Annotated in this window: 54 protein-coding genes (2 of these 54 running past the window's edge); 26 read left to right on the top strand and 28 right to left on the bottom strand. The window is 56.7% G+C overall.

Going from position 1 to position 57,671, the window contains the following annotated elements; genetic code table 11:
- The 6 genes in view from FPY71_RS13225 to FPY71_RS13200 are tightly spaced (at most 46 nt apart) and all read right to left on the bottom strand, a layout consistent with a single transcriptional unit that may run on beyond the window.
- Positions 1–1,157, bottom strand: partial view of a TRAP transporter large permease gene (locus tag FPY71_RS13225; RefSeq protein WP_149300776.1) — the 5' portion only. The gene continues 106 nt to the left of window position 1, outside the view; 1,157 of the gene's 1,263 nt are visible here — the first part of the coding sequence; its start codon is at positions 1,155–1,157; its stop codon lies off the left edge, out of view.
- Position 1,158: 1 nt separating this feature from the next.
- Positions 1,159–1,707, bottom strand: a complete 549-nt coding sequence (locus FPY71_RS13220; protein ID WP_210246293.1) for a TRAP transporter small permease — start codon at positions 1,705–1,707, stop codon at positions 1,159–1,161.
- Positions 1,694–3,025, bottom strand: coding sequence for an amidase (locus tag FPY71_RS13215; RefSeq protein WP_188052341.1), 1,332 nt, complete (start codon positions 3,023–3,025; stop codon positions 1,694–1,696). Before FPY71_RS13215 ends, FPY71_RS13220 begins: the two co-directional genes overlap by 14 nt.
- Before the next feature lie 11 nt (positions 3,026–3,036).
- Positions 3,037–3,717 (bottom strand): EthD domain-containing protein, encoded by a 681-nt coding sequence (locus FPY71_RS13210; protein ID WP_149300773.1) that lies wholly within the window; start codon positions 3,715–3,717, stop codon positions 3,037–3,039.
- Positions 3,718–3,763: 46 nt separating this feature from the next.
- Positions 3,764–4,960, bottom strand: a complete 1,197-nt coding sequence (locus tag FPY71_RS13205) for an amidohydrolase family protein (RefSeq protein WP_149300772.1) — start codon at positions 4,958–4,960, stop codon at positions 3,764–3,766.
- Positions 4,961–4,983: 23 nt separating this feature from the next.
- Positions 4,984–5,571 carry an amino acid synthesis family protein gene (locus FPY71_RS13200; RefSeq protein WP_149300771.1) on the bottom strand — a complete coding sequence of 196 codons (588 nt, stop codon included), beginning with the start codon at positions 5,569–5,571 and terminating at the stop codon, positions 4,984–4,986.
- A gap of 181 nt (positions 5,572–5,752) precedes the next feature.
- On the opposite strand from FPY71_RS13200, the gene FPY71_RS13195 reads away from it, so the two are divergent.
- On the top strand, positions 5,753–6,487 hold the full coding sequence (locus tag FPY71_RS13195; protein ID WP_246160533.1) for a GntR family transcriptional regulator: 735 nt from the start codon (positions 5,753–5,755) through the stop codon (positions 6,485–6,487).
- 31 nt (positions 6,488–6,518) lie between these two features.
- On the opposite strand, the gene FPY71_RS13190 is transcribed toward FPY71_RS13195, so the two are convergent.
- Entirely contained in the window at positions 6,519–8,027 is a 1,509-nt protein-coding gene (locus tag FPY71_RS13190) for a 4-hydroxyphenylacetate 3-hydroxylase family protein (protein WP_149300770.1), read from the bottom strand.
- A 114-nt stretch (positions 8,028–8,141) separates the two neighbouring features.
- Positions 8,142–8,642: a flavin reductase family protein gene (locus FPY71_RS13185; RefSeq protein ID WP_246160530.1), complete on the bottom strand. Its 501-nt coding sequence runs from the start codon at positions 8,640–8,642 to the stop codon at positions 8,142–8,144.
- Positions 8,643–8,761: 119 nt separating this feature from the next.
- Here FPY71_RS13185 and FPY71_RS13180 point away from each other — a divergent pair, with 119 nt between their 5' ends.
- Together FPY71_RS13180 and FPY71_RS13175 are read left to right on the top strand one after the other, a co-directional pair.
- The gene (locus tag FPY71_RS13180; RefSeq protein ID WP_149300768.1) at positions 8,762–9,319 is read left to right on the top strand and encodes a MarR family winged helix-turn-helix transcriptional regulator; all 558 of its coding nucleotides are present in this window, start codon (positions 8,762–8,764) and stop codon (positions 9,317–9,319) included.
- 19 nt (positions 9,320–9,338) lie between these two features.
- Positions 9,339–10,124, top strand: a complete 786-nt coding sequence (locus tag FPY71_RS13175; protein WP_425457885.1) for a phosphodiester glycosidase family protein — start codon at positions 9,339–9,341, stop codon at positions 10,122–10,124.
- 25 nt (positions 10,125–10,149) lie between these two features.
- Here the strand turns inward: FPY71_RS13175 and FPY71_RS13170 are convergent, their stop codons facing one another.
- From FPY71_RS13170 to araD1, 18 genes are all read right to left on the bottom strand, one after another.
- On the bottom strand, positions 10,150–11,214 hold the full coding sequence (locus FPY71_RS13170; protein ID WP_188052340.1) for an HlyD family secretion protein: 1,065 nt from the start codon (positions 11,212–11,214) through the stop codon (positions 10,150–10,152).
- 7 nt (positions 11,215–11,221) lie between these two features.
- A complete protein-coding gene (locus FPY71_RS13165) occupies positions 11,222–12,502 on the bottom strand; it encodes a glycosyltransferase family 2 protein (RefSeq protein WP_149300766.1) in 1,281 nt (426 codons plus the stop codon).
- Positions 12,499–13,395 (bottom strand): TackOD1 domain-containing metal-binding protein, encoded by an 897-nt coding sequence (locus FPY71_RS13160; protein WP_149300765.1) that lies wholly within the window; start codon positions 13,393–13,395, stop codon positions 12,499–12,501. The genes FPY71_RS13165 and FPY71_RS13160 overlap by 4 nt, the downstream gene beginning before the upstream one ends.
- A 187-nt stretch (positions 13,396–13,582) precedes the next feature.
- Complete coding sequence (locus FPY71_RS13155) at positions 13,583–15,016, bottom strand: NAD-dependent succinate-semialdehyde dehydrogenase (RefSeq protein ID WP_149301099.1); 1,434 nt, start codon at positions 15,014–15,016, stop codon at positions 13,583–13,585.
- A gap of 59 nt (positions 15,017–15,075) precedes the next feature.
- Positions 15,076–16,803 carry an acetolactate synthase catalytic subunit gene (locus FPY71_RS13150; RefSeq protein ID WP_149300764.1) on the bottom strand — a complete coding sequence of 576 codons (1,728 nt, stop codon included), beginning with the start codon at positions 16,801–16,803 and terminating at the stop codon, positions 15,076–15,078.
- On the bottom strand, positions 16,800–18,143 hold the full coding sequence (locus FPY71_RS13145; protein ID WP_149300763.1) for an aspartate aminotransferase family protein: 1,344 nt from the start codon (positions 18,141–18,143) through the stop codon (positions 16,800–16,802). The genes FPY71_RS13150 and FPY71_RS13145 overlap by 4 nt, the downstream gene beginning before the upstream one ends.
- A gap of 99 nt (positions 18,144–18,242) precedes the next feature.
- A complete protein-coding gene (locus FPY71_RS13140) occupies positions 18,243–18,938 on the bottom strand; it encodes a GntR family transcriptional regulator (protein WP_149300762.1) in 696 nt (231 codons plus the stop codon).
- A gap of 114 nt (positions 18,939–19,052) precedes the next feature.
- Positions 19,053–20,102 carry an ABC transporter substrate-binding protein gene (locus tag FPY71_RS13135; protein ID WP_149300761.1) on the bottom strand — a complete coding sequence of 350 codons (1,050 nt, stop codon included), beginning with the start codon at positions 20,100–20,102 and terminating at the stop codon, positions 19,053–19,055.
- Between the two features lie 54 nt (positions 20,103–20,156).
- On the bottom strand, positions 20,157–20,996 hold the full coding sequence (locus tag FPY71_RS13130) for an ABC transporter permease (RefSeq protein WP_149300760.1): 840 nt from the start codon (positions 20,994–20,996) through the stop codon (positions 20,157–20,159).
- Positions 20,986–21,837 carry an ABC transporter permease gene (locus tag FPY71_RS13125; protein ID WP_149300759.1) on the bottom strand — a complete coding sequence of 284 codons (852 nt, stop codon included), beginning with the start codon at positions 21,835–21,837 and terminating at the stop codon, positions 20,986–20,988. The genes FPY71_RS13130 and FPY71_RS13125 overlap by 11 nt, the downstream gene beginning before the upstream one ends.
- A 2-nt stretch (positions 21,838–21,839) precedes the next feature.
- Positions 21,840–22,961, bottom strand: coding sequence for an ABC transporter ATP-binding protein (locus FPY71_RS13120; protein ID WP_149300758.1), 1,122 nt, complete (start codon positions 22,959–22,961; stop codon positions 21,840–21,842).
- A 119-nt stretch (positions 22,962–23,080) separates the two neighbouring features.
- On the bottom strand, positions 23,081–24,067 hold the full coding sequence (locus FPY71_RS13115; RefSeq protein WP_149300757.1) for an aldose epimerase family protein: 987 nt from the start codon (positions 24,065–24,067) through the stop codon (positions 23,081–23,083).
- Positions 24,064–24,915, bottom strand: a complete 852-nt coding sequence (locus FPY71_RS13110) for an SMP-30/gluconolactonase/LRE family protein (RefSeq protein WP_149300756.1) — start codon at positions 24,913–24,915, stop codon at positions 24,064–24,066. Before FPY71_RS13110 ends, FPY71_RS13115 begins: the two co-directional genes overlap by 4 nt.
- Positions 24,912–25,886, bottom strand: a complete 975-nt coding sequence (gene yjfF, locus FPY71_RS13105; protein ID WP_149300755.1) for a galactofuranose ABC transporter, permease protein YjfF — start codon at positions 25,884–25,886, stop codon at positions 24,912–24,914. Before yjfF ends, FPY71_RS13110 begins: the two co-directional genes overlap by 4 nt.
- Complete coding sequence (locus tag FPY71_RS13100; RefSeq protein ID WP_149300754.1) at positions 25,883–26,920, bottom strand: ABC transporter permease; 1,038 nt, start codon at positions 26,918–26,920, stop codon at positions 25,883–25,885. Before FPY71_RS13100 ends, yjfF begins: the two co-directional genes overlap by 4 nt.
- Positions 26,917–28,443 carry a sugar ABC transporter ATP-binding protein gene (locus FPY71_RS13095; protein ID WP_149300753.1) on the bottom strand — a complete coding sequence of 509 codons (1,527 nt, stop codon included), beginning with the start codon at positions 28,441–28,443 and terminating at the stop codon, positions 26,917–26,919. Before FPY71_RS13095 ends, FPY71_RS13100 begins: the two co-directional genes overlap by 4 nt.
- 72 nt (positions 28,444–28,515) lie before the next feature.
- Positions 28,516–29,469, bottom strand: coding sequence for a galactofuranose ABC transporter, galactofuranose-binding protein YtfQ (gene ytfQ / locus FPY71_RS13090; RefSeq protein ID WP_149300752.1), 954 nt, complete (start codon positions 29,467–29,469; stop codon positions 28,516–28,518).
- Between the two features lie 104 nt (positions 29,470–29,573).
- On the bottom strand, positions 29,574–30,557 hold the full coding sequence (gene araD1 / locus FPY71_RS13085; protein WP_149300751.1) for an AraD1 family protein: 984 nt from the start codon (positions 30,555–30,557) through the stop codon (positions 29,574–29,576).
- Between the two features lie 243 nt (positions 30,558–30,800).
- Here araD1 and FPY71_RS13080 point away from each other — a divergent pair, with 243 nt between their 5' ends.
- Positions 30,801–31,811, top strand: a complete 1,011-nt coding sequence (locus tag FPY71_RS13080; protein WP_149300750.1) for a LysR family transcriptional regulator — start codon at positions 30,801–30,803, stop codon at positions 31,809–31,811.
- A 105-nt stretch (positions 31,812–31,916) separates the two neighbouring features.
- Here the strand turns inward: FPY71_RS13080 and FPY71_RS13075 are convergent, their stop codons facing one another.
- Positions 31,917–33,356 (bottom strand): aldehyde dehydrogenase family protein, encoded by a 1,440-nt coding sequence (locus FPY71_RS13075; protein WP_188052339.1) that lies wholly within the window; start codon positions 33,354–33,356, stop codon positions 31,917–31,919.
- 256 nt (positions 33,357–33,612) lie between these two features.
- Here FPY71_RS13075 and FPY71_RS13070 point away from each other — a divergent pair, with 256 nt between their 5' ends.
- The 18 genes from FPY71_RS13070 (at position 33,613) to FPY71_RS12985 (ending at position 51,890) form a co-directional block, all read left to right on the top strand.
- Positions 33,613–34,629, top strand: coding sequence for a LacI family DNA-binding transcriptional regulator (locus FPY71_RS13070; RefSeq protein WP_149300749.1), 1,017 nt, complete (start codon positions 33,613–33,615; stop codon positions 34,627–34,629).
- 93 nt (positions 34,630–34,722) lie between these two features.
- Entirely contained in the window at positions 34,723–36,183 is a 1,461-nt protein-coding gene (locus FPY71_RS13065; protein WP_188052338.1) for an FAD-binding oxidoreductase, read from the top strand.
- The gene (locus tag FPY71_RS13060; RefSeq protein WP_149300747.1) at positions 36,173–37,672 is read left to right on the top strand and encodes a xylulokinase; all 1,500 of its coding nucleotides are present in this window, start codon (positions 36,173–36,175) and stop codon (positions 37,670–37,672) included. The genes FPY71_RS13065 and FPY71_RS13060 overlap by 11 nt, the downstream gene beginning before the upstream one ends.
- The gene (locus FPY71_RS13055) at positions 37,672–38,733 is read left to right on the top strand and encodes an ABC transporter ATP-binding protein (protein ID WP_149300746.1); all 1,062 of its coding nucleotides are present in this window, start codon (positions 37,672–37,674) and stop codon (positions 38,731–38,733) included. Before FPY71_RS13060 ends, FPY71_RS13055 begins: the two co-directional genes overlap by 1 nt.
- Positions 38,734–38,890: 157 nt before the next feature.
- Positions 38,891–40,219: an ABC transporter substrate-binding protein gene (locus tag FPY71_RS13050; RefSeq protein ID WP_149300745.1), complete on the top strand. Its 1,329-nt coding sequence runs from the start codon at positions 38,891–38,893 to the stop codon at positions 40,217–40,219.
- A 68-nt stretch (positions 40,220–40,287) separates the two neighbouring features.
- Entirely contained in the window at positions 40,288–41,148 is an 861-nt protein-coding gene (locus FPY71_RS13045; RefSeq protein WP_149300744.1) for a carbohydrate ABC transporter permease, read from the top strand.
- Positions 41,145–41,987 (top strand): carbohydrate ABC transporter permease, encoded by an 843-nt coding sequence (locus FPY71_RS13040; protein WP_149300743.1) that lies wholly within the window; start codon positions 41,145–41,147, stop codon positions 41,985–41,987. Before FPY71_RS13045 ends, FPY71_RS13040 begins: the two co-directional genes overlap by 4 nt.
- 5 nt (positions 41,988–41,992) lie before the next feature.
- Positions 41,993–43,042 carry a glycerol dehydrogenase gene (locus FPY71_RS13035; RefSeq protein ID WP_149300742.1) on the top strand — a complete coding sequence of 350 codons (1,050 nt, stop codon included), beginning with the start codon at positions 41,993–41,995 and terminating at the stop codon, positions 43,040–43,042.
- 5 nt (positions 43,043–43,047) lie between these two features.
- On the top strand, positions 43,048–43,746 hold the full coding sequence (locus FPY71_RS13030; RefSeq protein ID WP_149300741.1) for an SDR family NAD(P)-dependent oxidoreductase: 699 nt from the start codon (positions 43,048–43,050) through the stop codon (positions 43,744–43,746).
- Positions 43,747–43,905: 159 nt separating this feature from the next.
- Positions 43,906–44,394, top strand: a complete 489-nt coding sequence (locus FPY71_RS13025; protein WP_149300740.1) for an Lrp/AsnC family transcriptional regulator — start codon at positions 43,906–43,908, stop codon at positions 44,392–44,394.
- A 135-nt stretch (positions 44,395–44,529) separates the two neighbouring features.
- Entirely contained in the window at positions 44,530–45,738 is a 1,209-nt protein-coding gene (locus FPY71_RS13020) for a diaminopropionate ammonia-lyase (protein WP_149300739.1), read from the top strand.
- A 155-nt stretch (positions 45,739–45,893) separates the two neighbouring features.
- Positions 45,894–46,625 (top strand): FadR/GntR family transcriptional regulator, encoded by a 732-nt coding sequence (locus tag FPY71_RS13015; RefSeq protein WP_149300738.1) that lies wholly within the window; start codon positions 45,894–45,896, stop codon positions 46,623–46,625.
- 76 nt (positions 46,626–46,701) lie between these two features.
- Positions 46,702–47,625, top strand: coding sequence for a 5-dehydro-4-deoxyglucarate dehydratase (gene kdgD, locus FPY71_RS13010; RefSeq protein WP_149301097.1), 924 nt, complete (start codon positions 46,702–46,704; stop codon positions 47,623–47,625).
- Between the two features lie 107 nt (positions 47,626–47,732).
- Positions 47,733–48,416, top strand: a complete 684-nt coding sequence (locus tag FPY71_RS13005) for an amino acid ABC transporter permease (protein ID WP_149300737.1) — start codon at positions 47,733–47,735, stop codon at positions 48,414–48,416.
- A 10-nt stretch (positions 48,417–48,426) separates the two neighbouring features.
- Positions 48,427–49,074: an amino acid ABC transporter permease gene (locus FPY71_RS13000; protein ID WP_149300736.1), complete on the top strand. Its 648-nt coding sequence runs from the start codon at positions 48,427–48,429 to the stop codon at positions 49,072–49,074.
- A complete protein-coding gene (locus tag FPY71_RS12995; RefSeq protein WP_149300735.1) occupies positions 49,058–49,783 on the top strand; it encodes an amino acid ABC transporter ATP-binding protein in 726 nt (241 codons plus the stop codon). The genes FPY71_RS13000 and FPY71_RS12995 overlap by 17 nt, the downstream gene beginning before the upstream one ends.
- A 48-nt stretch (positions 49,784–49,831) precedes the next feature.
- Positions 49,832–50,632, top strand: coding sequence for a transporter substrate-binding domain-containing protein (locus tag FPY71_RS12990; RefSeq protein WP_149300734.1), 801 nt, complete (start codon positions 49,832–49,834; stop codon positions 50,630–50,632).
- 127 nt (positions 50,633–50,759) lie between these two features.
- The gene (locus FPY71_RS12985; protein WP_149301096.1) at positions 50,760–51,890 is read left to right on the top strand and encodes a mandelate racemase/muconate lactonizing enzyme family protein; all 1,131 of its coding nucleotides are present in this window, start codon (positions 50,760–50,762) and stop codon (positions 51,888–51,890) included.
- Positions 51,891–51,958: 68 nt separating this feature from the next.
- Here the strand turns inward: FPY71_RS12985 and FPY71_RS12980 are convergent, their stop codons facing one another.
- Complete coding sequence (locus tag FPY71_RS12980; RefSeq protein ID WP_149300733.1) at positions 51,959–52,822, bottom strand: MurR/RpiR family transcriptional regulator; 864 nt, start codon at positions 52,820–52,822, stop codon at positions 51,959–51,961.
- Positions 52,823–52,979: 157 nt separating this feature from the next.
- Between FPY71_RS12980 and FPY71_RS12975 the strand changes: the two genes are divergently transcribed.
- From FPY71_RS12975 to FPY71_RS12960, 4 genes are all read left to right on the top strand, one after another.
- Positions 52,980–54,068 (top strand): D-TA family PLP-dependent enzyme, encoded by a 1,089-nt coding sequence (locus FPY71_RS12975; protein ID WP_149300732.1) that lies wholly within the window; start codon positions 52,980–52,982, stop codon positions 54,066–54,068.
- A gap of 434 nt (positions 54,069–54,502) precedes the next feature.
- The gene (locus FPY71_RS12970; protein ID WP_149300731.1) at positions 54,503–55,981 is read left to right on the top strand and encodes a M81 family metallopeptidase; all 1,479 of its coding nucleotides are present in this window, start codon (positions 54,503–54,505) and stop codon (positions 55,979–55,981) included.
- Positions 55,982–56,028: 47 nt separating this feature from the next.
- Complete coding sequence (locus FPY71_RS12965) at positions 56,029–57,546, top strand: ABC transporter substrate-binding protein (RefSeq protein ID WP_149300730.1); 1,518 nt, start codon at positions 56,029–56,031, stop codon at positions 57,544–57,546.
- A gap of 9 nt (positions 57,547–57,555) precedes the next feature.
- Positions 57,556–57,671, top strand: partial view of an ABC transporter permease gene (locus tag FPY71_RS12960; protein ID WP_149300729.1) — the 5' portion only. It continues 835 nt past the right edge of the window; only the first 116 of its 951 coding nucleotides appear in the window; it begins with the start codon at positions 57,556–57,558; the stop codon falls past the right edge of the window.

Below are 57,671 nucleotides of genomic sequence, written 5' to 3'. Positions count from 1 at the left end.
ACGTTCAGCGTCGCTTGCGTCACGAAGAGGTTGAGGCCCAGAGGCGGCGTATACATGCCAATGGCCAGGTTTACGGTCATGATCACCCCGAAATGGATGGGATCAATGCCGAGCTGCATTGCGATGGGCAGCAGAAGCGGCGTCAGTGTCAGGATTGCCGATGCCGGGTCGATAAAGCAGCCCAGGATCAGCAGAAGCACGTTGATGGCCAGCATGATCATCCAGGGCTGAACATCGAGCGCAGCCACGTAGTTGGAAAGCGCACTCTGAAAACCGCTGATCGTCAAGATCCATGAAAAGACCCCGGCCGCAGCCACGATGATCATGATCTGTGCGGTCAACAGCGCAGAGCTGCCGGCGATCCGGACAACATCGCGAAATGTCAGGTCGCGGTGGATCAGCGTTGTTACAAGGATGGCGTACACACAGGCAACGCCGCCTGCTTCCGTTGGAGTTGCAACTCCTCCGTAGATTGAGCCGAGCACGATGACCGGGGCCAGGAGCGCCCATACTGCGCGCCGTGTTGTTTTGAGAAGGTGAGGAAGCGAGAATGCCTGTCCCTCACGAATGCCCTTTCGCATGGCATAAACGACCACCGCTATCGCCAGAATGCCGAGCATCAGCAATCCAGGCAGAATGCCTGCAGTGAAAAGCCGGACAATGGATTGTTCGGCGACCGCGCCATACAGCAGGAAATTGATGCTGGGCGGCAGCACAACAGAAATCGCACCACCCGAATTGATCAGGCCAATCGAAAACTGCTTTGAGTAGCCGCTGCGCACCATATCCGGGTAAATCTGCCGGCTGATGGAGGCAACGGTGGCCGGGCTTGAGCCGGAGATGGAGCCGTAGACCCCACAGGTTCCCACTGCCACCAGACCTACGGCGCCCGGCGTTCTGCCCACCAGCGCCAACACCCATTCAATGATGCGGCTGGAAATGCCGCCACGGCCCATCAACTCGCCGGCAAACAGAAAAAACGGCACCGCAAGCAGGGTGTAGCTGGAAATTGCACCAAACATGTTCTGGTGCACCATCGTTGCCGGCAGCGGCAGGACAAAGCCGATTGTTGCCAGAACACCCAGCAGCAGAACGACAAAGACCGGCAGCCCAAGCAACAGCGTAAAAAGAGGAAATGCGCCCAGCGTCCAGATCATCTCAGTTTACCGTCTCTTCTGCGGGGTTGGTTTGTTTGCTCAGGAACTGGCGCAGATCCACCCCGGCCCGATAAAGCGCCGCCATTGCGGCAAGCGAGAAGGAAACAAGCAGGAAGCTGTGCGGAATCCACATTGGAATGCGGGCAGCAACACTGGTTTGCCCCAGACGCATCATCAACTGCACGATGGTGAGGGATTGCACTGCGATGTAGGCCAGCACACCGCATATGATCAGGCTTATCATGATGCGTATGACGGCTTTGACCCAATCGGGCAAAATCGGAGAAATCGCGTCAATCCGCAGATGATCGTACCGTATGGTGATCACCACGATGCCGGCCATGACGATCAATATCAGACCGAAGATCATGATTTCCTCGGCCCAGACAAAGCTTGCGCCAAATCCGTAGCGCATGACAGCATTGGAGAAATTGAGAAGGACGCCTGCAATCAGCACGATGCCCAGAAGGTCGACAAAGACCCCAAGCAGCTTTTCAAGTTTCAGCATGTCTTTTGGTCCTTGTGCGCCTGTGCCATCAGCGTTGCTCACATATCCTGCGGGCCATCGCGAACAGCTCTGCGTCGCCATTGGCACGGCCAATCAGTTGCAGCCCCAGCGGCATGCCTTCATCTTCCAGAACAGGCAGCGAAACTGCTGGCACGCCCAGCAATGAGGCTGGCACGTTGAAGCCAGGATGACCCGTTGTTTCGAAACTGGCCGGTGCAGCGCCGGTTGCCGCCAAAGTCACCGCGCCGTCATAGTTTGTCATCAGGTCGGCAAAAGCCTGCCGTATTCTTACCCGGCGCTCCAATGCGTCGGCATAGTCACGTTGCGTCATCGCCTCTGCCTGTCGCAACCGCGCCAGCATTGCCGCGCTCACCTGCGATGCAGCGCGCTGCTCATACGTTGCCAGCGGCCATCTGAATTCCCACGCCATCATGATCCATGTCAGATCAAGAGCTCCGGCAATCAGGCCTTCAAATGCATCAATCTTCGGATCGGAATTTCTATCTGCCAGCTCTATACCCTGACCCGACATTCGCTCGCGCGCCGCCGCAAACGCTTCGCGTGCTCCAGAGGTGGATTTGCGCCACCCGTCGGTTTCCAGAACCACCAGTTTGCGCGGCGCTTGGGCCGCAGGCAGTTCATCGGGGCCAGACAACCCTGCATGACCTGGATCTCCGCCGACGCGCGAGGCAATGGCGCGTGCGCACAGCCACACATCTTCAAGCGTCGCACCCAGAATGCCGACGCAGCTCTGGCTCAGATGATCATAGGAGCCGCTGCGGTTGAGAGCACCAAAGGTTGGCTTGTAGCCAAAGCAGCCGCAATAGCTTGCAGGCCGCACCGTTGAACCGACGACCTGGCTGCCAAGGGCCAGCGGCAGAAAACCCGCGCCAACGGCAGCCGCTGAGCCACTGCTTGATCCACCCGGCGTTCTTTTTGAGTCATGCGGATTGGTGGTTTTTGCATAAAGTTCGGTAGAGGCAAATTCGGTGGTTGCCGTTTTACCGAGGATAACAGCGCCCGCCTCACGCAGAGCCTGCACGCTGGCCGCATCACGGTTTGTGGCAAACCCTTCCCACATGGGTGAGCCCTGCCCCGTTGGCATATCTCTGGTTTCAATGATGTCTTTAACGCCGACCAGAACACCGTCGAGCGGAGACAAAGGTTTGCCGGCAAGCCAACGGCTTGTTGATTCCGCTGCCGCACGTCTTGCGCCGTCAACATTCAGCGCAACAAACGCGCCAACCCTGTCATCCTCTTTCGCAATCAATGCCAGCGCATCTTCCAGAAGACGCGAGGGAGAGCTGCGCCCGGTCTGGAACGCGCTTGACTGGGCAGAATAGGAAGAAAAACCATTCATGGTGCGCGCCGTTACTTTGTGCTGGAAGCGATGCCGTCGAAGCGCTCGCCATGGCGCTCGAACGTTACATAGCGCCCCTTGAACCATGGCTCCTGCGAAAGCCGGTCGCGCCATTCGGTCTGCCGTGCGGCCGCGCGTTCCGGGCTTTCAAGCGCTGCCAGATCGGCAAGGTGGTGGATGGCCAGATGCGTAACCTTGTCGGGTGCGCCATCAACAATCCGGTAGCGACGGCAACCCAGCCAATGCTCGTTTTTCAGCAGCAAGGGCACATGGTCCGTGTCATACCAGTCATCGAATTCAGCCTGCCGGTCTTCCGGCACGTTGAACAGCACCCCATAGGCGTATCTGGAGTTCAGAAGGTCTTCCTCGGAAACTTCCTCCCGCGTCTGCCAGCCAATCAGATGGCCGATATATCGGGTGAAGTTCGAAACGGATTTCAGCATCCAGGCCGTTTCTTCGGACGGATTTCCTTTGATTTCCTGATATTGCGGGGTCGAAAGCGCATCAACACCGGTCATATCGTAAATTGCGAGATAGCCGTTGTCCGACGTGCTTCGGTAACGTTGAGCCCCGACGAACCCCTCTGACGTCATGCGCAAGGGAATGTGGTGCGTGTCGTACCAGGAATTGAAGCGCTCCTCCCAATCCGGAGCCGGCGTCATTTCTGAAAAAAGAACTGCGTCGATCGGCATTTTGCCATTCCTCTTCTATTTCTATCGACTGAACCGTGAGAAAGGCCTAATGCGCGCCACCCTCGAAAAGCTCGACAATCTTGCTGGAAGCCGTGCGAACCTTGCGAATGCCGGCCGGCGTATTGCGGCTGCGCCCAACAAAACGCGGCACGGCATCGGTTATCACTGCTGAAACTGCCGGAATATCGCCATTGCGCAGAGCGCTCAGCGCATCATCCTGAGAACCGCCGGCACAGGCGTCTATCAGAACAATATCACCGTCACGACCTGGAGCGATGAAGCCGGAATTCAGGTCGAACACCCGGGCATTGTTGCCGCAGGCGGTGGCAAATGCCAGTTCCGGATCAAGTCCGCCCAGGGAACAGAGGTGACTGAGTGTATAAAGAATTCCCAGCGGCATGATGCCGCTTCCGGTTGGCGTATCCGTTGCCACCAGCAGCCGGTCCAGCTTGTCCGACGAGCGCGCCATTTCTGCGACAAGCAGAGCCGTTCGCAGGTTGCCCGCCGTGCAGATCTGCAGCGCAACATCAGATTCATCCACGAGCCGCCTGAACCCGGCTTCCGGCATGGCAATCGGTCCGCCATTGACGTGGAATGATACATGCGGGTTCATTGCCAGAATATGTTCAGCCCAGACGCCGGACGAGCCGGGTATGGATGATCCACCGGTATGAGCCATGGTGATCAGCCCGGCATCACGCGCCGCCTTGACAATCGGCGCATAATCAAACGGCGTTTCAAACGCGCCAAAACCCGCTTTTGCATAGCGCAGGCCCAGAGCCTTCAGTTCAACCATATCCTGCGCGGTCAGACCCGGTTCCAGAATAACGGCACCGGCATGCACCTTCATGCCGCCGGGCCGGAATGTTTGAAACGACTTCATCGCGGCAACAGCCAACGCCTTGACGCCGGCCGGATCTTTAGGCCGCCCCGGAACATGCACTTCCGAAGCAGAAACCGAAGACGTTACGCCGCCATGCGTGTAGCTTTCCAGGTAGCCGACTGTCTTCTGCCTGGGCGTATAGTCGCCGAAGGTTATGTGGACATGGGAATCAATAAGCCCTGGAATAGCGATTGTTCCTGCCGCATCAATAACAACATCGGCCGATTCAACCTGGCTGGCGCTCAATGTTCCAACACTGGAAATCAGCCCCGCATCCAGAAGAATTGCATCGCCTGCAACGGTTGGCGCTGCGATGTCGCCCGTCAAAATGCGGCCAATGTTTACGATTGCGGTTTTCATGTCCCCTCCCGGCTTGCCGATGTTTATGCCGATGCGGCGGCGCTTTTGCGTGCAGACACTTCGTCATGTGTCATCCCGCCCACGCGCGCATTCAGACGCCCACGGCTTGCGGCACAGAAGATGATGGCAATCTCATCGTGAAGCGGACCGTTCGGCACGCTGACGGTCATGCCATCATAATGTGAGCGGACATAGACCTCATCCTTATGGTTCATCGGAATATCGATGACCGTATTTGGACCGGCTACCTTCTGGTAGGACGATATCCATGCATCTGCCCCGCCAATCAACTTGCGGATCGGGTTCGCAAACGCTGTGGTCAGCAGAGCGTTGGCATGTTCTGCTTCGCCACCCAGCCCAACAAGCCCACCTTTGCCATAGCTTTGAATGTCGAAATCGCCCATGACGGCCAGAAGCTTTTCGCCCACTTTTTCGCCAAGGCTTGGGCTGACAGCAATCATCTCTGAAAGATCCGCACCCTTGGTGCCGACCATCGGGTTCTCAATCACAAAAATGATGGCAGCCTTGCGCAACGGCGTTGCGACCCGGGTGACGCCTTCCTCATAAATGTCATCCACAAAAGAAAGAACGCGACGAATATTCAGATCCATAACCAAAACTCACATGAATGAAGTTGCGCAACGCTAAGTTAATGTCTGACAATCTGTCAATCATAAAATCGTGTTTTGTCTTACAAAAAGACAAAAGCGTGCTAGAGATTTTTTCGTTGGAGCGGTTGCGTTTCAACCGCACTTCAATGCGACAGAACATGGCGTCAGAAGCATTTCAAAGGTGCGCAAGATCACCGGAAACGCTGCGGCGCAGCGTGATGTCGAAAGCCGGGGCAACGCAGTGGAACTCAAAATCAGTCCAAACACCGTACTCAGTGAGACCGTGCGGGTCTTACGAAAGGCGATTGTCGAGGGTCGTTTCAAACCAGGCGACAGACTGGTCGAGGCCGAACTCTGTCAGATGCTGAATGTCAGCCGCCCCTCTGTTCGCGAGGCTTTGCGCCGTCTGGAAGCAGAGCGGCTTGTGGACATCATTCCCAACAAAGGGCCCGTAATTCCATTGATGCCCTGGGAGCATGCAGAGCAGATTTACAAAACGAGAATGCTGCTTGAGGGCGAGATTGCAGCCCTGGCCGCGCGCATGGCCAAGCCCGCCGACATATCTGACCTCCGGCTTGCCCTTGAGGCATTTGAAGATGCTGCGCGCCGTGGCGATGCCGCACGACAGATTTCCTCAACCAAAGCTTTTTACGACATTGTTTTGCGCATTGCGCATAACCCGATCATTGCCGAAATTCTGGAAGGGTTGCACGCAAGAATCAGCTTCCTTCGCGGCAAGTCGATGTCGAGAGCCGGGCGAGCCTTGGCTTCTGCTGAAGAACTATCCTGGATTGCCAATGCCATCGCCGACGGTGATGAGGAGGCTGCACGTGGCATGGCGGTCATGCATGTGACACGTGCAGCAGAAGCAGCTTTTGAAGTTTACGCAAACTCGGCCCCGCAAGAAGGCGACTGACACCTTCTGCGGGACCCGATGCGCTGCCTGACTATTCGACAGGCGGAAGATTCAGCGCCTTATCGACAAGCGCGCCTGAACGGTTGAAGTCGAATGAGCGGAAGACATTCATTTTTACCAGGAACGACGCGCCGCCATAGAACTTCTCATACTGCTGGTGGCGGTTACCAAATTCCGAGCCGATGAAATCCCATGCCAGACGCATCAGGGCAATTCTGTCCTGGGCATTGGTCACTCCGGACACATAATACCGCTCAATTTCGGCTGCAATTTCCGGATTATCGAAGTCTTTGGATGAAGATGGGATCGTCAGCATGCCTGCGCCTGTCATCTCCCTGACGATGTCCACCATCTTGGGGTTGATTTCCGATTGCAGAGCCATGACGGAATAAAGCGACGTTTTGGAAGGCCAGAGAACGCCCTCTTCATCGTAAGTCGCCATTGTTTCCTGCGATTTCAGCATCCCATCGACAATTGAAGCGTAAGCGGCCAGTTCGCCCATCATGACCTGAACCGGCGGCGTTGCATCATTGCCGGTGATTTCATTCATGCGTTTTGCAATTCCAAGCAAGAAACGCAGCTTGGTTGCGTAGCGCGCCTGGGCCTGAAGATTTCCATAAAGATGCGCAGGGGTTTTCCACCACTGATTGAACGTCACTTCGAGATTCTTGTAGGCGAACACATGCTCCCAAGGCACAAACACATTGTCGAAAACAACCATGCTGTCGGTTTCGTCAAATCGCGTTGTCAGCGGATATTCGCCAGCATCGGTTGCCTGAAGGTTGAAAGGCTTGCGGACATAGAGGCGGACACCCTTGGCCGTGGCCGGCACGGCAAGGCTGAGTGCATAGTTTTCATCGCCGGGGCGCAGCGGATGTATGGAGCTCAGGTGAATATAATCTGCAAAAACCGCACCCGTCGCCAGTTGTTGGGCGCCGGAAATGTAAATTCCTTCTGTCGTTTCCTTCACCACGCCTGCGTAAAGCGTCGGGTCGGCCTGTTGATGAGCAGGTTTGCTGCGGTCGATCTGAGGCGGCACAATTGCATAGGCGACATAGGCATGCGTTGCCCGCAAATGTTCGTAAAACCGCACAACATTGTCTGCATATTGCTGGCCGCCAGCAGCAAAAACCGAAGACTTGGCGGCAAAACCACAGAAGAAACCGGCTACGTGATCAGGAGAACGGCCCATGAGGCCGAATGTCAGCTCCGCCCATTTTTCGGCAGCAATTCGCTTGGCTCGAAGATCATCATGGGTTTCAGGAATCTGATATGCGCGCAAAGCTGGCAGACCATCCACCGGCGATGGATATGTCATTGTCTCCAGGTTCTCCGGAGCCGCGGCAAAATCATACAGACGGGCAATTGAGCGCGCCGCTTCGCGAAACGCCGGATCGCTGGACGGATCGGAAACGGTTCTTCCATCGACAATGATGGTGCGCGGGGTGTTGCGCAGATCGGCAAGAAAATCAGCCCCGGTGCGAAGCGGAGCCGTGGCGGGCCCGCTTCGGGAAACGGCAGCGAGTGCAGATGCGGTCATGTGGCATATTCTCCTGAGAGCAACTTTTCCCGGAACCGCGCTAAGGCAATTCGAAAAAATTGGGTTGAAACAGAGTGTTCGACTTATGACGGGAGGTTTGACACCTTCCGGATGTCAGGCGGACTGGCAGAGCGGTGCGGGAGTCTCGATGCCGCAATATCGACCTTTGAAGAAAACGAGCGGCTCTTTGGTCGCCCCCGGCGTGGCAAAGCTGATCACCCGGCAGATGAAAATCACGTGGTCCCCGGCTTCGACGCGCTGGTGAAGGCTGCACTCGATATGGGCCAAGGCTCCATCAAGGAGAGGCGCACCACTTTCACCATGCCGCATGGCAGTATCGGCCCATTTATCCTCGCCTTTTACGGCAAACCGGCGGGAAACTTCCTGCTGGTCAGCGGCAAGAAAATTGATGCCGTAACTCACTGCGCTTTCAAAAGCCGGCAGACTCAACAATGTGTTGGTCAAGCTGAACATCACCAGCTCAGGCTCCAGCGAAATGGAGTTGAAAGAGCTGATCGTCACTCCGACCTTGTTGCCATCGGGCAATTTTGCGGTCACCACCGCTACGCCGGTGGCAAAGTGACCAAATAGATTGCGAAGCTCACGTGCATCCATTGCCATCTCCTTTTACCTACAGTCAATATGTACATTATGTACATGTCAAGTGGTGGCATTTTGATTTTTTTTCGGGCTATACAGGTTTGGCCCTTGTCGGTTCAAATCTGGAGATTGCCTTGGCAGACGTCTTCCCCCCGCGCACCGTGTCGCTGCCCGACATGTTGAGCAACAACACGGATCACCACTTCCGCCAGTCCATCTACCGCTTCGTACAGGCGGCCGGGCGCCTTGCGGATTGCCGGGAAGGGTTCGCGCGGGAAATGGGACTGACCGGCACCCAGTTCATGGTGCTGATGAGCGTGGCCTATATGCAGGGGGAGGAAGGTGTGGGCATTGCTGCCATTGCCGGCAATATTGGTCTTGCTCCAACCCATGCCACAACAGAGGTTGGCAGGCTTGTTCGCAAGGGTCTGCTCAACAAACGGCCCAGCCCGGTGGACAGGCGCGGTGTGCTCATCAATCTCACTGCGGCAGGAAAAAGTGCAGTATCAGACGTTATCAAGATTGTGCGCACCATCAACGACATTCTGTTTCAGGATGTTGATGGCGAGGAGTTGAAAGTCCTTCTCTCGGTATCGGAAAAACTGGTGCGCAACTCTGAGCGTGCCTTGGCCGAGCTGCGCCTCATCAGCTCCCGACATGAATTCTCCAATGTTGAGACCGATTACAGGTGACCGCAATTGGAGGCGCAGCATGACCGCACGGAGAATTCTGAACATCAACTTGCCTCTTGCCGCCCTGGCTATCCTCTTCCTGCTTGCTTGCATGCCGGGCGCTCAGGCCCGCCAATGCACAGAGCAAGGTTTTGAGGGCAGCAGCTATGTTGTCTGCACGGTTGACCCAGCTGTTTCGGACCTGCGTTTGTTCTGGAAAAATGATGCCGGCGATCCATATCGCAGATTCTCCCGCATTGCTGATGCAGTGCGCACTCAAGGTCAGGAGCTGGTGTTCGCCATCAATGGCGGCATGTATCAGCCGGACTACACACCGCTTGGTCTTTACGTTGAAAATGGCAAGGAGCTACGCCCTGCGGATGTGAGCAGCGTTGAAGGTCGACCAGCTCAAATTCCCAATTTTTACAAAAAGCCAAATGGCGTGTTCTTTATTGGAGAGGCAGGCGCAGGCATTCTGCCCACTGATGAATTCCTCGCCGCCCGCTCAGCGGTACGCTTCGCCACGCAATCGGGGCCAATGCTGGTCATTGACAATGCCTTGCACCCTGCGTTGATTCCCGGCTCAACGGACAGGACACGCCGCAGCGGCGTCGGCGTATGCGGAACTGGTCTTGTGCGCTTTGCCATCAGTTCAGGCCGCGTCAATTTTCATGAATTTGCGCGGCTGTTTCGCGATGAACTCGGCTGCCCCAATGCGCTGTTTCTTGATGGCGGCCGCGGCACGGGTCTCTATTCGCCGGACCTGCGCCGCAACGATTTTTCATGGTATGGCGGCTACGGGCCGATGTTGGGAGTTGTCGAGTGAAGCGCGTGCCGCGAAATGCGCTGTGCTAAAAACGGCCGTCGAACAGTCCGAACAGCCGCGCAGACAAATGCGTGAGCGACCATGGCGAGGCAACGGTGACTCGCGACAAGTATGGAAACGACAATGGTTCGTTCGGCTTCACCCGCATGATTTGCTGGCGCTCCTGAATACCGAATGTCGTGCGGAACTCGGGCGGCAAACTGTCCGCAACGACGTCCACCCTGTCCACCACGCCATCAACAGTGCGCACGCCATCTGTGATGATAACGTGATTTCCAGGCACAACATCGTAAACCCGCCCGCGTGACAGATAGGCTAGGACAAAGGTTTCGCCATTCAGCAATTCCAGCACAGGCTCACCTACCGTCAAAACCTGCCCAGGCGATGCAACATGCGCGCTGACTGTTCCATCATGTGGAGCCCGGACAACACCGTCGGCATAGGCAGATTTGGTATTGGACATTGCCGTTGTCACTTCGGCGAGGTGGTCATTTATGACGGCCAGTTGCTCAAGCACCGAGCCTGCTTCGGTGCGAAGCGTCATCAGATCACGCTCAGCAGCAAATGCTTCAGACAGTACGGAACTGATATAAGTCTGGGAAATCGCGTTGCCGGAAGTGCTGCGGTCGAGCCGCGTCACGCCGTTCTGCGCAGCTTCAAAGCGGCGCTCGGCTATCGGGATCAGCGACTCCACCACCTTCTGCCGGTTAATGGCAGCCTGCCGCCGCTCTTCAATCAACGCAGTATTCTGGGCCAGTTGCGCCAGTGATGTCAGGACTTCGGTTGATTCCAGTCTGGCTATGACATCTCCCTCACGAACCGGACTGCCGGGGGCCACGTCAGTCTCCAGCACGCGCGCGGTATAGGCAGCGCCAACGACGAAGCGATCGCTTGTTACAATGCCGGAGGCTTTGAGGATGAAGAGATGGCCTGTCAGTGTCACCACAAGATAGGCGAGGAAGCCTATAACCAGCAGCAGATAGACGATCCGCCCCAATTTCCGCTTGCGTTGCAGGGGTCTTTCATGACGTCCAGCCTGCTCCACCGCCAGTGAACTTCCGTTTGTCGTGCGTATTCTGTTGCGTATCACCGGCGTATTACCTCTGATTTCGGGCCTGATGACATTTGCGGACCTTGAGCGGTACGAAATTGTCATTCTGCGAGGTGGCAAACAGCAATTCTTCCAGATACGCCAGCAAACGCGCATTGCGCATGACCACAAACTGGAAAGGTGCAAACAACGGAATGAATGGAAGCAATCCGAGATACTCGTAGCGTTTCAGAGTATGGGCTGCCAGCAACAGCGTTACCGCATCAAGCAGGATGATCAGCAGGGTGGTGATGATCAGCACGATGGGCAGCAGCAGCGGGGCATTCATCGAAAGCCAGATTGCGTACGCAATGAAAACCACCGCTGCCAAGATGCAATAGAGCAGGAACTCGACCTGATGCAGCGCTTCAATCAGCCTGAACCGTCTGTCGAACGGGTTGAAAGTGAAACCAAATTTTTGAAATCGCAGACGAGCCGCATCGCGCTCCCATCGGCGGCGCTGCAGCAGAAAGCCCTTCAGTGACGCGGGCACGGTTGTCCAGCATAGGGCATCGCTGGCGAACCGGATTTTGAAACCGCGCTGACGCAATTTCAATGTCAGGTCCAGATCTTCACCCGGTCCGACATCCATTCCCCCCGCCGCAGCCCACGCATTGCGCCGAAACGCACCCAGTGCGCCTGAAACACAGGTTACAAGCCCGAAATAATCAACCAGCGCCCGGCCCAGATGGATGGAAAAAATATACTCTATCGCCTGTAGCGAAGACATGATGCTTTGGCTTGTATTGCGCACAAGCACTGCCCCGGACACTGCCCCGACATCCGGATCAACGAAAGCTCGCGTCAATTGCGCAACCGCATCGCGGTCGAGTGTGCAGTCACAATCCACGACCACAAAGACCTCGCCACTGGCTACACTGGACGCAAGATTGAGCGCCGCCGACTTGCCGCCGCGATCGTTAACGCGAATGGCTTTGTCCAGAACGCCTTCTGTCTCCAGGCGATGCAGTATGGAATACATGCCATCCAGTGAACCATCATCAACACAGATGATCTCGAGATTGGGGTAGGACTGCCCTCGAAGCGAACGAATGCACCGTTCAACGCTTTCCGCTTCGTTGTAACCCGCGATCAGAACACTGACCTTTCCAGTCCAGGCACGATCATCGCGGTTCTTTTGCTCTGTGCTGCTGGTGATGAAAACGCATATAAATCCGAGGAAATACCGAGGGATGTCGAACACCAGCAAAAACCAGAAGAGCCCGATCATCTCCACAATGGTTCGCTGACTCGCATAGGCCCAGCTGAACATCGCAAGATCCATCATTCCGGCGAACTCACAGCACCAACGGCCTCATCTTCAGAACCGAAAACAAGTGCCATGCCCGCGGCTGTTACAAGGAATGATTCCACGTCTTTTTCCAAAAGCGCCTGACCGACACCTGCCAGACCACAATCTGTGCAGCGGAAGCCGACATCGGGATGCTGGGACAGTTCACCACAGGCCTCACACTCACAAAGTTCGGTGGACACTTCATAATCCACGGACACATTGTTGAGAAACCGGCGACATTTCGGACAGCGCAACTGTCCATCCTCGTTCTGAAACTGTTGTTCCGGAGCTTGCGTTGCGCACTGATAGTGGTGAATGACTGCCCGGTCACGAATGCGACTGCTGGCACAATGGTGGCATTGATCCCGCACAAGAATGCGCGCTGACAGGCAATTCGGACAATGGTTCAGGCGCTCGCTGAATTTTGCAAGAAGATGCCCGCGGGAAACAAGTTCAGTGCACACTTCATCAAGATTGGGAAAACGTGCCCGCTCCCTGAAATTCGCTATCTGCGGATGGCGAAAACTGAACTCCGGCTGCATGACGCCATGTCTGACGGCGATGTAGAGCAGCAGACCCAGCGCCGGGTCTTCCGAATATCGTATCTGTTCCGGAACCTTCAAAAGGCGGTGCGCTATCGGCCGCAGTGTTTCGATTGCCGAGGCGACCTCCCCTGCGCCAACTGCCACATCAGCCGCATCCGACTGATCAAGCGATATGACAGGAATTGAGTGATGCAAAGCGGATGCAGAATCCACCAGTCCATTGAGATCAGACCAGTGTTCGACAATGGCAAGTGTGACTTTGGATGCATCTGTGCCGTAGGCGGCATCCAGCTGCAAAGAGTTACGCAATGGGAGCGGCACTGCAATGTCAATCGAACTCAACTACACAACCCTCGTTTGGCAGAAGAAGGTAGGGCGAGCGTGCAGAGCGTCTATATTCACCGCGCGATGCGGCTGTCAGAGAACAGTCTTCAAAATGCCACAATTACGTCCAAGCAACTGATTCCGGAGTATTAATTGATCTGTATTCCAACCCCGCATCCAAAGAGGATTTTTTGCTCTGCTCCCATTACAAACCAGCCATGAGCAGATATTTTGTGTCGAGATATTCATCGAGTCCATGCCGTGAACCCTCGCGCCCCAGACCTGATTCCTTGACCCCGCCAAATGGCGCAAGCTCGGTTGAAAGGCGGCCGCTGTTGATAGCCACCATGCCGTATTCGAGCGCCTCTGCCACGCGCCAGACACGACCCAGATCGCGCGCGTAGAAGTAAGCTGCCAGTCCGGAATGCGTTGCGTTGGCCAGCGCAGTCACTTCGTTCTCATCCTCGAATCTGAAGATTGGAGCCAGCGGACCAAACGTCTCTTCCTGTGCAACAAGCATTTGTACTGTGGCATTGGCCACGACCGTGGGGCAAAAAAAGTTACCCCCGATTGCGTGCCGCCTGCCACCTGTTATGACAGTTCCGCCTTTTCTGATCGCATCTGCAATATGCGCCTCTACTTTGGAAGCCGCCGCGTCATTGATAAGCGGGCCAATTGCGACCGCGGTCGAAAACCCGTCGCCAACCATAAGACCGGATGCTTTTTCGGCAAACTTTCTGACGAACTCATCATAAATGCTAGTTTGGACAAAAATGCGGTTTGCACACACGCAGGTCTGGCCGGCATTGCGGAATTTGGACAGGATCGCCCCATCAACAGCCGCGTCCAGATCAGCATCGTCAAACACAATGAAAGGTGCATTGCCACCAAGCTCGAGGCCAAGCCGCTTAACGGTTGGAGCGCACTGCGCCATGAGCAGCTTGCCGATGGCGGTCGAGCCGGTGAACGTGAGGGTGCGAACATCATGACTGGCGCACAGGACTTGCCCAATCGCAACCGCATCCCCCGTCACTAGGTTCAGCACGCCGGCGGGCACGCCGGCCAGCTCCGCCAGTTCGGCCAAGGCAAAGGCCGTCAGGGGAGTTTCCGGAGCAGGTTTGAGAACCACCGTGCAACCGACGGCCAAGGCCGGGGCGATTTTGCGGGTGACCATGGCAGCCGGGAAATTCCATGGAGTTATGGCAGCGACAACGCCAACCGGTTGTCGCAGGACAATTATTCTGCCGTCGCTGATGTGCGTTGGCAGTGTTTCGCCATGAACGCGCTTGCACTCCTCTGCGTAGAACTCGATGTAGGATGCAGCATACAGAATTTCGGCCTTTGCCTCCGCAAGCGGCTTACCCTGCTCGGTCGTCAGCAAGACGCCAAGTTGGTCAACATGCTGGATTACAAGATCATGCCAGCGCCTGAGAATTGCCGCCCTTTCTTTTGCCAGCAGCCTCGACCACCCGGGAAACGCATTTCTGGCTGCAGCTACGGCCTGTTCTGTTTCCTTCTGGCCGAAATTGGGAACGCGCGCAATTTCCGCTCCGGTGGAAGGGTTGAAAACCGGACTGTCTGCATTGCCAACCCATTCCCCTCCTATCAGGCACTGGGCAGGCCAGACACGGCCTGCCATCTCGAGGCGGGAAGCTGCATCCCCCGTGGATTTCAGCCCGGCGATATCCAATCCATCAGTCATTGGCCTGGAAGCTCCACCATCGGGTCCAGCTTCCCTGCAAAAAGCGAGATCGGTGGATGGGCTCCGGGATCTGTCATCACCTCAACAAGCGTTGGACGTGATGATGCAAGGGCCTCACGCAGACGGAACGGCAGATCTTCCGCGCTTTCGACCCGCACGCCCTCACAACCGCAGGCGCGGGCAATCGCCGCATGGTCAACGGGCTTGAAGTGGCATGCGCTGGTATAGGCATCAAATTTCACGGTCTCGGCATCCTTCTGAAAGCCAAGAATTCCGTTGTTCAGCAGAATGATTGTAAGCGGTACGTCCATGCGCACCATGGTTTCCAGTTCCGCCCAGGAATGCGCAAAGCCACCATCGCCCACCAATGCCACAACCGGTGCGTCGGGGCGGGCAATTTTTGCGCCCATTGCAAGCGGCAACCCCCAGCCAAGACCAGCCAGCCCACGCGGTGTTATAAACCGCATACCTGCATGCGCACCTCGCAACTGGCCCGCCACCCACATTGAAGAGTAGCTGGCATCGGCAGCGACGATGGTTTGCGCCGTCAGCAGTTTTTGCAGTTCAGCCATCACCCGTTCGGGGCGAAGCGGGCTTGTATCCGCCGTTGCAAGCGGCGCCCGAACTGTTTCAAAGTCATTCCACGCCTTGGCAATGCGTGCCTCGATGGATGGGCGGGATTCGGCTCTGGCGTCAAGATCGCAGGACGCAAGCGCCTGCGTCAGCGCTTCAAGAGTTGCAGCAGCGTCGCCCACAAGGCGCACAGCTTCATAGTTACGGCCAATCTCCTGCGGGTCCACATCAATCTGGATGATACTTGTTCCCGGCTTAACCAGCCGCCAACTATCGGTTCCGTTCTGATTGTTGCGGGTGCCAACCTGCAAGATCAGATCGGCATCGCCGAGAATATCTTTTGTAAAGCGTCCAAGCGCCGTCGGACCGACAAGGGCGCCCAGAACACCGCAGGACAGGGGGTGCATTTCATCGACTGCGCCCTTTCCCATATTGGTTGTGAACACTGGCAGCGACGCCAGATCCTGAAGTCGCGCAAGAACTGCGGAGGCATCGGCGGAGAGCACACCCCCACCCGCCATGACGACAGGGAATTTCGCCGCCGCGATCATGGAGGCTGCATCCTGGACGAGAGCGTCGGCTGGCCGGCTCCTGTCCAGTGGCCATACACCCAGATTGGCGCGGCGCACATGATCTGACGCAACAACCTCCTCCCGCAGCAAATCTGCGGGCAGGAGTAGAACCGCTGGGCCGGGCCTGCCGCTTGTGGCGGCTATGAAAGCGGCATCGACGTAATCTTCCACCCTGTCAGCCGTGCCAATTCGCCGGGTCCATTTGGCGCAGGATGCAAACAGCGCAATGTGATCCAGTTCCTGAAACGCATTTTTATCAACCTGATGGCGCTCGACTTCCTGCACAAGAGCCACGATTGGCACACTTGCCTTGAGAGCTTCCGCCAATGGCGGCACGAGCAGGGTTGCCGCTGGGCCGTTTTGCGCAGCAACAACGCCGACCTTTCCCGAAATGCGCGCAAAGCCATCCGCCATGGTGCCGCCCATATTCTCCTGCCGATAGGCGATCTGACGTATGCCGATCGCTTCCGCAGCAAGAATGACAGCCGATGGCAGGCTCTGGCCGAAAATGACCTCGACGCCGTGGCGGGCAAGTGCCTGCGCTATAGCTTGGGCAACGGTCGGTTTGGTGGTGCTCATACTGCAAGGCTTTCGTATATTTGCTGGTGAGATGACAGAAAATCCGCAAACACATCGCCTACATGGTCAATGTCAGCGTCGGTCATCGGAGTGGAGAGGCAGGCGGCCGCACCATTGGGTATGATGATGCCTTCTGAGGCATAGATGCGGGTCAGCTGATTGATCACCGTCGCCTCCACAGCCGTCATCGCAGCCTCGCGGAAATCACGCGGGGCCAGGCGTTTGGGATGAATTCTGAACAGAGAGCCAACACCTGTGACGGTGAATGGCGCATCATGCCGGGCGATGTCTGACGCGAACCGGTGCCGCAGTCGCGTGCCAAGATTTTCAAGATGTTCGAATGCGGCGTGGTCCAGCGCTTTCATTGCCGCAAGCCCTGCCACCATTGACAGTGGATTGGCGGAAAAGGTGCCTCCCTGCGGCAGCGGCGGGCGCTTTTCACCGCGGCCAAACACGCTCATGACCTCGCGGGAGCCGCCGATTGCCCCGATTGGCAACCCACCGCCGATGATTTTACCAAGTGTAATGAGGTCTGGCGTGAAACCGTGCCGCGCGGAAGCGCCCTCATATCCCTGACGAAAGTTGAGCACCTCATCGGCGATGATCAGAATGCCGAATTCCCTGGCTGTTGTGTTGATAGCCTCAACAAATTCAGGGTCTGGAACCACAAGTCCGGCCCTGCTGGGTGTGGGATCAATGATGATTGCCGCCAGGCGGTGAGCGTTTTTCGCCAGCAGCCGCCTGCAGCCCTCCACATCATTGAAGCGCAACGTAACGACCTCATCCAGAACTGAAGCGGGAGTGCCGCGATAATAGGGAACCGACGCCGGCTCTGTCGGATCGCCCCAATTATCCGCTGTGCTGGACTGGCTCACCTCCACCCAATCGCAGGCACCATGATAGGCACCCTCGATTTTGGCTATTGCAGGACGCCCGGTATAAGCTCTTGCTGCCTTGACGGCAAAAAGCACAGCCTCGGTGCCAGTGTTGACAAAGCGAAGCCAATCAATGGCAGGAACGCGCCCGCAGATCAGTTCCGCAAGTGCAAGTTCATGCTCTGTTGGATTGGCGAAGCATGATCCCGAGTTAATCTGATGTGCTACCGCATCAGCGACCGGCTTGAAGCCATGCCCATGAATCAGGGTCGTGAAATTGCCATTCAGGTCAAGAAACCGACGCCCGTCCACGTCTGTGACATAGGCACCTTCGCCATTGGCAATATAGCGTGGGATCGGATCTTTCTCGATGGTGACGCGCGTCGTTCCGTCGCCAAACACCTTGCCTGCTCTGGCAAAGAACTCAGCCGACTTCGGGCCTGTTGCGTTGTGCCCTGGTTGCATGTCTCTCCTGCCCCCTCATGAAATGGACTCGTCAAAGTAAGGGCAGATTATTATTTTTTGATATTTGACGCAACAAAAATTATTGCAAAAAAGCGGAGCTTATTGCTCCGCGTCGTATTCCTCCAGAAAGCGTTCGAGGCGCGCATACCCGTCCCGCAAATCCTGTTCAACGGCGCGCCGAACTTTCTGCGCATCACGTTCTCGCAACCCGTCCAGAATATCCATGTGATTGGAAACACCGCGCCGGTTTACCGCAAATTCCGGGTAAAGCACATTGAGTGATGGGCCAACCTGCAACCAGAGTGATTCAATCAATGAGACAAGCCGCGCCCAGTTGGAGCGCCGGTAAAGCAGAAAGTGAAACTCGCGGTTCGCGGCGAGAACTTCGGGATAATCATTCTTATCAAGACTTCGGTTGATCACTTCCTGCAGACGCGCCAGCGAAGCAATATCCTTGTCGGAAATATTTGCCACGGCACGTTCTGCTGCCAGCCCTTCCAGAGCCAGACGCGTGGCTGTGACTTCCTCCAGAACCTCTTTGGTCAAAACAGGAATGACAACTGTTTTTGGACCGGCATTGACAAGCGCGCCTTCACTCAGCAACCGGTTGATAGCATCCCGGGCCGGAGTTGTGCTGACTCCAAGGGCATCAGCAACAGAACGAACTGTCAGCTTTTTGTTGGGCGGGAACGCTCCGCGGATAATAATATCCTTCAGCCGGTCGTAGGTGACCTCGCCAAGGCTGATGGTTTTGGCAATCGGTTCGACAATGTTGGAAAGAGGATTTTGCGACATTCGATTCCGCTGTGATGTGATGTGATACATCATTTTATCCAGCAAAAACGAAAAGCGCCAGTCTGACGGCTATGGTGTCGAAGGTCCGAACGAACCCTCGACACACTCATCATGTTACTGTGTGATCCAGTCGTTCCATGCGTCCGCCAGCTTTTCCTGATTGGCGCTGATCCATTCGGAATCATGCTGAACAGTCTTTTTGAATTCATCCGGCGAAGGAATTTTGGACCGTGCCTCATCATCCAGCAGAGCCACGGCATCCGAACTGGGCGGCGTAATGCCGAATTGTTTGGCAAAATTCGCCTGAACCGCCGGATTGTTGAGGTAATACTGCACCAGCTTAAGTGCATTTTCCTGGTGCGGTGCATTTTGAAGAATCTGCAAAGTGTCTGCCAACATGAATGCGCCGTCGAATGACATTGCGATTGGCTGGTCTTCATCCTTCAGAGCATTGGCACGCGTACCCCAGATCATGCCGGTCACATATTCGCCTGAACGGAAACCCTGTTGGCTCTGATCGCCGGTGCGCCACCAGAGTTCCACCTCCGGTCGGATTTCGTCCAGTTTTGCCAATGCACGATCAATGTCCAATGGAAACAACTGGTCAGCTGGCACACCATCAGCCAAAAGCGCTCCGGCAAAAACCCGCCACGGATCGCTCAGATTTGGCAGTGCACGCGGTCCTGGAAAGTTGGCAACATCCCAGAATTCCTGCCAGGTGGTCGGCCCGCCATCTGGAAAGTCCTGCGTGTTGTAGACCAGCAAGGTTCCGTTCAGCGAAAGGCGGACCCCGGCCGGGTTGCATGCCTTGTCAACCAGATCTGCCCGATCCTCGAACTGCTGACAAAACTCGGCCAGATCAATGGTAAAGGCGCGGTTTTGCGCAGACTCTGCCAGAATGTCGACATTGTTGATAATGTCCCAGGTAACATCGCCTGCCTGTACCATCGCCTGGGCGCGAGCTCGCATTTCCGCGTCTGTTGCTGTGACAGATACAACTTCAATGCCGGTTTCCGCGGTGAAAGGTGTAAACCAGGCCTCACGAAGCGCCTGTTCAAACACGCCACCAGTGGAAGCGAAAACCACCCGTTCCTGAGCCTGCGCCATTGCGGGCATCATTGCCGTGACAGCGACACCGGCGGCCATATATGCCAGATATTTCATTACTTTACCTCCATTTGTAAGGCTTGAATTTCTGGGTTGCGGATGGAAATCGCCTTAAGTCTTGCGGCGGGACTGCAAGAGCTGAATGCCTCCCATCAAGATAAGCGAGACAACAACCATCACTGTCGAAACTGCGGCAATAACCGGGGTGAGGTTGAAGTCGATGTCTTCAAACATTTTGCGAGTGATGGTTTTGCCATCTACGCCCGAGATGAAGAATGACACTGTTGCCTCGTCAAACGAGGCCAGGAACGCAAACACTGCGCCAGCTGCAACGCCCGGAGCAATATTTGGCAAGACCACAGTGAAAAATGCGCGTGGTCGACTGGCCCCACAGTTCAACGCCGCAAGCTCCAGCAACGGATCAAACCGCTGCAGAACGGCCGTTACGGTTATGACGACATAGGGAACAGCAAGCATGGTGTGCGCGATGAGAAAACCGAAGAAATTTCCGGTCAGCCGCATGGGCGAAAACACCAGATACAGAGCAACTGCAATAACGATGTGCGGCAGCACTATCGGGCTGAGCGTGAAGGCCTGGATCAGGCTTTTGCCTGGCAATTTGCCGCGCACCAGTGCAATGGCTGCCAAAGTGCCGATGATGGTTGCGGCAAGGGTGGTTGCAATGGCAATGCGGAGGCTGAAAAACGTTGCCGCCATCCAGTCAGGGTCTTGAAAATATGCAATATACCAGCGGAAGGTGAAACCGCGGGGCGGAAACTCGATGTAGCTCGCCGTGCCAAATGACATTGGAATGACCAGAAGTGTTGGCAGCACTATGAAGAAAAGGACCAACCCGACAACCACACCGAAACAGAGAATACCGGCAGAGAGCTTTATCGGTGAGCTGAAAGCCGCTGACCGCTGGGTTTCAATTGCTGTTTCAGTTGCCATGGTCAAACCCCTTGTTCAAGGTCAGAACCTTGCGAAACACAAAAGCGACGAGAAGTGTTGAACCGAGGAGAACAGCAGCAAGTGCACCGGCAAAGGGCCAGTTGAGCATTTCCGTTGCCTGCTGACCGATCAGCGTCGCCATCATCAGCGTCCGCGGTCCGCCAACGAGAGCAGGGGTTACGTAGAATCCAAGCGCCAGAATGAAGGTCATGAGACTGCCTGCAAAAACTCCCGGCAGGCTGAGCGGCAATATGATGCGGATGAAAACCGTGGTGGTGCCGGCCCCCAGATTTCGGGCAGCGCGCATATACTCTTCGGGAATTCCGCGGAGTGCGCTGTAAATCGGCAGTATCATGAATGGCAGCAGAATGTGCGACATCGCCATGATCACCGCGCCTTCGGTGTAAAGCAGCCGCAATGGAGATTCGACGATGCCAACCTCAAGCATGAACGTGTTGAGAATGCCATTTCGTTGCAAAAGGACGATCCACGCGTATGAGCGCACCAGCACCGACGTCCAGAGCGACAAGAGCACACAAGCCAGAACGATAGAGGCCAGACGACCCTTCAGCCGTGCCATGGCATAAGCCACCGGATAGCCCAGCAGAAATGTGAGGATGCTGACGGCAAGCGCGACCTGGAACGTTCTGAGAAGTATTTTCAGAAACAGGGGTTCGGAGACAATGCGCTCGTAATTTGCAAACGGGCCTGCTCCACCAAGAAAACTGCCCCAGATCAGGCTGCCGACAGGATAAACAAAGCCAAAGGTCAAAAGGACCAGCAGGGGCGCAACGAGCAACAGCGAAAGCGGTGCGGAGTATGTGCGTGCAGAGGATGGCATGATCAGACCTCTGCCGCGAAAACTTTGACCGCCCCGCGATCCACGACGACGTCTACGCTGTCTCCCGCACCGTAGCCGACACCAAGCCCGGATGCAGGCAATTGAACATGCACCGGGTCGGCGGCTCCCTCGACCCTTACAAAAACCGTATGAAACGAGCCTGCGAAAATTGCGGTCTCAACTGTTCCGGGAATTGCAGAGTCGCCACCAAGGCCGCGACGGTGCAGTGTCAGACGCTCTGGCCGCATTGCAATATCAACCGGCTTGCCAGTGGCAAACTGAGCAGCGGTGCCATGAAGGCCCTGTGCCTCAATCTTCACATCACCCGGCAGACCGATCACTGCACACTGTTCGTCGCCTCCGATGAATTCGCCGCGCAGAAAATTCATCTTGCCAATGAAGTCTGCGACAAAGGGCGTTTCAGGCTGCTCATAAAGATCCAGTGGAGATCCGATCTGCACAAGCCGGCCATTGCTCATGACAGCAACACGATCCGACATTGTCAGCGCTTCTTCCTGATCATGTGTAACGTAGATAACCGTGACGCCAAGGCGCTGTTGCAGGCTTTTAATCTCGATCTGCATTTCTTCGCGCAGCTTCTTGTCAAGCGCTCCAAGCGGCTCATCCATCAGAAGCACAGGCGGTTCAAACACCAGCGCCCGCGCAACGGCGATCCGCTGTTGCTGGCCGCCTGAAAGCTGGCTTGGCATCCGATGACCATAGGCCTCCAGCCGCACAAGCGCCAAAGCAGCTTCAACACGGCGATCAATCTCAGCGCGGGTCGCTCCCCGCATTTTCAACGGAAAGGCAATATTCTGGGCCACGGTCATGTGTGGAAACAGAGCATAGCGCTGAAACACCATGCCGATGCCGCGCTTGTTTGGCGCGACATTGGTTATGTCGCGCTCGCCAACGCGGATTGAGCCGGACCCAGGCATTTCAAAGCCGGCAATCATCATGAGAAGTGTGCTCTTGCCCGAGCCGGATGGCCCAAGCAGCGAAACAAACTCACCCTTGCCCACGACAAACGAAACATTGTCAACGGCAAGGACCGTTCCGTAGGCCTTGGATATGTTTTCAATGGACACCTGACTGCCAATCGCGTCCCTTGCCGTTCGCTCCATCCACATTTCCTTCAATCAGCCAAATCAATATTTTGATGTTTGATACATCATTATATGCGGCGCGATTTGTCAAGTGTGGATGTGGTTTCTACTGGCTGATGGGCAAAATTGGCTCTGACTCAGGCGGAAAAGCAGTAGCGGACGCGGTGGCGGTAGGTCTGGCCGGGACGCAGGATCGCAGATGGGAAACCCGGCTGATTCGGCGCATCCGGCCAGCCCTGGGTTTCCAGCGCAATGCCCGCATGGGCGTGGTAGATTCGACCATCCAAACCGGGGAGCCCGCTGATGTGGCTGCCATCATAGACCTGCAGGCCACAGGCATTGGTTTCAATGTCCATTCTGACGCCGCTTTGACCCCGCAGTGTCGCTACACAGCGTAAAGGCTGCTCTTCGGTCGACAGACATAGATTGTGGTCAATGCCACCAGCTCCTATCAGGCGAGCCTCACGAAAATCAAAGCGGCTGTTGTCAACAGGGGCAATTTCACCGGTCGGGATAAGTTCTGCATCGACGGGTAAATATTGGGACGCAGCGACTTGAAGGCTGTGGTCGCAGATGTCCGCCGTTCCATCAAGGTTGAAGTAGCCGTGATGCGCAAGGTTGCATGGTGTCGGCGCCTCGGTGGTTGCACGCATGTCAAATTCCAGCGTGCCCTTGTCCCTGAGTGCACAGGTCACCGCAATGCTGAGCTTTCCGGGAAACCCCATATGGCCGTCATCCAGCGCCAGACGCAGCTCGGCTCGGTCTTGTGCCTGGTCGTGCAGTGTCCACAATTGCCGCCAGGTTCCATCATCGCCGCCATGTAGAATGTGCCGGTTCTGCTGGTTGGCATTGGTTCGGTAGTCTCGCCCGTCAAGTGTGAAGCGAGCACCGCCGATGCGGTTGGCAAAACGGCCGACGATTGCGCCAAAAAACTGCATGCTGCTGAAATAGGGTTCCAGCATCGGCGTACCCAGAACGAGCGGATGAGCAACCCCTTCCAGCCGCAGATCCTGCACTATTGCGCCCATGGTCAGAAGTTTTGCCGTCAGCCCGCCGCCTTGAAGGGTAAGGCTCTCCACAGGACGGCCATCTGGAAAATGTCCGAAAACCTGCCGGCCAGTCATGCAATTACCTTGTGTTCGGCCTGTCCGGTAATGCCGGTTTCGATTGTGTAGGTCAGACCCTGCGCTGCATCGGGATTTTTGATCCCCTCACAAGCCGTGGTGACAAACAGCCGCGTCAAATCTGCGCCACCAAACGCGGGGCAAGAGGTATGCAGCCCGCCTACCTGTATCACCCGGTCAAGTCTGCCATCCGGCAGGTAACGCGCCACGCGGCCTGCACCCCATTGCGCATTCCATAACCCGCCCTGAGCATCAACAACCGCGCCGTCGGGGTTCAACCCTTCCGGTTTGAGATCAAGAAAAACATAGGGTGCACCGTTGGGCCAGCCACTGGAATCAAGCGTCTGGCCCATGATGCGACCAGTTCGCGTATCGGCAAAGTAGGCAAGTGCTGCATCCGGTGAAAAGCAGATCGCATTGGGAATGGTGATGTCGGAGTAAAGCCGCTCGATAGCTCCGCCATAATAACGCCAGATCGCTCCGCGACCCTCTTCAGCGGAAAGGCTCATGGTGCCAATCCAGAAACCGCCATATGGGTCGGCGCGCCCATCATTCGATCGGGTTTCGCGGTTTTCTGCTTCCAATGGGGCAAGCAGTTCGTGCTCGCCACTGGCGATGTCAAAACGGCGAAGTCCAGTCTCTGTTGCAATGAGCAGCGTATCGCGGTCGATCCAGCCCAATGCTGAAGGGCGCTCGGCAAACTGCCATTCAAGCTGGCCGCCAGCATCCCGGCTCAAAAGCCGTTTGCCCAGAATATCGCACCAGAACAACTGGCCACGCTCAGGATGCCAGAAGGCGCCCTCGCCCAATTCGCAGGTGCGATTGTCGTAAATGTCTGCAACGCTCATGCTGGCAACGCCTCCTGCCCCTTGCGTGCCAGCCGCACCAACCCTTTTTGCATGAGGATGAAAGACAGCAGCAGAATGCCGATGACAATCCGTGTCCACCAGCTGGACAGCGTACCATCGAAAACAATGTAGGTCTGGATGAGACCCATGGTCAAAACACCGATCAATGTGCCGAAAACATAGCCTGCGCCACCCGTAAGCAGGGTTCCGCCAATGACAACCGCGGCAATAGCGGTCAGTTCAGTGCCAACGGTGGCAAGCGAATAGCCCGAGCCGGTGTATATTGAAAAGACGATGCCGGACAGCCCTGCCATGAACCCTGAAAATGCATATATGCCGACAGTGATGCGGCCCGGCTGTGCACCCATGAGCCTGGCTGTAGCCTCGCCACCACCCAAAGCATACACCGCCGTGCCGAAACGGGTTTTGTGCACAATCAGCATGCCAATGGCAAAGACAATCAGCATCAGCCCCCCAATCAGTGTCAGCCGCCCGCGCCCTGGCAACAGATAATAGGCTTGCAGCACCTGGTAGAACTCATGCTGGATTGGCACCGAGTCAATCGACAACATGTAAGCGGCACCGCGTGCCAGAAACATGCCGGCGAGTGTGACGATAAAGGCAGGCATGACAAGTGCGTGGATGAGCCCACCCATTGCCGCGCCAAAAATCGTTGTGATGCAAAGCAGAATGGCGAAAACAAAAAGTGGGTGCAGGCTGGTGTCCCGCAGGAGCACGGCAATCAAAACGCCGGAAAAGGCAATGACCGAGCCGACTGAAAGATCAATGCCGCCTGAAAGGATCACCACGGTCATCCCAACTGCTACGATGCCCAGATAGGCATTGTCGGTCAGAAGATTGCCCATGACCCGGGTCGAGATCATGTTGGGAAACTGAATATAGCAAATCACCAACGCCAGAATAAAAATTGCGATGGTTGCCAGCAGCGGAAGAAGACGTGGATTGGTCATGACTTTGGCTCCCGCGGCGCAGTTGCCGGTTGCGTCTTTCCACCAGCAGGCGAAATGGCGCTGCGCCAATAGGTGAACTCTCCCGCGAGGCGCGGCGATTGCAGAACCAGAATGATCACAACCAGCGCAGCCTTGATTACAAGGTTGTATTCGGGCGGAAAACCGCCCAGCAGAATTCCGGCATTGATGGTCTGGATGATCAACGCTCCGATGACGGAGGCCGCGATGGAGAACCGCCCGCCCAGCAGTGAGTTGCCGCCAATCACCACGGCAAGGATCGCGTCAAGCTCCAGCCAGAGGCCCGCATTGTTGGCATCGGCGCCGCGTATATCTGCGGTAACGATAATTCCGGCCAGCGCGGCGCAAAGGCCGGAAACCACATAGACCGCAATGAGAAGCACCGTGACATTGACGCCGGAGAGTGCACTGGCCCGGCGGTTGACGCCCACTGCCTCTATCAGCATGCCGAGCGCAGTGCGGCGCAGCAATTGCACCGCAAGCACCGTGGTGGCCAATATCAGCCAGACCGGCACGGGCAGGCCGAGTAATGTTCCCGAGCCGATCCAGCCAAATTCCGGGCTGGTAAACGTCAGAATACGCCCCTCCGTGATGAGCTGGGCGATGCCACGTCCCGAGGTCATGAGAATAAGCGTGGCGACAAAAGGCTGGATGCCGACCAGCGAGACGAGCACGCCGTTCCAGAGCCCGCAGAGCGCGCCAACCAGAAACGCCAGAAGAAGTGCCGGGAAAATGCCATAGCCGGAACTGATGGCCCACGCAGCCGTAGCACCGCAAATTGCCATGATTGTGCCAACGGAAAGATCAATTCCCTTGGTGGCAATTACCAGTGTCATGCCAACGGCCAGAATGGCCACAGGCGCGCTGCGTTTTGCCATATCCACCAGAGGGCCAACCAGTCGGCCATCCACCGTGGCGACATTCAGAAAGGAAGGAAAAACAAGCGTTATCAGAAAGATCAGCGCAACCAACGTGATCAGCTGAGGGGCAAGACGACGAAGGGTCTGAATGATCATCGGCTCGCCTCTGACTGAGGAGACGACGCCTCGGGCGCAGCAATGGAACGCACGATTGTGTCAGTTGTCATTTCCGCGCCGGTCAGTTCTGCAACATGGCGCCGATCTCGCACAACGATGATGCGGTCGGACGCAGCAACAAGCTCTTCCAGCTCGGACGAGATGACCAGGATAGACATTCCCTGTTCGTTCAAATGGCGGATCAGGCGAAGGATTTCGGCATGGGCGCCAACGTCAATGCCGCGTGTCGGCTCATCAAGAATGAGGAATTTCGGGTTCATGGCCAGCCAGCGCGCGAGGATCACCTTTTGCTGGTTGCCGCCTGACAGTTCGCCAACCTTTTTTTCCGGCCCGGTGGTGCGAATGTCCAGCCGCCGGATGTAATCATCAGCCAGCCGGCTCTGTTCAGCGCGGGGAACCGGCCGCATCCACCCCTGCCGGGCCTGAAGCGCCAGAATGATGTTCTCCCGAATGGTCAGGTCCGCAACAATTCCATCGGTCTTGCGGTCTTCCGGCGCAAATCCCAGACCGGCCGCAATGGCCGCACGCGGGTTGCGAATATCGAGCGCGCCTTTTGCATTGCGCGCGGTGCCGGTCTGTGCCGGACGAATTCCATAAAGGACCTCGGCGCTTTCGGTGCGCCCGGAGCCCAGCAGACCTGCAAGGCCCACCACCTCACCTTCATGAATATCAAGGTCAAAGGGTTCGATGGTCCCTGCCCGGCCAATGCCTTGAAAGCTGTAGGCAATGGCATGTTGCTGCCGCGCCTTGTCGTGCGTTGCCATCCGGGCCCCGACCTCATGCTCCAGCGCATGGCCCAGCATATGCTCAATCAGCCTGACGCGGTCTAGATCACCCGTTTTTTCGGTCGTGATTTTCCGGCCATTGCGCAGAACCGTAACCCTGTCGGTCAAAGCAAAGACCTGATCGAGAAAATGCGACACAAAGACGATGCCGAGACCGCGTGTGCGCAAATCCCGCACAACTTTGAACAGCATCTCGACTTCACGCGCATCCAGGCTTGCGGTGGGCTCATCGAGCACAAGCACTTTGCCGGAAAGCGTTACAGCCCGGGCAATTGCAACGATTTGCTGGATTGCCACGGAATAGCTGCCCAGATCACGGTTGACATCAATGTCGAGCCCGTAGCCTTCCAGCATTGCGCGCGCCTCCCGGGTGCGGGCGCGGGTATCGACCAGTCCAAAGCGTGTCGGCTCCCGACCGAATGTCAGGTTTTGTGCCACTGTCAGGTTGGGCAGCAGGTTGACCTCCTGATACACAGTGCCGATGCCCAGGCTTTGCGCCTCCGAGGTCGAGCGCGGATCAATCGCCCGCCCGTCCATGACGATCTCGCCAGCGTCCCGGCGATAGGCACCGGTCAGGCATTTGATGAGTGTGGATTTTCCCGCTCCGTTTTCACCCAGCAGGGCGTGCACCTCTCCGGCTGCCAGATCGAAATCAACTGCATCCAGCGCCTTGGCGCCAACGAAGGATTTCGTAAGGTTTCTAACGGTCAACAGCACGCATCTATCCCTGGCTGAAGAAAAAATGGCAGCACGGGCGGTGCAACCCGCCCGTGTCGCGTAGTTTGAGGCTTAGTAGCCGAGGCCCTTGCGCCCTTCGTACTCAGCCTGCGGATTGTCTTTCTGAGTGTAGAGACGCGACTCGGTCTGGATAAATTTCGGCGGCACTGTGCCATTGTCCCAGAACGCTTTAAGGGCATCAAAGGCTGGCCCTGCCATGTTCGGTGTCAACTCAACTGTCGCGTTGGCTTCACCGGCCGCAAGCGCCAGGAAAATGTCCGGCACACCGTCGATTGAAACGACCAGAATATCTGTACCCGGTTTCAAGCCCGCTTCGCGAATGGCCTGAATTGCCCCGAGTGCCATGTCGTCATTATGGGCGTAGACGGCGCAGATATTGGCGCCACCGCCTTCAGCCTGCAGGAAGCTTTCCATGACGGTCTTGCCACCCGAACGGGTGAAATCGCCCGTCTGACTGCGCACTATGCTGACATTGCTGTGCGAGGCGATTGCCTGTTCAAACCCTGTCTTGCGGTCAATAGCCGGGCTGGATCCTGTGGTGCCCTGAAGCTCGACAACACGGCATTCCTTGCCATCAACCGCGGTTACCAGCCACTCGCCGGCAACAGCGCCTTCGTGGACAAGATCGGAACCCACGGCTGTCAGGTAAAGGTCGTCCGAGCTGTCGACCTGCCGGTCAAGCAGCACGACCGGAATTTCAGCCTCTTGCGCCTCACGCAGAACTGCATCCCAACCGGTGGCCACAACAGGGGCGATCAGGATCGCATCAACATCCTGTGCGATGAATGAGCGAAGCGCGGCAATCTGGTTTTCCTGGCGCTGCTGCGCGTCGGAGAAGCGCAGATCATATCCGCGTTCTTCTGCCTGCTGCCGGGTCACTGTGGTTTCCGCCGCCCGCCACCCGGACTCGGATCCGATTTGTGAAAAACCGACTGTCTGGGCAAAAGCACCGCCAGCGGTGAGAGTGACAATGGCCACGCTGGCGAGAAGTGTCCTTAAGGTCATAATATCCTCCCTGGGGTTGACCGCGAACAATGTTTTTATGGTTCAGACCGGACCTTTGGTCCGGGTAGTCTGCAAGCACAGTCGATCCGCCCTTCTGCGGATGATCACAGTGCCCTCACAGTGGCAACGCCCTGGTCCACAGCGCGTGAAAGAGGGTTGCGAAGCGGCAGGCCAAAGCCTGGCGCCTCAATTTCAAATACGTCTCCCTCCTTCGTGCGGACACCATCGGCAAAGCTGAGTGTGGCGGTGCCGAACATGTGGACATGAACATCGCCCGGCTGGCGAAACAGCGCGTATTTGAAGTGGTGGTGCTCCAGATTGGCAAGACTGTGAGACATGTTCGCCTCGCCAGACAGGAATGGCTTTTCCCAGACCACGTCTTCACCGCGGCGGATGCGGCTCGTGCCCTCTATGCTGACCGGCAATTCTCCAACCAGGATTTCTGGGCCGAAGGATGCCATTCGAAGCTTGGAGTGGGCGAGCCATAAATAGTTGCCGCGCTCCACAACGTGGTCGGAAAACTCGTTCGCCAGTGCGAAGCCTACTCGGAAGGGCGTGCCATCCCGCCCAATGACATAGATGCCGGCGATTTCCGGCTCCTCACCTCCATCTTCGGCAAAGGCCGGCATTTCCAGCGGTTTTCCGGGCGCGGCCACGGCACTGCCATTTCCCTTGTAGAACCATTCCGGCTGCGCGCCGGGCAGATGGGCCGGCTTGCCGTTTTCCCGGCCCATATTGAACATTCGCATGGAATCCGTAGTGGCCTCATCCGTGGCAGCGCTGTGCATGGCATCACGCGTTGCGGCTGAGCCCAAATGCGTCAACCCGGTACCGGTCAGATGAAGATGGGCCGGATCTTCATGGCTGATGGGTGATAGTACGCGCCCCTCTGCTGCGGCCGTGGCGAGGTCTACGGCATCGCCGAGACCGATAACGCCAACGGCCTGGCGCAAAGAAATGCCCTTGTCGATGCAATCAAGTACAAAGGCGTGAAGCGACATACGTTGCTTTAAAGCATAGGCCTCGGGACCGTCACGTACGACAACCTGCACCGTGCCATCATCAAACAGGCATTGGGAAAGCAGCATTGACACGATCCTTGAGAGGGCTCTTACACCCCGCTTCGGGCAGATCCGACAACCGCTGCGACAAGATAGAGGCTAAGCCTGCAACATCCGCATTCACGGTCGCCACGCCTCCCTGCGCGGCAACATCTTTGGTTGAGGTCTTTTTTCGCTTCTGTTCAGGCCGGACCACAACCTTTGCGAGAATTGCTTGAACTACCATATGTTTCAAATAAGTTCTGTGCCGGGCAATATATCGAAAGCGATATGATGGAAGAGGGCAAAGCGTCCGGTTTTCCAAACGAGTTTATCCGCCGCGGTTTGCGGCTGGCACACCTGCGATTGCTGGTGGCGCTGCAGGATACAGGGCAGATTTCGGGTGCGGCGTCGCGAGTGGCGGTTACCCAGCCCGCGGCTTCCCGGCTGATGGCAGAGCTGGAGCAGATTGCAGGAACCGGGCTTTACAGCCGCCATTCCAAAGGGGTGTTGTTGACGGTGGCCGGGCAATTGCTAGCGGAAAAGGCCTCCATTGTTTTGCGCCAGCTTGACGATGCGCACAGCGAAATCACCGGCATTTCGCGGGGCATGCGGGGTCATGTGCATATTGGCGCGGTGACAGGCCCCGCGCTGGAGCTTGTGCTTCCGGCTCTGCGCGAATTGCGCGTGACTTTTCCGCAGATTGAAATTTCGATTGATGTTGAAACCAGCGACAAGCTGATTGAGTCCCTCCTCGCGCGAAAGATGGATTTCTACATCGGGCGGCTGCCGCCGGGGGTTGATGCCCGGGCCGTCCGCATGCGGCTTATCGGCCCCGAGCCGGTAAGTTTCATTGCCCGGACCGGGCATCCCCTGAACAAGCGCGGCAGGATCGACGTGGCGCAATGCCTGCCATTTGACTGGGTTATGCAGCCACCCGGCGGTTTGATGCGCCGGGCGGTTGAAACCTATCTTCTGGAAAACGGCTATGAACTGCCCGTGCGCATTCTCGGAACGGCGTCGATGCTGCTGACACTGGCAATTATCAGCGACACAAATGCGGTTGCGCCAGTCTCAACATCGGTGGGCGAGTTTTACTCCCGCCGCAACGCGCTTGGCAGCAATATCAGAATGCTGACAATCACGAACCCGATTGCGGTTTCACCCTATTCGGTTGTGGTTCCGGCGCAGAGAATGCTTTCACCCGCTGCCGAGACTGTGCTTGCAATACTGGAACAGAAAATTCAGCAGGCAGAAGCAGCGCGGCTTTATTCCCATCCGACCGCCGGAACGGGCGACTGAATGTCGCGCGGCGCGCCATCCAACGAACCTGATGCGATTTACTGAATTGCATCAAAGCAAAGAGGCAGGGCGCGGCCTGACGGTCGCGCCCTGCAAATCAGAACTTCAGAGCGGCAGCGTGTATGAGGTCTTGCTGCTGGTGAAGAATTCGCGCGCAGCCCGCCCCTGTTCGCGGGTGCCATAGCTGGACTTTTTGCGCCCACCAAACGGAACGTGGTAGTCCACGCCTGCTGTTGGCAGGTTGACCATGACCATGCCGGAATCTGAACGGGCCTTGAAATCTTCGGCATATTTAAGCGAGCGCGTGCAGATGCCGGAGGACAGTGCCAGATCGCTGTCATTGGCTATGGCCAGCGCTTCCTCATAATCCCCGGCTTTCAGCACGGAGACAACAGGTCCGAAAATTTCCTCGCGAACATGCCGCATAGTGTTGTTGGCATTGCCGATAACGGCTGGCGACATGAAGAAACCATCCGTCTCGCGTGAGACCCGCTCGCCGCCGCAAAGCACGTCGGCACCTTCATTGCGGGCAATTTCAAGGTAGGACTCGTTGACTTCAAACTGACGTTCGTCGACCACCGGGCCCAGGTGGCTCTGAGCATCCAGGGCATGGCCCACGCGCAACCCACGACAACGGTCCACCATCGCCTCAAGCAACCGGTCATAAATGCCCGGAGTTGCGATAATGCGCGTGTTGGACGTGCAGCGCTGCCCAGTGGAAATCACCGAGCCGCCAATTGCGCAACCAACCGCATTTTCCAGATCGGCATCATCCAGAACGACAAGCGGGCTTTTGCCGCCCATCTCTTCCTGAACCCTGCCGCCGCGGCCCGCCACCATTTCACGCACAGTCTGACCGGTTGCAACCGAGCCGGTGAACGACACGGCATCAACACCTTCAGACTGCGCCAGCGCGTTGCCGACCTCACGCCCCGGGCCCATTACCAGATTGAAAACACCCGCCGGAATACCGGAACGAGAGATGATTTCCGTCATCACCCAGGCCAAAGCAGGCGTTAGTTCCGCTGGCTTGAGAACCACGGTGTTGCCGTAAGCGAGCGCCGGTGCCGCCTTCCACGCCGGAATGGCGATTGGAAAGTTCCACGGGGTGATCAACCCAACAACACCGACAGGCTCGTAACGAACATCAACAGTAACACCAGTCCGCAGCGAAGGCAGAATATCGCCCGCGACGCGCAGCGCTTCCTGTGCATAAAATTTGAAAAGTTGACCGGCACGAACCACCTCGCCGGTGCCTTCTGCAAGGATCTTGCCCTCTTCCCGGGACAAAAGGCGACCCAGTTCATCGCGGCGTGCCAGCAGCTCTGTGCCAACAAAATCAAGCGCATCTGCACGTTGCTGCGGCGTGGCAACGCGCCAGCCTGGCAAAGCCGCGCGCGCGGCAGCAATGGCATCGTGCGTCTGCGCGGCATCCGCTCGCGTATACTCGCCGATAACATCGGACACGTCCGATGGGTTGATGTTCTTTGATACTCCCGAACCTTCAACCCAGGCGCCATCGATGAAATTGCGGTGAATGGTCATGAATTCCCCCCGATCAGAGTTCTGCCGCAAGCCGGCCCGGCCCGCGAACCACGATGTCGACCAACTTTGTCGACGTCGGCACGTGTTATAATCAGTGGTGGGCAAAAAGCCACCACACAGCCTGTGTTGCGTCGCTGCCGAGCGCTTGAATGATTGAGGTTGAGACAGAATGCAAAACCTATCCAGGGCGCTGATTACTTGACTTGCAGCAGCAACATGTCCTGAGGTCACATTCCGGATTCTGGCGGAGAAAACCATGACGGAGCGAAAACACCCGGCCACCCTGCGCGATGTTGCCGCCGCGGCAGGGGTTGATGTCTCTACCGTTTCGCGCACGCTGCAAAGCAAGGGCCGTGTCGGCGAAGACACCAGAGCACGCATTCTTGAAGCTGCGGAACGGCTGAACTATCAAAGCAACCCGATTGCCCGTGCTCTCAAAACCGCACGTTCGTCAACGATACTGATGATGGTGCCGCAGATCGAAAACCCGATTTTCGCCTCGGCAATCATCGGAGCCGAGGCGGAAGCACGCGCCGCAGGCTATTCGCTCCTAGTTTGCTATGAGCAGAGCGACGGGCCTGAACTGATGACCGAAATTTCCCGTTCCAGCCTGATCGAGGGTGTTGTTGTTGCCAGTTTTGACGAGGATGGAAGGCTGCGCAACACCATGTCATCCACCGACCGGCCACATGTGATTCTGAACCGGCATCTGCCGGGCGAGCAGAACTGCGTTGCAATCGACACCCGGCTGGCAGCGCGCATTGGTGTTGCACATCTGATTGAAAACGGGCACCGGCGAATTGGCCATCTGGCGGGGCGACTGGGTCGTTTCAACGGTGAAATGCGCAGGTCTGGCTGGCGGGAAACCATGGCCGAAGCCGGACTGGATCACGGGGATGATCTTGTGGCCGAGGCAGGCTACAGCCCCGAACTGGTTCCCGACGCCGTGGACAGGCTTGTCGCCCGGGGCGTCACCGCTATCCACGCAGCAACCCTTCTGACTGCGGTTACGGCAATCGCACGCCTGCATGAAATCGGCACGTCCGTTCCGGGCGAAATCTCTGTCGTCACCATGCATGACGACCTTCTTGCCCGTGTTGTCTATCCTCAGGTCACAACCGTGGCACTGCCATCGGACGAAATGGGCCGGGTTGCTGTGCGCCGGTTGCTGGGACTGATTCGGCAGGACGGTTCGGGCGGCAGAAGCCCGGTTCTCCTGCCTCCCGGCCAACTGATTATCCGCGGATCCGTGGCTCCACCTACTCAGGATTGACATTTGCAGCAAATCTGCTCAAATGCAGTTGAACAAACGTTTGCTCAAATTGGAAACAGGGTTGACCGGTTTGAGCTGTGGGGAGGAAGCACAGTGACAAAACTTGATCCCGGCGCCGAGTTCTCGGCGCTGATCGGAGAGGAAAATGTCCTAACCGATGAAGCTGCCCGGTCGGGCTATGCACATGACCGCCTGCCATACGCGAATTTCCGCGCTCGTGAGGGCGCTTTGGTCGGCACGCTTCCGGGACTGGTTCTGCGGCCAAAAACTACGGAAGAGGTGGCAGCCGTCGTGCGCAAGGCGGGCGAACTGGATTTGCCCCTGATCCCCTACGGGCGTGGCTCCGGCGTTCTGGGCGGCATCATTCCGCTTGGCAATGAACTGATGCTCGACGTGCGAAGAATGAACCGGATTCTTGAGCTTGACCGGGAAAACCACCTCGTAACGGTTGAAGCCGGTATGCACGGTGAAGATTTTGAAGATGCGTTAAACGCTCAAGGGTTCACTTGCGGCCACCTGCCACAATCACTGACGATTTCAACCGTAGGCGGCTGGGCCGCGTGCCGGGGTGGCGGGCAGGAATCCAGCCGATACGGAAAAATTGAAAACATTGTCGTTGGTCTCAAGGCGATACTGCCAGACGGCGAAGTGCTGGACATCCGGCCTCTGCCAAAGCGCGCCTCAGGCCCTTCGATCCTGGACCTTATTGTTGGCAATGAAGGCACGCTGGCTGTTATCACCCAGTTGACCATGCGGATATGGACGCTGCCAGAGGCAGAGGAAAAGATAGTTCTGGCCCTGCCCGACCGGGAAGCGGCGCTCAATCTTGGTCGGAAAATCATGCAGGCAGGGCTGCATCCGCGCATCGTCAGACTTTATGACGAAAAGGAAACCGCAGGCCGAACCGAAGGAATTGCCGCCTTTGGCGACCGCCCTGTAATGGCCAATATTGTGCTGTGCGGAGAAGCTGCCATCGTGGCCGCGGAAGCTGTCATCGTGCGCGAATTTGCCGCCAGTGTTGATGCCGTTGAAACTGAAACCCGGCCCTTCGATGAATGGCGCAAGAGCCGCTATGTCTCGATCACCAAACAGTGGCTCGAAAAGGGCTATTACAACGATACGATAGAGGTGACGGTTAACTGGACCAAAGCCACCTCGCTTTACGACACCATAGCTGCGCGCATTGCGCAGGTTGCACCCGATGCGCATTTCAGCGCCCACTGGTCGCATGTCTACCCGGAAGGGGTTTGCCAATACATGACGATCCGCCTGCCGCCAATGGACCAGGCAAAGGCTCTGCCGCTTCACGCCGAGCTGTGGGAAATTGCCACCGGCGAAACGCTGGCTCACGGCGGCTCAATTGCCCATCACCATGGCAGTGGCCTTTTCCGCGGCCCATGGATGGATGGCGAGCACGGCGCCGGCATGGAGGTTTTGCGAAGGATCAAGGCCGCTATCGACCCTCAGAATCTCTTCAACCCCGGCAAGCTGGGCTTCCCGCCTCGTCCCAATGCAATCGACCCGTATCGTGACAGGTCAACCCATGAGCAGTGACACCCTGCTGCTCGGCATTGATCTCGGCGCAGGCTCGCTGAAGTCGACGGTGATCAACGGCTCCGGCACCGTTGTGGCCACGGCTTCACTGCCGGTGGAGACTCTGTCGCCAAAGCCCGGTTTCAGCGAGCAGGATCCGGAAGGCTGGTGGAGCGCGCTGACCGGATCTCTGCGCAAAATCTGGGCAATGGGCGTCGATCCAGCTCAGATAGCCGCTGTTTCAGTTACAGCCGGCGCACACACTCATGTTCTGACAGACAGCAATGGGCGCATTCTGCGCCCGGCGATCATGTGGAATGATCAACGCTCGGGCGTGCAGGTTGACAAGGCGCGCGCAGCGCAAGGCCGCGAAATCCTTGCTCTCTCCGGCAATCGGATCAGCGCAACCTGGAGCTTGCCTCAACTGATGTGGGTGCGGGAGCAGGAGCCCGAAACGCACGCGGCCATTCGCTGCGTGCTGCCCGCCAAGGATTGGCTGCGCTTCCGGCTGGACGGCACTATTGCCACAGAGGTGACCGATGCCTGGGGCCTGATGCTGGCGGACGCGCAGGCAGGTGGCTGGTCAGATGCGCTATGCGCAATGGCCGGATTGTCTGTCGATGCACTGCCTCCCATTCTGGCCTCAACAGCCGTAACCGGCAAGGTTACAGCCCAGGCTGCGGCTCAGACCGGCCTTCGGCAGGGCACGGTGGTGATTTGTGGAACCTCCGACACCAACGCGGAAACTTATGCCGCTGGCATGACGCGACCCGGAATTGGCGCCCTGAAACTGGCCACTGCTGGCACGGTTTCCACCCTGACGGCGTCACCGGCATTTTCCGAAGATGTGATCCACTATCCGCATCTCGTGCCGCAGCATTACTATGCCATTCTCGGAACCAACTCGTGTGCGTCGGCCCATCGCTGGCTGCGCGATGCATTGTTCGCAGATATTGGCTTTGATGGCATGGACAAGCAGGCACAAACCGCACCGGCGGGATGCGAGGGCCTGTTGTTTCACCCCTATCTGAACGGCGAGCGCAGCCCCTATTGGGACCCGGACCTGCGCGCATCTTTTGTCGGACTGGGCTTTGGCCACAGTGCCCCGCATATTTGCCGGGCCCTGTATGAGGGCATTGCATATACGCTGCGCGACTGTCTGGCTGTATTGCAGGACAGGCACATGGGCTTTGACACCGCCCGCCTTGTCGGCGGGGGTACGCGCAGCGCGTTGTGGCGGCAGATCATTGCCGACGTGACGGGCCTGACAATCGAAATACCGGCGGAAGGTGATGCCTCCTACGGTGCCGCATTGATTGCTGGCATTGGCGTTGGCGTGTTTGCCGATACCGATGATGCCGCACGGGTGATCAGGGTCAGCGAAACATTGCAGCCTGATCCGGCCAATGCAGATGTTTATGCAAGGGGGTTCGCAAGGTTCCGCGCGGCCAAAGAGGCCCTCACCTCACTGAACCATAGCACTGTGCGTGAACTGAGGGAGGGTAAATAATGGCCGAGGTCAGCCTGCGCAAATTGCGCAAGACGTACGGCACCGTTGTCGCTGTTGAAGGTGTGGATCTGGAAATCGCCCAAGGTGAGTTGGTTGTCCTCCTGGGACCTTCAGGCTGCGGGAAATCGACCACCCTGCGCATGGTGGCAGGGCTGGAAAGCATCAGTTCCGGGCAATTGCTGATCGGAGGCAGAGACGTTACCGCGCTGGAGCCGAAGGACCGCGACATCGCGATGGTCTTCCAGAACTACGCCCTGTACCCGCACAAGACCATTCGCGCCAATATGTCATTTGGCCTGAAAATGCGCGGAACGGAGGCAAACGAGTTCACCCGGCGGGTCGATGATGCAGCGCGAATGCTGGATATCACCCATCTTCTGGATCGCAAGCCTGGCCAGTTGTCTGGTGGGCAGATGCAGCGTGTTGCCCTGGGCCGGGCACTGGTGCGTCATCCCGCAGTGTTTCTGCTGGATGAGCCATTGTCCAATCTCGACGCCAAGTTGCGGGCTCGAATGCGTGAAGAGATTGCGCTTCTGCAGCGACGCATCGGCAAGGCGATGATTTACGTGACGCATGATCAGGTTGAGGCGATGACGCTCGCCGACCGTATCGTGATTATGCGCGACGGCCATGTTCAACAGATCGGCTCACCGCTGGAGGTTTACGACCGGCCGGCCAATGCCTTTGTGGCCGGCTTCATCGGATCGCCCGAAATGAACCTGCTTGAGGGCGAGCTTTCGGGAGGAAAGCTTGCTCTGGGAGGCGGCGTTTCGATAGGCGCCCCTGCATGGCTGGGCGCGCAACAACGACCGGTCACTATCGGTATCCGGCCAGAAGGTCTGGCAATCAGCGAGAGCGGGCAGCCGCTTTCTGTCAGGGCCATTGAACAACTGGGCTCGCAGACTCTGCTGATTGGTGAACTGGCAGGCCAGCGCATGCGCCTGATGACAGGGCGCCGCGACGACATTGCTCTGGGCAGCACAGTGCCAGTCGCACTGCCCGAAGCCGCGCTTCACCTTTTTGACCGCACAAGCGGCGAGAGACTGGGAGCCGGAGCCTAGCGTGTTTCAGGTGACCATTCGGTCCCCTGCGGCACGCTAACTCTTTGTATTGGCACATTGTCCTGCCGTTGAAACGTAAGTGTTTCAACGGGAAATGCTTAAAAGACTTGCATTAAGGGAGGGCCGCGCCTTTCGCGGATCATAGGTGGAGGAAACTATGAAAGACCACAGGAACAGCCGCGGATTGTTAACGCGCAGACAAACATTGCTGGGTGCCGGAAGTCTCGGGCTTGGCGTTGCACTTTCCGGCCTTGCCGCCCCCGCCGTGCGGGCGCAGGGATCCCGCCCGATCCGGTTTCTGAACTGTGAAACCGGCAAAGACACACTGGCGTTTTTTGCCAGCATGGCAGACGAATATCAGACGAAAACCGGCATCGAGGTGATTGTCGATTCCGTTCCGCTGGATGAGACATTCACCAAAATCACCAACGGAATTCGGTCCGGCGCGCCATATGATGTCGCCAATGTCGGCTATATCGGCCAGGTTCTGATGCTGGCTGACCAAGACCTGATTGTGCCGCTGAACGAGTTGACCGACGACTACAAGTGGGGGAACAACATTCTGTTCCCGATAGACGACAAGGTGTTCTGGTATCCTTTCGACTACAACCTTGCGCTGATCTACTATCGCAAGGACCTTTACGAAGGCAAAGGCCTCAAAATACCCAACACCTGGGATGAGTTTGTCGGCAATTCCGAGGCTCTGGTTGAAGGTCGCCAGCGGGGCAGCCTGTTCCCGATCGGCTCGAACGGCGCTTCGAACTGGATGTCCTTTGCGTTTCTCTGGGCAGACGGCGTCAAACTGTTTGACGACCAGTGGAATGTCATTCTTGACGATGATGTGATGCGCCCGAAAGTGGCAGCCTATCTGGACTTCATGGCCCGGCTTTACCCGACCATGCCTCCCGGCGCATTGCAGGCTGGCTATTCCGACGTGCTGTCAAACCTGGTCGCAGGCACGGTTGGCCACGCAGCCTATGCCGGTCGCGTTTATGAGGCGGCAGCGCGCGACAACCCCGCAATGGCCGAAAATCTGGACATCATGCCCTACATGGACAGCAGCGGAGCCAACAAGGCGGTCAGCCATGGTTATGATGGCTGGGTGGTGATGAAAACTGACAATACCGGCCCGGCCATGGATTTCATGCGGTGGTTGACGACAGACAAGATCGTCGACTTCCTGCATACGGCACCGGTTCACTTCCAACCGGCGCGGCTGGACATTTATGATGATCCTCGCTGGCGCGATAATGCGCTGATCAAGCAGTTTGACGGGCAGATCGAGGAAATGCATCGGTTGATCACGGATCCTTCCGTCATTCTGACATCGATCGACACTCAGGGCCCTGCGCCCGATGTTCGTCCCGGCAAGGTGCTGGAATCCTTTGTCATGCCCGAAATGCTTCAGAACAAGCTGCTGCGTGGCATGTCATCAGACGATGCAGTGACAGCCGCCGCGGCCAAGATGCGCGAAGTCATAGCGTAATCTGGAATGCGGGGGAGGACATCCCTCCCCCGCACTGACGTTTCAAGCCGACCCATGAGGAGATTTCAATGACCCGCTGGCTGCTGCCGGGCTTTCTGGGCGTCGGCATAATCGCGACGCTGCTGCTGATTGTCGGCCCCGCACTTTATGCGGTTTCCCTCAGCTTCTATGACATGCCGTCGCTTACGGCTGAGCCCGTCTGGGTGGGATTCAGCAAATATGCCGAGGTTTTGTCGAGCGGTGCCTTCTGGAACGCCTTGTGGAACGGCATTGTCTATGCCGGTCTGGCCATTGTGCTTCAGGTTGTGCTGGGCATTGGCTTTGCCCTGCTTCTGAACCAGAATTTCATAGGGCGCACCCTGCTGCGCGGTCTGGCTTTCCTGCCATACCTCCTGCCCACTGTCGTGGCAGTGCTGGTCTTCAAATGGATGGTGGATGGCTCACTCGGCATTGTCACCATCAAGATGGATGACTGGGGTCTTCCGCCAATCTGGTGGTTTGAAACCGAGCGCGCTGCGATGTTTTCCGTCATCCTGATTTCGGTCTGGCTGTGGACGCCGTTTGTCACAACCACTTTTCTTGCCGGTCTGCAAACTGTTCCGCCCCAGCTTTACGAGGCCGCGCGGGTTGATGGCGCGGGCCCTATCCGGCGGTTCCTGCATGTAACCCTCCCCTCGCTCAGGCCTATTCTAACGGTTATCATCCTGCTGCGCGGCGTGTGGATGTTCAACAAATTCGACGTGATCTGGCTGACCACAGGAGGTGGGCCGCTGGGCTCGACCGAGCACCTGCCGGTTCTGGCTTACCGCGAGGCATTTGCCCTTTATGACATTGGCACGGGTGCAACAATCGCCACCCTGTCATTCCTTGTCCTAATGCTTGCAGTGACTCTTTACTTCCGGTTTTTCCCAATGGAGACGGGCAAATGACGCACCCCATTACAGCGCAACGCGTCGCTGGTCGCGTCGGCATCTACTTCGCGGCCATTGTATTGGCGATCTACAGCGCTTTTCCCATCTACTGGATGATTGTGTCGTCGCTTCGCCCGACGCAGGAATTGCTTATGGAGCCGACTCTCTGGCCGGAGCGGTGGACATTTGAGTATTACAGAAGCCTCTTGGCCCAGACGGACTATCCGCGCCAGTTCCTGAACAGCCTGATCGTGGCGGTTACAACCGTTGTGCTGACCATGATCCTTTCGGTCATGATTGCCTATGGCGTGACCCGGCAGCGCATTCGCGGCAAGCAGATGATCATTGCCGGTATGCTGTATGCCTACATGTTTCCGCCGCTGTTGCTGGCCATCCCGCTCTACTCGATGATGACCTTTATCGGGTTGAACAACACACTGTTGTCTCTGGTCATTTCACATCTGACCATCACCATGCCGCTTGGCGTCTGGTTTCTGTGGGGTTTTTTCAAGACAATGCCGTTCGAGCTGGAAGAAGCGGCCATGGTCGATGGCTGCACGAGGCTCGGCGCGTTTCTTCGGGTGGTTCTGCCGCTAACGGCGCCTGGGCTCGTTACGGTTGCAATCTTTGCATTCCTGTTGTCCTGGACAGACTACACCTTTGCGCTGGTCATGATCAGTTCGGATGCCAACAAAACGGTGCCTTTGGGCCTGGCCTCAATGATTGGGGCGTTTGACCTGCGGTGGGGTGATGTGATGGCGGGTTCAACGTTGATCGCAATGCCGCTTTTCGCCGCCTTTATCGCCTTGTCGCGCTACTTCGTGCAGGGGCTGACTGCTGGCGCGGTGAAAGGATAGCCCACATGACAATCCGCATTCTGGGTGCCCCTCAACGCTATGTGCAGGGGCCGGGTGCCATTGATCGGCTGGCCGAAGAGGTGGCGATCTTCGGATCAGGGCCAGTGGCTGTGATCATCGATCCTGTAGCGCGTCAGCTTCTGGGCGAGCGCATCCTGCAATTGCTGCCGCAGGCGCGGCTTCTGGAATTTGGCGGGGAATGCACCGCCGGGGAGATCGACGCCCGCGCTGCGGAAACGCAAGGTGCCGCGATCATCCTGGGTGTTGGCGGGGGCAAAGCCATCGACACCGCCAAGGGGGCCGCCATCATCAGCGGCCTGCCGGTTGGAATTGTGCCGACAATAGCCTCAAATGACAGCCCGACCAGCCACATCGCGGTGGTGTACACCCCTGACCACGCAGTGGAAGGTGTGCGCCGCATGCGAACCAATCCTGCGCTTGTGCTGGTCGACACGGCAATTATCGCCGGTGCTCCAAGGCGCTTTCTGGCCGCCGGAATTGGCGATGCCATGTCAAAACCATATGAACTCGCCGGGGCAGTGGCTGGCAAAGGACTGAACTTCTTTGGCGGACAGCCCACCGAACTGACGCTTGCAATTGTCGAGCGGGCGCGGGCCATTCTTCTGGCCGACGGTCTGGCAGCCATGGCGGCAACCAAGCCGAACGAAGCGTTTGAGCGTGTGGTTGAAGCAGCGGTTCTTTTGAGCGGTCTGGCATTTGAAAGCGGCGGCCTGTCCATCGCACATTCCATGGTGCGCGGATTTTCAACCGTGCCGCAACTGAGCGGCTTGCTGCATGGCGAGATGGTGGCGCTTGGCACATTAACCCAGATCGCCGCTGGTCAGGGTGATGAAGCAGAGCTTGGCGATCTGGCACAATTTCTGGAGAGCATCGGACTGCCCACCCGGTTTGCCCCGTTTGGCATTACGGACGAAGCCACATTCCGCCGCATGGCAGAGGTCGCACTCGGCGCGCCCTATGCCAGCAATTATTACCGCAGCCTTGAACCGGATGATCTTGTGCGGGCCATGCAACTGCTGAACGAACGGATTTGATTGATATGACAAGCAGGGGAAATGTCGTGGTGACGGGCGGGGGCACCGGTATAGGACTTGCAACATCGCGGTTGCTGGCGGCGCGGGGCTGGCAGGTCACGGCAGCGGGTCTTGAGCGCGATGCGGATTTTCCAGACAATGCCCGTTTTGTCGAATGCGATGTAACGCACAAGGAGTCTGTTGCTTCGGCCTTCGCCGGCATTGATCAGCTTGGCGGACTTGTGACATGCGCGGGCACAATACGCTTTGAGCAGGAATGGGAGCCCGAAATATTTGAACGGGTCATGTCCGTTAATGTTACGGGTGTGCTGAACTGCTGCAAGGCGGCCCTGCCCGCCCTGGAATCGTCGGGCGGCTCAGTTGTCAACATTGCGTCTATGTGGAGCTGGTTCGGCAATCCGGTTGCACCGGCTTATGGAACCAGTAAGGGGGCGGTGGCTGCATTGACACGGTCGCTGGCGGTTTCATGGGGCGGGCGCGGAATCCGGGTCAACGCGGTGGCACCGGGCTGGGTGGAAACGCGAATTTCAGAAGGCGCGCGCGCCGATGCAACACGCAAGGCGCGGATTGACGCCCGCATTCCGCTGGGTCGCTGGGCCGCAACAGACGAAATCGCCAAGGTGGTTGCGTTTCTGCTTTCCGACGATGCTTCCTATGTCCACGGTGCAATCATGCCCGTCGATGGCGGCTATCTGGCAAGCTGAAATTGCGGTTGCGCCATAGGCCCAAACCCTGCTGTCGACAGAAGGGGAGCGCGATGGTGATATTGACTGCCACACAAAACCAATCTTCCGCCTCCTGCACCAAATGTGCCAGAAACAGCCAATCCTCGCGCAAATTTGGATCGATAACGGAGGGCGGCGGTGAGGGAAAAGTCAGGTTCAGGACGCATTGAGCTGGATAAGACCGATCTTGCGATTTTGAAAATTCTTCAGTTGGACAACAAGACACCACAACGCCGCATTGCTGAAGCCGTGCATCTGTCTGCACCTGCTGTGCAACGCCGGATCAAACGAATGGAAGAGACAGGGGTTATCGCAGGAAATGCCGCACTGATCGACCCGGCCAAAGTTGGACGCGCTATTACTCTTTTTGTCGAGGTTCAGATGGAAAGTGAACGGGCCGAGATGTTCGACGACGCGAAGCGTTTGTTTTCCTCGGTGCCGGAAGTGCAGCAGTGCTATTATGTGACAGGAGACGTGGATTTTATCCTGATTGTCGTGGTGAGGACTATGGCCGAGTACGAGGTTCTGACGCGGCGTCTGTTTTTTGAAAACCCCAATGTGAAGCGTTTCCGGACTCTTGTTTGCATGGATCGCATCAAAGCAGGACTGACCGTTCCACTGGGATAGTGTGCAGGCTCACCATGCATCCGCTAGATGATCATTCAGCCTGGACGAAACAATGTTGCATTTGCCCCTCCAAATTGGAGCGCTTTTATTGCTGACGGTGAATTAGTGTGGCTCCAGCCCAGATGGAGTGCTGCGATGCCGATCCAATATTTGCACAATACCCTATCCACTCATGCCCAACCTCTTGAGCAGACAGACGCCGAAACACTAGGCCTGACCGCTGTCGAACGCGTGTTTCAAGTGCTGACTTTGCGCGATAACAATGCACCGACGCCACTGCATGCGTTGCCGGGACTTGCGGCTGAACTTGGCCTTGGCTCGCTGCACATCAAGGACGAGGGGTTTCGTCTGGGTCTCGGGAGCTTCAAGGCTCTTGGCGGCGCATATGCGCTCATGATCCTGGTCAAGGAGGAAGCCGAACGCCGCCTTAAGCGGCCGGTCTGTGTAGATGAGCTGATGTCCGATGAGATTGGCGTTATTGCAGCCGGAATGACCTTTGCCTGCGCAACCGACGGGAATCATGGGCGCTCTGTAGCGCAGGGTGCCTCGCTCATAGGCGCCCAGGCAAAAATTTTTGTCCATTCAGGCGTCAGCGACGCTCGGATCGAGGCTATCGCAAGCTTCGGTGCGGAAATCCTGCGGGTCGACGGCAATTATGATGATTCCGTAGCGCAAGCCACCCGCGCAGCCAGGGACAATGGCTGGACGGTCCTGTCTGACACGTCATGGCCGGGTTATGAGTATACACCAAGCCTCGTATCTCAGGGCTACATCGCACTTGTTCACGAGACTCTCGCCGATCTTCCATATCCGCCGACCCATGTCTTTCTTCAGGCCGGAGTTGGCGGCTTCGCCGCTGCAGTTGCAGGGCATATGTCCGTCGTTCTGGGCAGTCACCAGCCACATGTCACTATCGTCGAGCCCGCCCGCTCCGCCTGCCTGTTCGAAAGCGCAAAGGCCGGCACGCTTGTCAAGGTGCAGGGAGACCAGCCGACAATCATGGTCATGCTTGAGTGCTACGAACCCTCCCTGGTTGCGTTCAGGATACTGTCGCGGGTGGCGGACGGCTTCATGACGGTCGATGAGGAGTGCGCCCCTGAAGTCATGCGACGCCTTGCGTCTCCCGCGGCTGGCGATCCGGCGGTGGTTGCAGGTGAGAGCGGGGGAGCAGGGCTTGCGGGACTTATCGCCGTGCAACGCGACCCGGCGCTTGCCGTTCAGATTGGCCTAGGTCCCGAAGCCCGTGTGCTGGTCATCAACACAGAAGGTGCAACAGATTCCACGCTTTACGAAAAGATTGTGGGCCGCAGCCCGGAAGGTGTTCTGAACGCGAATGCAGCATAAGGCTTTCCAGCAGAGTCAGACGCCGTGAGGTCCTGTTGAAAGTTTGGTCACAAAAGCCTGTTGCAGCAAAACTGCCTTGAAACTTATCATATGACTTGCAAATCTCATGTGATAAATAGACATAGAAGCATGCGATTGGAACGGAGATCTGCGCAGTGTCGAAAACAGGTGGCGAGAAGCGGCAAGCAAACGGAACGCTGGTAGAGAACCTCGCCGAAACTCTCCGCGAAGCAATTGTAGCGGGAGAATACAAGGTTGGCGACAAGCTTCCCAGTGAGGCACAACTGACGCTCAATCATGGCGTCAGCCGCACGGTCGTCCGCGAGGCAGTCACGATTCTGCGCGCAGACGGGCTTGTAGAGCCGAGACAAGGCGCTGGCGTTTTCATAATCGATCCGGTCAAGAGCGCGGTCCAGCCCTTTCAGGACATTGATTACAAGAAAATATCGACGGTGCTCGAGCTTCTTGAACTCAGGGCAGCTGTCGAGGTTGAGGCGGCGGGACTTGCCGCGCAACGCCGCTCTCCCGCGCAGGAAGAGGATATGGTGCTGTGTCTGCAACAGATAGACCAATGCGCCGCGGCCGGGCAATCGACCGCTGACGCTGATTTCGCGCTGCATATCTCCATCGCCGCCGCCACGAACAATCATCGCTTTCGCGAATTTCTTGAGATGATTGGTCGAGACATCATCCCACGCGCTGCACTTGGAGTGGACAAAGCAGAACTGAAGTCAAATGTTGAACGGCTTCAAAAGGAACATGCCCAAATTATCGATGCTGTGCTGGACGGCGACGTGGAACGCGCACGCGACGCAATGCGCGTGCATCTGCTGGGTGGAAGGCAGCGATACAGAATGATTCTCCGAAAAGCAGAAAAATTCGTATGACGACTTATTGACGCTTGTACGATAAATATGCATGAGTACGCCAACAAGTGTGCATATTTACGGAGCAACCGCCTTCATGAAACTTTCCGAGCTCAAGTCGGCCCTTGGCAGCGGCCTGCTGTCGTTTCCGGTAACCGCGTTCGATGCTGATGGCGCGTTCAATCCAGAGCCGTACCAGCGCCATGTCAACTGGCTGTCCGGTTATGATGCGTCGATCCTGTTCGCTGCCGGCGGCACAGGTGAGTTCTTCTCGCTGGAGCCTGCGGAAGTGCCACAAATTGTGCGTGCCGCCAAAGAAGCGGCTGGCGATACGCCAATTGTTTCCGGTTGTGGCTACGGCACCCGGACTGCGGTTTCCATTGCAAAAGCCGCCGAAAAATCCGGCGCGGACGGCATTCTGCTTTTGCCGCATTATCTGATTGATGCTCCGCAGGAGGGTCTGTATCAGCATGTTGAAGCGGTGTGCCGCGCAGTCGAAATCGGGGTTGTCGTCTACAATCGCGATAACTCGGTGTTGCAAGCCGACACGCTGGCGCGCCTTTGTGATACATGCCCGAATCTGGTTGGCTTCAAAGATGGCGTTGGCGACATTGCCCTGGTGCGTCAGGTCACTGCCAAGCTGGGCGACCGGCTGACCTATGTGGGTGGCATGCCGACCGCGGAATTGTTTGCCGAAGCTTACCTTGCCGCGGGTTTCACCACTTATTCATCTGCTGTGTTCAACTTCGTGCCGGATCTGGCGCAATTGTTCTACCGGGGTGTGCGGACGGGTGATCGCACGCTTTGCGAAACCATCCTTACAGAATTTTTCTATCCGTTCATGGAGCTGCGCAACCGTCGCAAGGGTTACGCCGTCTCTGCGGTCAAAGCAGGCGTGCGGCTGCGTGGCTTCGAGGCAGGCGCGGTGCGTCCGCCACTTTCAGACCTGACGTCCGACGAAACAGTGCTTCTGGAAAGTATCATTGCAAAAGCCAATGAACTTGTGACGCGGCTCGCCTGACAAGGCCGCACGTCATTTGCTCCTTTGGGGCAGACTGAAATTTGTTTTCCAGCCGGCCTGTGACAATGGTGCGGGTCGGCTGGGCCAAGCGTCGAGTGGGAGGATGTGTGGCCTATCAGTTTGACTTCCAGGCTGTTCTCGAGCACTGGCCTCTGCTGTTGCAGGGTGTTCTGGTGACGTTGCAGATCACTGCGGTATCGACAGTTCTGGGAATTATCCTGGGGTCGATATGTGCAGGGCTAAGAACGTCGCATGTCCGATGGGCGCGGGCGGTCGTGACGGTCTATGTCGAAATCATCCGTAACACACCGCTTCTGATCCAGGCCTACTTCCTCATCTTTGGGCTTGCATCCATGGGTGTGCGGATGCCTTTTATACTAGGTGCAACTATCGCCCTGACGGTGAATGTCGGCGCCTACACCACAGAAATTGTGCGTGCGGGCATCCAGTCTATCAAACGCGGACAGATAGAGGCAGCGGAATGCCTGGGTCTTTCCAGGTTTCAAACCTATCTGCATGTGATCATTCGCCCGGCGCTGGAACGTGTATATCCGGCCCTCACCAGCCAATATGTGCTGTTGATGCTCTTTTCATCCATCGTGTCGGCCGTCGGCGTGGACGAATTGTTTGGCATGGCCAACCGCATCCAATCGGCCACCTTCCGCAACTTTGAAATCTTCGTCGTGATCGGAGTCATCTACGTGCTGCTGGCCGCGCTGGTGCGCCTTTTCTTCTGGGGGCTTGGCCAGTTGATGTTCCCGCGTCGCAGTAAGCTTGGAACGCCATTGTGAGGCCGCAGACATGAACCCGGTATTCGTCATGTCCCTCGTGGACGGCCTGCTGGCCACCATGATCCTCAGCGGTCTGACATTCATTTTCGGTGGCTTCGTCGGAATTGTGCTGGCGCTTGCCCGCATTTCCCCGCTCGTTCCAATACGACGCATCACGGGGGCCTATATCAGTGTCGTTCAGGGCATTCCACTGCTGGTGCTTATGGGATTGAGCTTTTTCGGCCCCAGCCTTTTGGGGATCGGACACATTGGGCCGCTGGCCGCCGCAACCCTGGCAATGACCATTTATGCCAGCGTTTATCTCGGTGAGATATGGCGCGGATGTCTTCAGGCAGTGCCCAAGGCGCAGTGGGAAGCGGCCGAGTGCCTTGGCCTCACTCGTACACAACGCATGGCGCGGGTTATCGCCCCACAGGCCATTCGCATCGCGCTTCCACCCACTGTCGGCTTCATGGTGCAGGTCATCAAGAACACATCAATAGCTTCGCTTGTCGTGGGTTATGCCGAACTGACCTACAACGCAAAGCTGATCAACAACGCGACCTTCCAACCCTTTGTATACTTCGGGATTGCCGGGTTCCTGTACTTTATCGCGTGCTATCCGCTGTCGGAGTTGAGCCGTTACATGGAAAGGAAACTCGATGTCGAACATCGTTGAACTTCGCGACGTTCGCAAGCGCTTCGGCTCCCTGGAAGTGCTCAAGGGCGTCAGCTTCTCAGTCGCTCGCGGCGAAGTCGTGGCACTTATCGGCCAGTCCGGTTCTGGAAAGTCGACCGCCCTGCGATGCATGGATCGCCTGGAAACCATCGAAGGCGGCGAGATGTTTGTGTGCGGTCACGCCATGCATACGGGCACCGTCGACCTTGCGGCTCTGCGGCGAGACGTTGGCATCGTGTTTCAGGGCTACAACCTTTTCCCGCACCTGACGGTGGCGCAGAACGTGATGCTGGGCCTGCGACTGGTGAAAGGCAAGACCAAAGCGGAGGCCACCCAGATTGCCAATGCAGTGCTGGACCGTGTCGGCCTGCAATCAAAGGTGGAGTCATACCCTGAACAGCTTTCGGGCGGCCAGCAACAGCGTGTCGCCATTGCTCGTGGGTTGGCCATGCAGCCGAAGGTCATGCTGTTTGACGAGGTGACCTCGGCGCTTGACCCGCAACTGACGGGCGAGGTGCTGCGCGTCATCGAAGGTTTGGCGAAGGACGGCATGACAATGATCCTTGTCACGCACGAGATGGATTTCGCCCGCCGCGTGGCTGACAAAATCATTTTCATGCACAACGGCGTCGTAAGGGAGCAAGGGGGTCCGGAAATCCTGACCAACCCAGGCACCGAGGAACTTGCCAGATTCGTAGCAGCGGCCTGACGTCCAGCGACGAAACGAGCAAAAATAATCTAAACGGAGGAGAATGGAATGACCGAGAAAAGACAATTCTTCCGCGCCGTGATCGGGGCGCTTGTCATCGCTTTTGCGATGCCGGGAGCCGCGTCGGCGCAGAATTTGCTCGAACAGATCAAAAGCGCCGGCGAGATTCGCGTTGGTCTGGAATTTGGACGTCCGCCATGGGGCTACAAGGATGCCAACCTTCAATCTGCCGGTTACGACTTTGATGCGGCAAAGCTGATCGCTGAAGAACTCGGCGTGAACCTGACCATTGTCGAGCTGACGCAGCCGAACCGTATTCCGTTTCTGACAAGCGGTCGCGTTGATGCGGTGATTTCGACCTTTTCGATCACGCCCGAGCGCGAAAAGGTTGTGGACTTCTCAATCCCATACGGCAGTGCAATTGTTGGCGTCGCCGGCCCGCAGGATCTGGCAATTTCGTCCACTGCCGATCTGAAAGGCGTCCGCGTTGGGGTTGTACGCGGTTCGACCAACGATACTGCGCTGACTGCCCAGGCGCCCGATGCCGACATCGTCCGGTTCGATGACGAAGCCACCAACATGACTGCGTTCGTCAGCGGGCAGGTTCAGGCCGCTGTAACAGAACCTGCCACGTTGAAGTCCATCGTCGAGCAGAACCCAAACCGTAACCTGGAGTTGAAATTCACGCTGGTTGAATTTCCGATCGGTGTGGGGTTGCGCAAGGAAGAGCCGGAACTGAAGGAAGCGCTCAACGCCGCAATCAGTAAAAACCTCGAAGGTGGCAGCCTGAACGAGGCGTTCCAAGGCTATTTCGGCACCCAATTGCCGGAAACAATTCAAGCCCGCTGAAGAGGCTAAGAGTTCCATTTTGCCCGAACCGGGATCAGCGTGCGTCGCTACCCGGTTCGGCCAGCATCAAGACGGAGCATCAACAGCTCTCCCGCCTTTCCTTGAAAGTGAAGCAACAGTGACCCCGATCAGAATTGTCGAAGTCAAGACCTACGTTCTGGAACATGTTCTGGATGAACAGTTTCAAAGCTCCACAATGACATTCGACCGCCGTCAGCACTGCGTGGTGGAGGTCGTTTGTGATGACGGTACATCTGGATGGGGTGAGTGCCTGGGTCCGGCAATGCCCAATCAGGCAATGGTGCGTTTCTACGCCGCTCACCTGATTGGCATGAGCCCAATGGATACGGAAGTGGTGTGGGCAAAGCTCTACGGTACCAGCCGGGATCAGGGGCAACGCGGCTTGGCTATGACCGCTTTATCGGGCATTGATGTCGCTCTTTGGGATATCAAGGGTCAACATCTTGGCGTCTCTGTCGCAACGCTGCTGGGTGGACGCTTTCGCGAAAGCGTTCAGGCCTACGCAACCGGCGGCTTCCACCGGGTCGGCACTGATAGAGTTGAAGACACGGCGATAGAGGTTGCCGGGCATGTTGCGAACGGTTTCCAAGCAGTAAAAATCAAGATCGGCTTTGACCCTGTTGAAGATATTGCCGTTATTGCCGCTGTGCGCAGCGCCCTAGGCCCCTCTGTCGAACTGATGATCGACGCCAACCATGGCTATGACGTGCTTGAGGCGATCGAGGTTGGCAAAGCGGCAGCAGACTATGATGTTCGTTGGTTCGAAGAACCGGTAATCCCTGAACACCTTGGCGCTTACCGCAAGGTGCGAGCCGGGCAGCCGATCGCCGTGGCAGGAGGCGAGACCTGGCATGGCCGCTACGGCTTCCGGGAAGCGTTCGAGGCCGAGGCTGTCGACATCGCTCAACCCGACATTTGCGGCGCGGGCGGATTCTCCGAGTGCCGGCGCATCGCGGAACTTGCCACTCTTTACGGAGTGCGTGTTGTGCCGCATGTCTGGGGAACAGCGATCCAGATTGCGGCCTCGCTTCAGTTTCTGGCATCTTTGCCCGTGGCTCCGGATCGACACGCGCCACGCGCGCCGATATTCGAGTTCGACCGCACCCCCAACCCGTTCCGGCAGGCAATTGCATCGCAGCCGTTTGAGGTAGTCGATGGTGTACTGGCAATACCGGACCGGCCAGGTCTCGGCATCGAGATCAACCGCGATGCACTCGAACAATATCGGATTGCCTGAACTGTCTAACGCTTTGTTCTGTCCCATTGGCATATCGTTGGAACTTTGTCGGTTCAACCTTGAATGCTTTAGTCGCCCAGTATCTGCCGATCATCACCATCGCGCGAACGGACGAGCTCTTCCTTGATTTGCCTGAGAACGCGGGCTGCACGATTGCGATCGGCATAAGCCACCATATTCGCCAGAATATCGATGGCCGCCAGATACGCATACCGTGTTGATGTGGGGCGGAAAATATTCTTCCCCTCCTGAAGATCGACTGCAATCAGCACGTCACATGCTTTTGCCAGAGGCGACTGGCTTTGAGTGATGGCGATCGTCGGAATTGATCTCTCACGCAGCAGGTTCATGCAATGCAGAAGATCTGCATCGCGTCCCGTCATCGATGAACCCACAACGACCGTTCCGGGTACCGCTGCTGAAGAGAGCATGACATTCATGCTGTGATCATTGGAAGAATGGATATGACAACCCAGTCGGAAAAGGCGGTTGTGCAATTCATTGGCGATCATTGCCGAGTTACCACTTGCGCCGAAAGCCTGAATGAAATTGGCACTGCGTAACAGATGTGCCGCTCTGTCAATCGCAGCCAGGTCCAATTGCCGATGCAATTGAAACAGCGCATTCTGGGCCTTCGCAATAATGTCTTCCGCAACCTCTTCAACGCTGTTCGTTTGAGTTTCCGGGGTCAGATAACGCAATCCGACATAAGAAATCTTCGCAAGCTGCACCTTGAAGTCCGAATAGCTCTGACAGCCAAGATGCCGACAGAACCGCGTTACCGTCGGCGCAGAAACCTGAACTTTTTCGGCCAGCTCGCTTATGGATGCAGCAACAACAAAATCCACATTGTCAAGCACATAGGCCGCCAGTTTTCTCTCCAGTCCCGAAAGTCTGTTTTCGTCATCACTGAGCGCGTGAATGATATCCATGTGAAAACATCAGACCTTTCGTGCGATTGCCGGACTTGAAAAATAATTTCACATTTATGGAAAACGTCGGCAATAGTGTCAATAAGATCGGCTGAATTGAGCCGAATAAGAAAATTATATACATCGAAAATGGTCAATGTCGCATAGAGGTTTCCATATGACATTCCCCTGGCCCGCAACAGGCACACGGATTGAAGACTTGCCTACCCCGCTGCCCGTTATTGATGAAGATCGACTGGCGGCAAATATCACGCGCGCTCAAGCCTATATCGAGCAAAGCGGCAAAACCTTTCGTCCACACATCAAGACCCACAAGATTCCTGCTGTCGCCCGTCAGCAGGTGGATGCGGGCGCAAAGGGGATCAATTGCCAGAAAGTAACGGAAGCTGAAGTGTTTGCCGATGCAGGTTTTGAGGACATTCTCATCACCTTCAATATTCTGGGAACTTCGAAACTCGCCCGCCTCAAAACTCTTCATGAAAAAATTCGGGCATTGAAGGTGACGGTTGATAGCGAGGCCACGTTAACAGGACTGGCCGCAACATTTGACGCTGAACGACCACTATCCGTACTGGTGGAGTGCGACACCGGTGGCAAGCGCTGCGGCGTGCAGACACCGCAAGCCGCCACAACTCTGGCGCAATCGATTGACGCGCAGCCCGGTTTGCATTTCGCCGGAATTCTGACCTATCCGGCCGTTGGCGGCGCCCAGGAAGTTGAGAATTTCATTGTCGAAACGGTGAAGCAGCTCAAAGCACAGGGACTTGATTGCCCGATCCGGTCCAATGGCGGCTCTCCCGATTTCTATTCTGCCCATCTTGTGCCGTCCGCGACGGAGCATCGTGCCGGAACATATGTTTACAATGATCGCAGCATGGTTCGTGCAGGCCATTGCAAAATCGGCGACATTGCAATGTACATCCTGGCAACGGTTGTTTCACGCCCGGCAGAAAACCGCGCTGTGCTGGATTGCGGTTCAAAAGCGCTGACGTCAGATCTTCTCGGCTTTTCCGATTTCGGCACAATTGAAGGCTTTGAAGCTGCGCGGATTGTCTCCCTTTCAGAAGAACATGCCGTGGTCGATTTGAGCGATTGCAAAGTCGATTTTCCTGCAATCGGCTCAATGGTGCGTGTCATTCCCAATCATACATGCGTTGTCAGCAATCTTTTTGACCGCATGGTCTTTCATCGAAATGGCATTGTGACACGCGTCGAGGATGTCGCTGCGCGCGGAGCGGTTTGGTAAGCGCGAAAACATTCATTTCTCATGAAAAAAAGGCCTGTTTTTACAGGCCTTTTTTTCATGTGCGCAGACGTCTCATTGCCAGCGCCTGCCCCAGCCATGGCTGGCTATGAACTGCCCAGCCCGGCGCATACCGAGGTTTTATACCCGTTCGCATAATCGAGACATGAGAAACGCAAAATTACGCAGATGAAAAAATGAAAAATAATTTCATAATATTTTCATGGATGATCTATTTTTTACGTGAAAATCGCAATATTTGTTGACATACGCGTAGTTTGACGCATTATTTAGAAAATAAATTACAAGAAATGGGCGGAGGACCATCAAAAATGATTTTTCCGCAGTGTCTCCTGCCTGTTTAGCGACAGGACATTTTACCAGCGCAATCATGCGAAGCTTTGACGTTCTTTATGCGTGCGATGACGGGCAATCATATGCGTATTTTTACAGCCTCTCTGGCGACCGAAACCAACACTTTCTCGCCTGTTCCAACCGACATGTATGCGTTCAAGGCCGGCTTTTATGCCGCACCTGGTGAACATCCGGACACACCGACACTGTGTTCATCTGTTGTGCCGATTCTGCGCCGTCGGGCGCGCGCTGAAGGCTTCACGGTCATAGAAGGAACTGCCTGCTGGGCAGAGCCTGCCGGTCTTATCCAGCGCAAAACATATGAAACCCTTCGCGACACCATTCTCAACGAATTGCGCCAGGCATTACCGGTCGATGGCGTTGTGCTGGGGCTTCATGGCGCGATGGTTGCGCAGGGCTACGATGACCCGGAAGGTGACCTTCTGGCGCGCATCCGCGAAATTGTCGGCCCAAATGTTCTGATTGCAGCGGAGTTTGATCCGCACAGTCATCTGACGGCCAAGCGCGTCGCCAATCTCGACATCATGGCGACCTTCCTTGAGTTCCCGCATACGGATTTCGAAGAACGCGGCGAGCATGTTGTGGACCTCGCCTTAAGGGCGCTCAAGGGAGAAATCCGCCCCGTTATTTCCACTTTCGATTGCCGGATGATCACCATCTATCCGACCAACCGGGAACCAATGCGCTCCTTTGTCGACCGACTGGTTGCCATGCAAGGCAAGGATGGCATTCTTTCACTGTCCGTCATTCATGGCTTCATGGCAGGTGATGCACCCGACATGGGCACCCGCATCATTGTTGTGACGGACAACGACAAGGCAATAGGCGATGCTTTGGCTCGCAGGCTGGGCCATGAGCTTTACGCCATGCGAAAAATCACCGCCATGCAGATGTTTGATACAGAAGCCGGCCTTGATCATGCAATTGCCGTGCGCAAGGCAAATCCGGCTCTTCCCGTTGTCATATCCGACATATGGGACAACCCGGGTGGCGGTGTTGCAGGCGATGCAACCCATATCATTCGTCGCATGCAAAAGCGCGGGCTCGATAATTTCGGCGTTGCCACGATATGGGACCCCGTTGCCGTCTCATTCTGCCATGCAGCAGGTGAAGATGCAGAACTTGATATTCGGATTGGTGGCAAATCGTCCTGGCAGGGAGGCGATCCGCTGGATCTGCGGGTGACGATCAGGAAAGTCGTGGATGCCGGTTGGCAAAGCTTCCGTAACAGCCGGGTCAATCTGGGACGCGTTGCCGTTGTGCGTCCTGTGGGAACCACAATCGATATTATCCTGATCACCAGCCGTTCCCAGACGTATGAGCCGGATATCTTCACCAATCTTGGCATTGATTACCGATCGAAGGATTTCCTTCTGGTCAAATCAACCAACCATTTCCAGGCCGGCTTTCAACCGATCACGTCCGAGATCGTCTACATCGCCGCACCGACGTCTTACCCCACAGATCCGGCGATAACGCCTTATCGCAAAGCCAGTCTTGAACTCTGGCCGCGTGTCGCCGACCCGTTGGGCCTTGATTAATCGCATAGGAAAAGGCGGCCTCGCCAATCCATAAAAGGGAGAAAATCATGAAAAAAACTTTTATACTTGCTGCGGCAACGGCCGCCCTTGCCTGTTCCAGCGCCATGGCATTGGCACAGGCAACGGATGGCGTTCTGACCATTGCCACTATTGGCGAGCCACCAAGCCTTGATGTCATGCAGACGCCGACAGACATCGTTCTGACCATCGACCAGCATATTTTTGAAACGCTGTTCACCTATGATGATCAGTGGAAATCGGTGCCGCTTCTTGCAGCCTCCATGCCTGAAATTTCAGAAGATGGCCTGACATACCGCATTGCCCTGCGCGAAGGTGTGAAGTTCCATGATGGAAGTGACTTCGATGCCAAAGACGTTGTAGCCTCCCTCACACGCTGGATGCAGATCAACTCCAAAGGCAGGCAGGTTGCGGAAGTTGTCGAGAGCCTGGCTGAAGATGGCGACCATGCGGTCATCATCAAACTCAAGTCGCGCTATGCTCCCCTTCTGGCAACGCTTTCGCAGGCATCGGTCATCATTCCATCGGAAACGGTTGAAGACACGCTGACGAAATTCATTGGAACAGGACCTTACGCGCTGAAAGAGCGCAGGCCTGACCAGTATACGCAGCTCGTGCGTTTTGAAGATTACCAATCTCCTGAAGGAGAGCCGAGCAACTATGCCGGCAAGCGTGAGGCGATCGCCAGGGAACTGCGCTTCGTACCGGTTCCCGATGCAAACACCCGTGTTGAAGGGTTGATTTCAGGACAGTTTGATTTTGCCGATGCCTTGCCTGTGAGTGCCTTTGAGCGGGTTGAGGCCAGCGGCGTGGCCAAGCCTGTCATTTTTGAGAATTCCGGCTGGGCGTCGCTCAACATGAACATGCAGCAGGGTGTTCTGACCAATAAAGAGTTGCGACAGGCGGTGCAGGCGGCACTGAATGCTTCCGATATGATGCTGGCTGCCTTTTCAGACGAGCGCTTCTACAGCGTTGGCGGTTCAATTTTCCCGACAGGCTTTTACTGGAACACGGACGCAGGTGTTGCCCGCTATGGTGAAGGCGACCCGGAAGCAGCCGCAAAACTCCTGCAGGATGCTGGATATGACGGAACTCCAATCCGCCTTTTGACCAGCCGCCAGTACGAATTCCATTACAAGATTGGCGAAGTCGCCAAAGCTTATCTTGAAGCTGCCGGCTTCAAGGTCGACCTGCAGGTTGTCGATTGGGCAACATTGACAACGCGTCGCGCTGACCCTGCGCAATGGGACATTTTCATCACCCATTCCAACTTCCCGGGCGATCCGACCACGATCAACACGATCACTGACTCCTATCCGGGCTGGTATGTTTCGGACCAGAAGGCCGAAGCCGTCAATCAGTACATGAATGCCACCACAGATGAGGATAAGCTGACAGCCTGGGAAGGCATTCAAACTGTCATCTATGATGACGCTCCTCTCTACAAGGTTGGCAATTTCAATGCCCTTTCAGGCGTTGCAAATGGCGTAAGTGGCTACACGCCAACCTATTGGCCGCATTTCTGGAATGTGACTCCAAAGCAGTGAGGCATTAAAATGCAGCGGATCGCCTGGGCTCTGTTGAACCGACTGGTTGGCATGTTGATCGTGCTGGCTCTGGTTGTAACAGTTGTTTTCATCATAGTTCGCGTAACACCGGGCGATCCGGCAGC

The organism is Aureimonas fodinaquatilis (assembly GCF_008369445.1).
Lineage (GTDB): Bacteria > Pseudomonadota > Alphaproteobacteria > Rhizobiales > Rhizobiaceae > Aureimonas > Aureimonas fodinaquatilis.
The sequence above is the reverse complement of the archived record's forward strand: the minus strand, read 5'-3'. Positions and strand labels throughout refer to the sequence as shown.

What these genes read in the sequence shown, in the direction of transcription:
- FPY71_RS13215 (WP_188052341.1), bottom strand. Translation starts at nt 3,025, where the DNA reads ATGAATGGTTTTTCTTCCTATTCTGCCCAGTCAAGCGCGTTCCAGACC.
- FPY71_RS13210 (WP_149300773.1), bottom strand. Translation starts at nt 3,717, where the DNA reads ATGCCGATCGACGCAGTTCTTTTTTCAGAAATGACGCCGGCTCCGGAT.
- FPY71_RS13205 (WP_149300772.1), bottom strand. Translation starts at nt 4,960, where the DNA reads ATGAAAACCGCAATCGTAAACATTGGCCGCATTTTGACGGGCGACATC.
- FPY71_RS13200 (WP_149300771.1), bottom strand. Translation starts at nt 5,571, where the DNA reads ATGGATCTGAATATTCGTCGCGTTCTTTCTTTTGTGGATGACATTTAT.
- FPY71_RS13190 (WP_149300770.1), bottom strand. Translation starts at nt 8,027, where the DNA reads ATGACCGCATCTGCACTCGCTGCCGTTTCCCGAAGCGGGCCCGCCACG.
- FPY71_RS13185 (WP_246160530.1), bottom strand. Translation starts at nt 8,642, where the DNA reads ATGGATGCACGTGAGCTTCGCAATCTATTTGGTCACTTTGCCACCGGC.
- FPY71_RS13175 (WP_425457885.1), top strand. Translation starts at nt 9,339, where the DNA reads ATGACCGCACGGAGAATTCTGAACATCAACTTGCCTCTTGCCGCCCTG.
- FPY71_RS13165 (WP_149300766.1), bottom strand. Translation starts at nt 12,502, where the DNA reads ATGATGGATCTTGCGATGTTCAGCTGGGCCTATGCGAGTCAGCGAACC.
- FPY71_RS13155 (WP_149301099.1), bottom strand. Translation starts at nt 15,016, where the DNA reads ATGGCAGGCCGTGTCTGGCCTGCCCAGTGCCTGATAGGAGGGGAATGG.
- FPY71_RS13150 (WP_149300764.1), bottom strand. Translation starts at nt 16,803, where the DNA reads ATGAGCACCACCAAACCGACCGTTGCCCAAGCTATAGCGCAGGCACTT.
- FPY71_RS13145 (WP_149300763.1), bottom strand. Translation starts at nt 18,143, where the DNA reads ATGCAACCAGGGCACAACGCAACAGGCCCGAAGTCGGCTGAGTTCTTT.
- FPY71_RS13140 (WP_149300762.1), bottom strand. Translation starts at nt 18,938, where the DNA reads ATGTCGCAAAATCCTCTTTCCAACATTGTCGAACCGATTGCCAAAACC.
- FPY71_RS13135 (WP_149300761.1), bottom strand. Translation starts at nt 20,102, where the DNA reads ATGAAATATCTGGCATATATGGCCGCCGGTGTCGCTGTCACGGCAATG.
- FPY71_RS13130 (WP_149300760.1), bottom strand. Translation starts at nt 20,996, where the DNA reads ATGGCAACTGAAACAGCAATTGAAACCCAGCGGTCAGCGGCTTTCAGC.
- FPY71_RS13125 (WP_149300759.1), bottom strand. Translation starts at nt 21,837, where the DNA reads ATGCCATCCTCTGCACGCACATACTCCGCACCGCTTTCGCTGTTGCTC.
- FPY71_RS13120 (WP_149300758.1), bottom strand. Translation starts at nt 22,961, where the DNA reads ATGGAGCGAACGGCAAGGGACGCGATTGGCAGTCAGGTGTCCATTGAA.
- FPY71_RS13115 (WP_149300757.1), bottom strand. Translation starts at nt 24,067, where the DNA reads ATGACTGGCCGGCAGGTTTTCGGACATTTTCCAGATGGCCGTCCTGTG.
- FPY71_RS13110 (WP_149300756.1), bottom strand. Translation starts at nt 24,915, where the DNA reads ATGAGCGTTGCAGACATTTACGACAATCGCACCTGCGAATTGGGCGAG.
- yjfF (WP_149300755.1), bottom strand. Translation starts at nt 25,886, where the DNA reads ATGACCAATCCACGTCTTCTTCCGCTGCTGGCAACCATCGCAATTTTT.
- FPY71_RS13100 (WP_149300754.1), bottom strand. Translation starts at nt 26,920, where the DNA reads ATGATCATTCAGACCCTTCGTCGTCTTGCCCCTCAGCTGATCACGTTG.
- ytfQ (WP_149300752.1), bottom strand. Translation starts at nt 29,469, where the DNA reads ATGACCTTAAGGACACTTCTCGCCAGCGTGGCCATTGTCACTCTCACC.
- araD1 (WP_149300751.1), bottom strand. Translation starts at nt 30,557, where the DNA reads ATGCTGCTTTCCCAATGCCTGTTTGATGATGGCACGGTGCAGGTTGTC.
- FPY71_RS13080 (WP_149300750.1), top strand. Translation starts at nt 30,801, where the DNA reads ATGATGGAAGAGGGCAAAGCGTCCGGTTTTCCAAACGAGTTTATCCGC.
- FPY71_RS13075 (WP_188052339.1), bottom strand. Translation starts at nt 33,356, where the DNA reads ATGACCATTCACCGCAATTTCATCGATGGCGCCTGGGTTGAAGGTTCG.
- FPY71_RS13070 (WP_149300749.1), top strand. Translation starts at nt 33,613, where the DNA reads ATGACGGAGCGAAAACACCCGGCCACCCTGCGCGATGTTGCCGCCGCG.
- FPY71_RS13060 (WP_149300747.1), top strand. Translation starts at nt 36,173, where the DNA reads ATGAGCAGTGACACCCTGCTGCTCGGCATTGATCTCGGCGCAGGCTCG.
- FPY71_RS13055 (WP_149300746.1), top strand. Translation starts at nt 37,672, where the DNA reads ATGGCCGAGGTCAGCCTGCGCAAATTGCGCAAGACGTACGGCACCGTT.
- FPY71_RS13050 (WP_149300745.1), top strand. Translation starts at nt 38,891, where the DNA reads ATGAAAGACCACAGGAACAGCCGCGGATTGTTAACGCGCAGACAAACA.
- FPY71_RS13045 (WP_149300744.1), top strand. Translation starts at nt 40,288, where the DNA reads ATGACCCGCTGGCTGCTGCCGGGCTTTCTGGGCGTCGGCATAATCGCG.
- FPY71_RS13040 (WP_149300743.1), top strand. Translation starts at nt 41,145, where the DNA reads ATGACGCACCCCATTACAGCGCAACGCGTCGCTGGTCGCGTCGGCATC.
- FPY71_RS13035 (WP_149300742.1), top strand. Translation starts at nt 41,993, where the DNA reads ATGACAATCCGCATTCTGGGTGCCCCTCAACGCTATGTGCAGGGGCCG.
- FPY71_RS13030 (WP_149300741.1), top strand. Translation starts at nt 43,048, where the DNA reads ATGACAAGCAGGGGAAATGTCGTGGTGACGGGCGGGGGCACCGGTATA.
- FPY71_RS13020 (WP_149300739.1), top strand. Translation starts at nt 44,530, where the DNA reads ATGCCGATCCAATATTTGCACAATACCCTATCCACTCATGCCCAACCT.
- kdgD (WP_149301097.1), top strand. Translation starts at nt 46,702, where the DNA reads ATGAAACTTTCCGAGCTCAAGTCGGCCCTTGGCAGCGGCCTGCTGTCG.
- FPY71_RS13000 (WP_149300736.1), top strand. Translation starts at nt 48,427, where the DNA reads ATGAACCCGGTATTCGTCATGTCCCTCGTGGACGGCCTGCTGGCCACC.
- FPY71_RS12995 (WP_149300735.1), top strand. Translation starts at nt 49,058, where the DNA reads ATGTCGAACATCGTTGAACTTCGCGACGTTCGCAAGCGCTTCGGCTCC.
- FPY71_RS12990 (WP_149300734.1), top strand. Translation starts at nt 49,832, where the DNA reads ATGACCGAGAAAAGACAATTCTTCCGCGCCGTGATCGGGGCGCTTGTC.
- FPY71_RS12980 (WP_149300733.1), bottom strand. Translation starts at nt 52,822, where the DNA reads ATGGATATCATTCACGCGCTCAGTGATGACGAAAACAGACTTTCGGGA.
- FPY71_RS12975 (WP_149300732.1), top strand. Translation starts at nt 52,980, where the DNA reads ATGACATTCCCCTGGCCCGCAACAGGCACACGGATTGAAGACTTGCCT.
- FPY71_RS12970 (WP_149300731.1), top strand. Translation starts at nt 54,503, where the DNA reads ATGCGTATTTTTACAGCCTCTCTGGCGACCGAAACCAACACTTTCTCG.
- FPY71_RS12965 (WP_149300730.1), top strand. Translation starts at nt 56,029, where the DNA reads ATGAAAAAAACTTTTATACTTGCTGCGGCAACGGCCGCCCTTGCCTGT.